The sequence below is a fragment of the Ferrovibrio sp. genome (assembly GCF_017994015.1).
Classification (GTDB): Bacteria; Pseudomonadota; Alphaproteobacteria; order Ferrovibrionales; family Ferrovibrionaceae; genus Ferrovibrio.
Genome location: NZ_JAGOLP010000029.1, coordinates 1 through 43183, shown reverse-complemented (window position 1 = coordinate 43183; position 43183 = coordinate 1). Strand labels below are relative to the sequence as shown.

Below are 43183 nucleotides of genomic sequence, written 5' to 3'. Positions count from 1 at the left end.
CCGTATCTCCTATGGTTCGACGATCAAGAAGCGCACAGACATTGCCTTTGCCTATGACAAGGGCGTGCGGCTGTTTGCCTTCGATTCCGAAGCCGAGCTGCTCAAGCTGGCCGATGTGGCGCCGGGCGCGCGCGTGTTCTGCCGCGTGCTGATGGAGTGCGAGGGCGCCGAATGGCCGCTGTCGCGCAAATTCGGCTGCTCGCCGCGCATGGCCGCTGATCTGCTGGTGCAGGCGCGTCGGCTTGGCCTCGATCCGTATGGCATCTCGTTCCATGTCGGCTCGCAGCAGACCGATCTTGGCCAGTGGGACAAGGCCGTGGCCCAGGTGGCGCAGATGTTCACCATCCTGCAAGATGCGGATGTGGAGCTGCGCATGATCAATCTGGGCGGCGGCTTCCCGGCTCGGTATCGCACTGACGTGCCGATGCTGGAAGCCTATGCCCAGGCGATCTCGGAAGCGATGACCAAGCATTTCGGCAATAACCTGCCGGAAATGATCATCGAGCCGGGCCGTGGTCTGGTGGGCGATGCCGGCGTGATCCAGGCCGAGGTCGTGCTGATCTCGCGCAAGGATTACGACGACGACCGCCGCTGGGTCTATCTGGATATCGGCAAGTTCTCCGGTTTGGCCGAGACCATGGACGAGGCGATCAAGTATCGCCTGGTGACGCCGCGTGATGGCGGTGCCACCGGCCCGGTCTCGATTGCTGGCCCGACCTGCGATAGCGCCGATATCCTGTATGAGAAGGCTGACTACCAGATGCCGCTCGACCTTGAAGTCGGCGACAAGGTGCAGATTCTCTCCACCGGTGCCTATACCACCACCTATTCCTCGGTGGGCTTCAACGGCTTTCCGCCGCTGAAGAGCTATTGCATCTGACCTGATCCGAACCCATGGCGGGTGTCGCGCGGCTTTTAAGCTGGCGCTGACACCCGTCTTTCGCGCCGGGGCTCTGGAACTACCGCTTGGCGGTTTCCGGAGTCCCGGCAGCGACTACAGGGTGTGTCAGAAGGCAAAGATTCAAGCCGCAATACTAATCGCTTGCCGCTAACGGAAAGCTGTGGGACAAATCCGTACAGGGTTGTTTGTTGCGAAACGCGAATCGCTACAGGCGGGCCTTGTGGGGGTTTCACAACAAAAACAACCATGCGCAGGCGGGGCGGGGGTATGTGCCAATCTTTTAGGATGCGGCAGGGGCGGGGGCGATCAAGCCACCAATGATGCTGCACAAACTGGATAGCACCGCCGGCAGAAGCGGTGCCAAGGAAACCGGGCCATGAGCGGCGCGGGCGAGGAAGATTTCCTCATTGCGCTGGGTGCGCGTCACCGGCGCGAATTGCATGAATTCCATGCCGGTCAGGCCGGGAATGGCGCGGGCGCGGCGGATGCCGCCCTGTTCATCGATGCGCTGGATGCCATCGGCGAGGCGCTGGCGGTGTGGGATGCCACGCCACGCCTGTTGCGTTTCAATCGCCGCCTGCCGGATCTGTTCGGCCTGGGCGCAACCGATTTGCAAGCCGGCATCACCGCCAAGGAATTCCTGTTTCTGCTGATTGACCAGGGGGTCATCAACCTGCGCGCCGAGGAAGCCGAGGCCTGGGTTGAAGCCTATATCGATGCCTCCACCCGTGCCGACCGCAAGCAGGAAGTGCGGCTGGCCGACGGCACCTGGCTCAGCTTCGATTGGCGCCGTCTGCCGGCTGGGCAGCATGGTGGTGGCTATGTTTCAGTGTTCAGCGACATCACCATCCGCAAACGGGCGCAGATGCGGCTGCGTCAGGCCGAAGCCAAATACCGGCAGATTTTTGACAACGTGCATGAGGGCATCATCCAGGTGACGCCGCAAGGCCGTATCCTGTCGGTCAATCGCGCCGGCGCTGCCGTGTTTGGCTATGCCTCGCCCGATGAAATGCTGCGCGAAGTGACCAATGCCGGGCGCCAGCTTTATGTGCAGCAATCACGCCGCCGCGAATTGACCGATCAGCTTGAACGCCACGGCATGACCCGCGATTTCCGTTCGCAGATGCGGCGCCGTGATGGCAGCGTGATCTGGGTTTCCAAGACATTGCGCCGGGTGGATGACGAACGCGGCAACATGGTGATGATCGAGGGCATGTTCCGCGATGTGAGCAGCCAACGCCGTGCCGAAGAAGCGCTGATGCAGGCCAAGGAACAGGCTGAGGCGGCCAATCGCGCCAAGAGCGATTTCCTGGCCAATATGAGCCATGAATTGCGCACGCCGCTGAATGCCATCTTGGGCTTTTCGCAAATCCTTTCGGAAGGCATGCTGGGGCCGATCGGCAACGCCAAATACACCGAATATTGCCGCGACATCCTGGCTTCCGGTCGCCATCTGCTGGCGCTGATCAACGATATCCTTGATATGGCGAAGGTTGAAGCCGGTAAGATGGCGCTGGAAGAGGAATGGTTCTGCCTGGAAGAAAGCCTCGATGCGGCGCTGCTGCTGGTGCGCGAGCGGGCGCATCACAACGGTATCGGCATTGCCAAGGCGTTGCCCGAGCGCTCCCCCACGCTGTGGGGTGACAGCCGAAGGCTGCGTCAGGTGTGGATCAATCTGCTGAGCAATGCGGTGAAGTTCACGCCGCGCGGCGGCCGCGTCAATATCGATGTTTCGATTGACGAGGCCGGCAACACGTCAATCGCGGTATCCGATACCGGCATCGGCATTGCTGCCGCCGATATCGAGCGCGTGTTGCAGCCTTTTGCCCAGGTGGCGAATGCCCTGTCGCGCAGCCATGAAGGCACCGGCCTGGGCCTGGCGCTGACCCGCAGCCTGGTGGAGCTGCATGGCGGCCGCCTTGCCATTGATAGCGAGGTTGGCATCGGCACCACGGTGACGGTGATCCTGCCGCCGGATCGTTTGCAGGATCGCCCGCCGGTTCTGGCAACAGCCCGGCTGCTGACAATGCCGCTGGTGCCGGATACTGCCGGGCCGGTCTCAGGCGATGCGGAGCACCAGCTTGCCTACCGCCTGGCGCTGGCCGAGGCGGCTGATGGCGCGAGCAGCGCGGTTGAACGGATGAATCTCGCTGACCAGCGGCCGCCCCTGGCCGCTGACTAGCCAGTTCGACAGGTTGTGCCGCATCAGCGGCTCCAGCGCTGGCTGGCGCCGCAATTGCTCGCCGGCCCGCACCCCGATCAGGGCGGCGCCACGCAGCAGCAGTTTGTTGGCCGGCAGGCTGGGGCGCTCGCCCGAGGCAAAGCCGATCACCAGATAACGCCCGTTTGGCGCCACGGTTTTCCAGGCGGCGTGAAACGCGGCGCCACCAACCGGATCAAACACCACATCGCTGCCATGATCAGCCGTCAGGGCGAGTAATTCCCGCGGCCAGTCCGGGTTGCCGCTATCCAGGGTGATTTCGGCGCCGGCCTGGCGTGCCGCCTGGCGTTTCGCCGCGCTGGAAGCCACCGCGATGACGCGGGCGCCAAGCTGTGCGCCAAGCGCCACGGCGGCCATACCGGTGCCGCCACCGGCACCCAGCACCAGCAGGCGTTCGCCGCGCCGCAAGTCGCCGCGCGCCACCAGGCCGGCCCAGGCTGTGTTGGCGGCCACCGGAAAGGCGGCAGCCTGTTCATAGGAATACTGCGCCGGCTTGGGCAGCAGCGCGGCAACCGGCGCCACCAATTCCTCGGCGAAGGCGCCGGTGCGGCAATGCACCAGCACGGCCATGCCGGGCTGCCACTCTGTCACATCGGCGGCGACCTCCAGGATATCGCCGGCGGCTTCGAAGCCAGGAATGAAGGGCAGCGGCGGCTTATGCTGGTATTCGCCCGCCAGCATCAGCAGATCGGGGAAATTCACCCCGGCGGCGCGCACCCGCAGCCGCACATGGCCCGGCGGCAGCGGGCCGCGCGGCATGTCGGCAAATTCCAGCACGTCCTCCGGTGCGCCCAGCCGCACACAATGCAGCACACGATAACTGCCGCCGGTCTTTGGCAGATTGCTGCTCATGGTTCGGCCCCGCGCCCGACCCGGCGCATCGGCTTGTAGAATACCAGCAGGGTGAGCAGCAGCAGGACGCCGCCGACCAGGTAGGGCGCCTCAGGGCTGACCGCTTCGTATAACAGGCCGCCAAGCAGGGGGCCAAGCACACGGCCGAGGGCTGCCAGGCCCTGCGCTGCGCCCAGGGTGATGCCTTGATGCTCGGGCGCTGCGGCGCGGCTGATCAGGCTGGCCAGGCTGGGATTGATCATGGCGAAGCTGGTGGCGGTGAAGAGAATCGAAAGGCCCAGCATCGGTACATTCACCACCCAGGCCACGATCAGGGTGCCAAAGGCCAGGCCGACAATGCCGATGCGCAGCAACAGGCTTTCGCCGAAGCGCCGTGACAAAGGCCCGATCAGGCCGCCCTGCATGGTCAGCACGATGATGCCGATAAAGGTGAAGGCGATGCCCACCTCAAAAGCGTGCCAGCCGAAGCGATCCGCAGTGAAAAGTGGAAACAGCACTTCGATCTGGGCAAAGACAAAGTTGATGAAGAACTGTACCAGGATCAGAGCCAGGGCGATGGGGCCGATCTTGTCCAGACCGCGCAAAGGGTTGCGGCTTGGCATCCCGCCGGCTTGGGCCCGGCCCGGTGGATGGGTTTCCTTCAGGCGCCAAAGCGCAAAGCCCAGGGCGCAGAATGAGGCCAGCGCCGCCGCCAGTGCCGGCAGGTGGTAGTTCGGCGCCGCCGGGTTGGGGCCAGTCAGCAGGCCGCCCAGCACCGGCCCCAGGATCATGCCAAGGCCGAAGGCGGCGCCCACCATGCCCATGCCCCGCGCGCGCTGTTCAGGTGGTGTGCTGTCGGCGATAATGGCCTGGGCGATGCCGATCTTGCCGGCGCCGATGCCGGCAAAGATGCGCGCCAGAAACACCATCAGCAGGTTGTCGGCATGGGCCAGGCCGATATAGGCCAGGCAGGAGATCAGGGTGCAGGCCAGAAAAACCGGCCGCCGGCCGATACGATCCGTGAGGCCGCCCAGCAACGGCGCGGTGATGAATTGCGCAATTGAGAATACCGAGGCGAGCAGGGCGATGACAAAAGGCGAGGCGCCGAAGCTGCTGGCATAGAAGGGCAGCAACGGCAACACGATGCCAAAGCCGATCAGGTCTACCATGACGGCGAAGAAAATCACGCCCAGCATTGAAAAAGTCTCATATGTTACAAAGGCAGGCGCGGTCTCCGGAGCAATTGCCTCGCTAGGCCAGACCGGCTATTTTCCGCGCCGATTTTCCTTTTACCCGAAAGGGCCGACCATGAAGGTTAACGGCGTAGCCTACCGCACGATCTGGGTCAATGACGATGGCTGGTCGGTTGGAATCATCGACCAGACCGGGCAGCCACATCGTTTTGTCACCACCAGCCTGACCAGCATGGAAGAGGCGGCGCATGCGATCAAGGCGATGATCGTGCGCGGCGCGCCGCTGATCGGCGCCACCGGTGCCTATGGCTTGGCGCTGGCGATGCGCCATGATGCTTCCGACGAGGCTTTGGCGCATGCCTATGATGTGCTGGTGGAGACCCGGCCGACCGCGATCAATCTGCGCTGGGCGCTGGATCGGGTGCGGAATGTGCTGGCGCCGCTGGTGCCCAAGGAGCGCGCCGCTGCCGCCTATCGCCTGGCGGCGGAAATCTGCGACGAGGATGTGGAGGTTTGCTCCGCCATCGGCAATCACGGCCTCAAGCTGATTGAGGCCATGTATGCCGAGACCGGCAAGCAGCGCCCGGTCAATATCCTGACCCATTGTAATGCCGGCTGGCTCGCGACGGTGGATTGGGGCACCGCGCTGGCGCCGATCTACAAGGCACATGATGCCGGCATCCCGGTGCATGTCTGGGTGGATGAAACCCGGCCGCGTAACCAGGGCGCCTCGCTCACGGCTTGGGAACTGGCCAGCCATGGTGTGCCGCATACCCTGATCGTGGATAATGCCGGCGGCCATCTGATGCAGCATGGCCAGGTGGATTTCTGCATTGTCGGCACTGATCGCACCACGCGGCGCGGCGATGTATGCAACAAGATCGGCACCTATCTCAAGGCGCTGGCGGCCAAGGATAACGGCGTGCCGTTCTATGTTGCGCTGCCCAGCTCCACCATCGACTGGACCATTGCCGATGGCGTGCGCGAAATCCCCATCGAGGAACGCGCTGAAAGCGAAGTGACCGTGATGAGCGGCAAGACCGCTGCCGGCGACATCGTGGCGGTGCGGATCACCCCCGATGCCACCCGCGCCGCGAATTATGGTTTCGACGTGACACCGGCCCGCCTGGTTACCGGCCTGATCACCGAGCGCGGCATCTGCCCGGCATCCGAAGCCGGCCTGATCTCGCTGTTCCCAGAACACGCCCTCTGAAAGACGAAAGCCCCAAAAGATGAAGAATCTCTGGTCCGACCGCGATGCCAAGGCCGCTATCAAGCATTACGCGCTGCAAGGTGTGAATGAGGATCTGGCGATCCGCACCTACACCACGCGGCTGCTCGGCGGCGTGCCGGCCCTGGTGCAGCATGGTGGCGGCAACACCTCGGTGAAAACCCGCATGCGTGACATTCTGGGCAATCCGGTGGATGTGCTCTGCGTCAAGGGTTCGGGCTGGGATATGGGTGTGATCGAGCCGCCGGGGCTGCCCGCCGTGCGGCTCAAGCCGTTGCAGGCGCTGATTGACCTCAAGGTTCTGACCGATGAGGACATGGTGAATGTGCAACGCTGCAACCTGCTCGATTCCACCTCGCCCAATCCGTCGGTGGAAACGCTGTTTCATGCCTTCCTGCCGCATAAGTTCATCGACCATACCCATGCCGATGCGGTGCTGGCGCTGACCGATCAGCCCGATGGCATCGAACTGGCGAAGAAGCTCTATGGCAAGCGCATCGCCGTGGTGGAATACGAGATGCCGGGCTTTGGCCTGGCCAAGAAGGCCGCCGAAGCTTTCCGCCGCCAGCCCGATGCCGAGGGCCTGGTGCTGGTGAAGCATGGCATCTTCACCTGGGGCGACAACGCCAAGCAGGCTTATGACCGCATGATCGAGTTTGTCTCGATGGCTGAGGCGCGGTTGGCCAAGGGCAAGAAGACTGTGTTCGCCCAGGCCAAGCTGCCGAAGAAGATTGCGGCGCCGGAAGATGTGCTGCCGATCCTGCGTGGCCTGATCGCGCTGCCCACCAATCCGGATGACGGCCAGTATGGCCGCTGGGTGTTTGATCGTCGCCAGACGCCGGAAATTGATGCCTTTGTGAATGGCAAGGATGTGGCGCGCTACAGCCAGGCCGGCACGGTGACGCCGGATCATGTGATCCGCACCAAGCCCTGGCCGATGATTCTGCCGGCGCCGGAAGCCGGCAAGCTGGATGATTTCGCTGCCGGTGCCCGGAAGGCGCTGGATGCCTATATCGCCAAGTACAAGGCCTATTTTGAGCGCCATAATGCCGTGGCGCAGCCGAAGAAGATCATGCTGGACCCGATGCCGCGCGCCTTGCTGGTGCCGGGCCTGGGGCTGATCGGTGTTGGCAAGTCGCGCAAGGAAGCCAGCATCGCGGCCGATATTGCCGAAACCGCCGTGGCGGTGATTACGCGGGCCGAAGCCATCGGCACATTCACCTCGATTGCCGAACGCGACATCTTCGATGTGGAATACTGGTCGCTTGAGCAGGCCAAGCTGGGCAAGGGCGCCGAGAAGCCGCTGGCGCGTCAGGTGGTGGTGGTCACCGGCGGCGCCGGCGCCATCGGCGCGGCTACGGCCAAGGCCTTTGCGGCTGAAGGCGCCGAGATTGCGGTGCTCGACCTGGATGGCGCCAAGGCGGCCGAAGTGGCCAAGAAGCTTGGCGGCATCGGCCTGGCCTGCGATGTGACCAAGGAAGCCGCCGTGCGTGCCGCCTTTGCCAAGGTGGCGGCGCATTTTGGCGGTGTTGATATCGTGGTGTCGAATGCGGGTGCTGCCTGGGGCGGCCGCATCGGCGAGGTGAGCGACGAGAGCCTGCGCAAGAGCTTCGATCTCAATTTCTTCAGCCATCAATATGTGGCTCAGGCCGCCGTGGCGATCATGCTCAAGCAGCAGACCGGCGGCTGCCTGCTGTTCAATGCCTCGAAGCAGGCGGTTAATCCCGGCCCAGATTTCGGCACCTATGGCCTGCCCAAGGCGGCCACGTTGTTCCTGTCGCGGCAATATGCGCTGGATTACGGCGCCTATGGCATCCGCTCCGGCGCAGTGAATGCTGACCGCATCCGCTCCGGCCTGCTCACCGACGACATGGTGGCCAAGCGCTCCAAGGCGCGCGGCGTGTCGGAGAAGGATTACATGTCGGGCAACCTGCTCGGCCGCGAAGTGAAGGCCAGCGATGTGGCGCAGGCTTTTGTGCAGCTTGCCGTGGCGCAGAAAACCACCGGCGGCGTGGCCACGGTGGATGGCGGCAATATCGCGGCGGCGTTGCGCTGAGGATAAAGGCTGGGCTGCGCGGCCGGAGCTAGACCTCCAGCCGCGCCAGGACCTGGCCTTCCTTTACGCTGTCGCCCTCGGCCACCAGGATGGCACCAAGCTTGCCGGCTTTTGGCGCTTCCACCGGAATCTCCATCTTCATCGATTCCAGGATCATCACCACGTCGCCGTCGCCCAGCGCGTCGCCAACACGGGTTTCGATCTTCCACACCTTGCCGGTCACTTCGGCCTTGATATCAATAGCGGGCATTGTCCATCCCTGGTTTTGCGTTTTGTTGTGGCGCCAGTGTCAGGGCATCGGCGCCAACGATCAAGGGCTGGCGCCTGCTTTGCGGCTGGCAGCCGGCGCCGTGTGCGCGTAGCATAGGGCCGACCGGGAGAGCCAACATGCGCCATTCTGCCATCGCCGTTTTATGTGCCACTGCCGGCCTGCTGGCCGCCTGCGAAAGTGATCAGGCGGTGGGGCAGAATGGCGGCAGCCTGCGGCCGCAGCCCTCCGCGATGGACAAGCCGATGCCCGGGCCGGCAACGCGCCAGGCCTATCAAATCCCGCCGCGCACTTACCCCGACCAGTCCAATACCAGCCCTGTGGGCTGGGTTTCGCCCGAGGAACGCGCCGCGGAGGAACGCCGGGCGCAGGCGCGCAAACTGGCCGAGGAGGAGCGCCGCGCCGCTGCCGAGCGCGAGAAGCTGGCCGCCGCCCAGGCCGCTGCCGAAGCCAAGGCGGCCAAGGCCAGGCCGGCCAATGCCAAGGCAGCAGCGCCGGCAAAAACCGCGACGGCGGCACCAAAACCGCCCATGGCTGCGCCGAGCCCGGCGCCCGCCGCCGCGCCCGTTATGTCAGCCAAGCCGGATGCCAGCATGGCCGATAAGTCGGCGAAGCAGCCGGGCCGCTGGCATGGCCATATTGCCTCGCATCGCAGCGAGGAAGCGGCGATCAACGATTGGCAGGGCCGGCTCAAGGCCAACCCGCAGGTATATGGTGAACTGGAGCCGGCGCTGATCTGGGTAGACCTGCCCAATCGCGGCTCGTTTGCCCGGCTGACCTTTGGCGATTATGCCAGCAAGGCCGAGGTGGATGTTGCCTGCGGCAAAATCCGCGGCCCCGGCCGCTATTGCAACGCGGTGGCAGAGTAACAATCTAAACTGTTGCTGAGGCAAGACGTAAAAAAAAGCCCCGCCGGTTTCCCGGCGGGGCTTCTTCGTTACGCGGCAGCGTGGCTTAGACGCTGAAATACATCTGGAACTCGATCGGGTGCGGAGTGTGCTCAAAAGCGTACACTTCTTCCCACTTCAGTTCCATGTAGGCGTCGATGAAGTCGTCGTTGAAGACGTTACCGGCCTTGAGGAACTCGCGGTCCTTGTCGAGATTTTCCAGTGCTTCGCGGAGCGAACCGCAAACCTGCGGCACTTCCTTCAGCTCTTCCGGCGGCAGGTCATACAGGTTCTTGTCCATGGCATCGCCAGGATGGATCTTGTTCTTGATGCCATCCAGGCCGGCCATCAGCATGGCGGAATAGGCCAGGTAGGGGTTCGCGCCCGGATCGGGGAAGCGGATTTCGACGCGCTTGGCCTTCTCGCCGGCGCCGAACGGGATGCGGCAGGAAGCCGAGCGGTTGCGCGCCGAATAGGCGAGCAGCACCGGGGCTTCGAAGCCGGGGATCAGGCGCTTGTAGCTGTTGGTCAGCGGGTTGGTGAAGGCATTCAGCGCCTTGGCATGCTTGATGATGCCGCCGATGTAATACAGCGCCATGTCGCTCAGGCCGGCATACTTGTTGCCGGCGAAAAGCGGCTTGCCGCCCTTCCACAGCGACTGGTGCACGTGCATGCCCGAGCCGTTATCGCCCTTGATCGGCTTCGGCATGAAGGTGGCAGTCTTGCCCCAGGCATGCGCCACGTTGTGGACGCAATACTTGTAGATCTGCATCGAGTCAGCCGACTTCACCAGCGGGGCAAACTTGATGCCCAGCTCATGCTGGCTGTTGGCCACTTCGTGGTGATGCTTTTCCACAGTCACGCCCATCCCGGCGATGGTGGTGAGCATTTCGGCGCGCAGGTCGTTACCCTGATCGAGCGGGGCAACCGGGAAATAGCCGCCCTTGATCGGGGCGCGATGGCCCATATTGCCGCCTTCGTAGGACTTGCCGGAATTGTAGGCGCCTTCGATGTCGTCGAGATAAACGAAGGTCTCGTTCATCGACACCTTGTAACGGGCATCGTCGAACACAAAGAATTCGGCTTCCGGGCCGAAGAAGGCGGTATCGGCCACCTTGCTCGACTTGATGAAGGCTTCGGCGGCCTTGGCGATGCTGCGCGGGCAGCGGTTATAGGTGGTGCCATCGCCCGGGTTCAGCACGTCGCAGAACAGGACCAGCATGGTCTGGGCGGCAAAGGGATCGAAAGTGGCGCTGTTCAGATCCGGCTTCAGCAGCATGTCGGATTCGTTGATCGCCTTCCAGCCGGCAATCGACGAACCGTCAAACATGGTGCCTTCGTTAAGCAAGTCGTCATCCACCATGGTGACGTCCATGGCAAGGTGCTGCCACTTGCCGCGCGGGTCCGTGAACCGCAGGTCCACGTACTTCACGTCTTTTTCCTTGATCAGCTTCAGTATGGATTTCGCGTCAGCCATGGTCTTTTCCTGCTGCTCTTTCCCTGATTCAGGTTCACTTGGTTTGGGGGTGATGATCAGGCGGTTGCGACCCGCCCAACCGTCAGACCGCCTCCGTACCCTTTTCGCCGGTACGAATGCGGATGACTTCTTCGACAGTGGAGATGAAGATTTTACCATCGCCAATGCGGCCGGTGCGGGCCGCCTGGGTGATGGCTTCCACGGCGCGGTCGACCATGCCGTCATCGAGCACCACTTCGATTTTCACCTTCGGGAGAAAATCGACGACATATTCGGCGCCGCGATAGAGTTCGGTATGGCCCTTCTGGCGGCCGAAGCCCTTGGCCTCGGTGACGGTGAGGCCCTGCAAGCCGATTTCATGCAGGGCTTCCTTCACTTCGTCGAGCTTGAACGGCTTGATGATGGCTTCGATCTTTTTCATGGTCTTCCGAGATGTCCCGATAACCGTCGGTGTTGAAACGAACGGGGTGGATGTATGCACGGAGTGTGCCAGCTTTAAGAAGTTTTTAACACGCTGAAATGCTGGTGTAGCAGGGGCTTGCCGTTGCTGTCGATGGATACAACAGAATGCATTTCAGGCATGTTGGCTAAAAAATAAGCAAATAATTGCTTAGATTTTAGCCTTGCCCTGTGCAAGCCATGTCCCAACCCGCTGAAGCGCCTCTGAAATAGCCGCATCATCGGCAGCAAACGAGAAGCGCAGGTAGCCTTCGCCATGGCGCCCGAAGCTGGTGCCGGCGATGGTGGCCACCCCGGCTTCCTCCAGCAGGGCGTCCTGCAACTGCCGGGCGCTGTAGCCGGTTTGGCTGATATTGGGGAAGGCGTAGAAGGCGCCGGCAGGCTGGATGCAGCTCACGCCGGGCAGGGCGTTGAGGCCCTGCACGGTCAGGGCGCGGCGGCGGATGAAGGCCTGGCGCATCTGCTCCACGGCATCCTGCGGCCCCTGCAAGGCGGCGATGCCGGCAAACTGGGTCGGCGCGTTGACACAGGAATGCACATTGATCGCCAGCTTGGTGGCCAGCTCGGCCAGGCTTTGCGGCCACAGGCCCCAGCCCAGGCGCCAGCCGGTCATGGCATAGGTCTTGGACCAGCCGTCCAGCACGATCAGACGGTCATGCAGCTCGGTATAGGGAATGAAGCTGGCATAAGGCTTGTCGTCATCCAGCACCAGGCGGGAATAGATTTCGTCGGCCATGATGGCAACATGCGGATGCGCCGCCAGGCCGGCCGCCAGCTTGGCCACTTCCTCGGCCGGGGCCACACCGCCGGTCGGGTTGGCCGGCGAGTTGACGATCAGCAGCCGGGTGTTGGGCGTGATGCGGGCCAGCAGGTCATCGGCGCGGAACGCAAAGCCATCCTGCTCCAGCAAAGGATAGCCCACCGCCGTGGCGCCGGTGAAATTCACAAGGCTCTCATAAATCGGGAAGCCCGGATCGGGGTAGAGGATTTCGCCGCCCGGCTCGCCAAACATCTGGATCGCGGTGGCCATCGTAACCTTGCCGCCCGGCACGATCACGATGCGGCCGGGATCAACATTCACGCCACGCCGCGCCGCGATATCGGCCGCCACGGCTTCGCGCAACGGCAGGATGCCATTGGCCGGGGTGTAGCCATGATGGCCATCGCGCAACGCCTTCACGGCAGCTTCCACCACATGGTCCGGCGTGGCGAAATCGGGCTGGCCGATGCCCAGATTGATCACCGACTTGCCCTGTGCTTCCAGCGCCTTGGCGCGGGCCAGCACTTCAAAGGCGCTCTCGGAACCAAGCCGGTTCATGCGCGCGGCAATCTGCATGGTGTTCCTCCCTGCTATCAACCTGTTGCTTATGCCGGGAAAGCGGCAACTCGACAAGGGCAGGCGGCAGCCCTAACTTGCCACGGACGAAATCCTGGAGAGAAAACCATGTTGCTTGACGTGCGCACCTATACCTGCCGGCCCGGCACCGTGAAGCTGCATCTCGAACTCTACGAGAGGCTCGGCATGGCGGCGCAGCAGCGCCATCTCGGCAAGCCGCTGGCTTTCCTGATCACCGAGACCGGGCCGCTCAACACCTACATGCATATCTGGTGTTATGAAGATGCCGCCGACCGTTCCAGCAAACGCGCCGCCATGCAGGCCGATCCGGATTGGATCAACTATCTGGCAGAAAGCGCCAAGGCCGGCTATCTGATCGCGCAGGAAAACAAGCTGATGACGCCAGCCGGGTTTGCGCCGCTCAACCGGTAACTTTTTGCTTATACACGCGCAGCGCGCGGGCAAAAGGCGAATTTATTCTGGACCTATCCTGCGGGCCGGCCTAGGCTTTTTCCCATAAGAAGCGTTTTGCTCTGGGAGGGGCGCGCCGATTGGGACTCCGGGCCACCCTGCTCGTTTTGAGTCTGCTCTGCCCGGTTATGGCAGCGGCGCAGCCTGGGCTGGAAATCGTTGGCCCGATCCGGCCACCTTATGTCAGCGAAATAGACGGCAAACCAGCCGGGCCGGCGCTGGAACTGGCGCGGCGTATTGCCGCCCATGCCGGATTGACGCCCAATATCCGCATCCTGCCGTTCCAGCGCGCTGTGTTGCAGCTTGATCTGGGCGGCACGCTTTATCCCGCCCTGCTGCGCACGCCGCAGCGCGAGGCGCGCTATGCCTGGATCGGCATGGTGCATGCGGATCGGGCGGTGTTTTTCACCCGCACCGGCATGGCGGCCATCGATACCCAGGAACAGGCCCGCCAGGCCGCCCAGATCGGCGTGCTGCGCGGCTCGGAATTGCTGCCGATGCTGCAATCCTATGGCCTGGACAATATCCATATCGCCAGCAGCGAGGCCGAGAATGCCCGCTTGCTGCAAGCCGGCCGCATCACCGCCTGGTTTGCGCTCAATGCCGTGGGGCTGGCTACCGCCCAGGAGCTTGGCATGGCGGGCACTGAATTCCGCACCGGCGCCAGCTTTGCACAGCTTTCCTTCTGGGTTGTGGCGTCGCCCGGCCTGCCGCCAGCACTGATCGATGCCTTGCGCGATGGCTATGCCCGTCTGCGCCAGAATGGCGACTATGACCGGATCATGCTGCCGCTCACCCTGCTTGAAAACCGTTCCTGATTGACACAGCACATGGAGGCAAGAATGCCCATCTTCTCACGGATCAATATCGGCCCCAGGGTGTTTTTTGTCATCGCGTTGCTGTCGCTGGTGGCGGCTGGTGTGGGCTTCACTGGCATCCAGGCCCTGGATCGTTATGAACGCCAGAGCAACCGCATGGAATTGCTGGCCAAGCGCGCCAACCTGATGGAGCGGGTGGACAAGCTGGTCTATGCCGTGGTGATGGATTCGCGCGGCATCTACATGTCACGCGATTTTGCCGAGGCGAAGCGTTTCGGCACGCCGCTGCTTGGCAATCTCCAGCAATTGCGTGACACCATGGCGCAGATCGAAAAACTGATCGATGCCGATCAGCGCGGCAGTTACGAGGAATTCCGCAAGACGGTGGAGCAATTCATCACTTTCCGCACCGAACTGGTGCGGCTTGGCACCGAGGTTGAGGTGGCCAAGGGTCGTGAATTTGGCGACAACGAAGCCAATCGCAGCAATCGCCAGGCGCTGAACCGCCAGCTTGATGCGGCGGCGAAGCGCAATTTTGATCAGGTGACGGCGCTGAATGATGAATTGACGCATTTCTATGAAGTGCAGCGCCCCACCATGATCGTGGGCATGATTGCTGGTGTGATCGTGGCGGTGTTGCTGGGCGCCTATGTGGTGGTGGCTACCATCACGCGGCCGATCACCCGGATCAACAACGTGATGGGCCAGCTTGCGGCGGGCGACCTCAGCGTGCGCATTGATGGCGCTGATCGTGGCGATGAGATCGGCGGCATGGCAAAGGCGGTGCAGGTGTTCAAGGACAACATGATCGCGCGCGCCGAGGCGGAAGCAGAGATTGCGGCCCAGCGCACGGAAGCCGAGCGCAGGCGGGCCGAGAATGATGCCCGCGACCGCGCCGCTGCCGCAGAGATAGCCTCACTTTGCGCCAAGATCGCAGCCGGCGACCTGAATGATCGTCTGTCGGAAAATGGCAAGGAAGGATTTTATCTCTCTGTCAGCCAGCAGCTTAACCAGCTTACCGCCACCATGCAGGCAATGGCGCGTGAATTGGCCAGTGTGATGGGTGCGATGGCGGAAGGTGATCTGACCCAGGCGGTGCATGGCCAGTATCGCGGCGTGTTCGGCGATTTGAAGGAGAGCGCCAACAGCACGGCGCGGCGCCTGCGTGAATTTGCCACCAGGCTGGGGCGCACGGCTCAGACAGTGCGTGGTGCCTCGAACGAGATTTCCTCCGGTAGCCAGGATCTGGCGCAACGCACTGAAAGCCAGGCCGCCAGCATTGAGGAGACGGCGGCGTCGATGCACGAGATCACCACCACGGTGAAGCAGAATGCCGAGAATGCCCAGGCGGCCAATCAGCTCAGTCTGGCGGCGCGAGATACCGCCGAGAAGGGCGGCAAGGTGACACAGGATGCGGTGGCGGCGGTTACCCGCATCGAGGATAGCGCGCGCCGCATCGGCGATATTGTGGCGCTGATTGACGAGATTGCGTTTCAGACCAACCTGTTGGCGTTGAATGCCAGCGTGGAAGCGGCCCGTGCTGGCGAGGCCGGCAAGGGCTTTGCCGTGGTGGCGCAGGAGGTGCGCGCCCTGGCGCAGCGTTCGGCCAGTGCGTCAAAGGATATCAAGGCGCTGATTCAGGAATCCAATGCCCAGGTGAAAAGTGGTGCTGCCCTGGTGAACCAGACCGGCGCCAGCCTGACCGATATTGTTGCCGCCGTGAAAAAGGTGACCGATATCGTGGCCGAGATTGCCGCGGCTTCGGTTGAGCAGGCTACCGGACTGGACCAGATCAACACTGCCGTGGCCAGCATGGACGAAATGACCCAGCGCAATTCCGCCTTGGTGGAAGAAACCACGGCGGCAGCGCAATCACTGGCCTCGCAAGCCAATGAACTGGCTGAACTGGTCGGCTTCTTCCGGGTCGGGGATGGTCGCGAAGTTGAGGCCGCATAATCCAGCGCCATGGCTTGAGTCCAGGGCGCGGCCTGCCTAATCTGTTGCCTCGGTTTTTCTGGGGAGCGATGAGGCATGGGCAAGCGTACTGGTGGTCAGATTCTGGTTGAGCAACTGCGCATTCAGGGCGTTGATACCGCCTTTGGCGTGCCGGGCGAAAGTTATCTCGCCGTGCTTGATGCGATGCATGATCACGCCAATGCCATGCGCTATGTGATCTGCCGCCAGGAAGGCGGCGCGGCGATGATGGCCGATGCCTATGCCAAACTGACCGGCAAGGTTGGCGTTTGCATGGTGACGCGCGGTCCCGGTGCCACCAATGCCTCGGCTGGTGTGCATGTCGCCTTCCAGGATTCCACCCCGATGCTGCTGCTGATCGGCCAGGTGGGGCGCGACATGATCGAGCGCGAGGCGTTTCAGGAAATCGATTATCGCCGCATGTTCGGCCAGATGGCGAAATGGGTGGCGCAGATTGATGATGCGGCCCGGATTCCGGAATATATCAGCCGTGCCTTCTCGGTGGCGCAATCCGGCCGGCGTGGCCCAGTGGTGCTGGCTTTGCCCGAGGATATGCTGACAGAACTGGCCGAAACGCCCGATGCGTTGCCGGTGCAGGTGCCCGAGGCACATCCCGGCCCGGCCGAAATGCAGCGTTTCAAGCAGATGCTGCAAGCCGCCGAGCGGCCATTGCTGATTGTTGGCGGCGGCGGTTGGAACGAAGCATTGCGCATCGAGACCCAGGCCTTTGCCGAGGCTGCCGATCTGCCGGTGGCGGCAGTGTTCCGGCGCCAGGACTACATCGACAACGATTGGCCGAATTATGTCGGTGAAATCGGCATCGGCCCGAATCCGAAACTGGCCGAACGAGTGCGACAATCCGACCTGCTGATTGTGCTCGGCGCCCGCCTGGGCGAGATGACCACCGGCGGCTATACCTTGTTCGGCGTGCCGCAGCCGGGCCAGCCGATGGTGCATATCCATGCCGGCATCGAGGAACTGAACCGGGTGTATCAGCCCGATCTGGCGATCAATGCCACGTCGCGCGGCTTCATTGCTGCGGCCCGGGCAATGGGCGCCATCGATGGCAGCCGCTGGCGCGATGCCACCCGCGCCGCGCGTGCAGAATATGAGGCTTGGCAACAGCCGACCCAATCGCCAGGCATGGTGCAGATGGCAGAGATTGTGCGCTGGCTGGCCGCCAATACACCGAATGACACCATTGTTACCAACGGCGCCGGCAACTATGCCACCTGGGTGCACCGGTTTCACCGCTATCGCCGCCATGGCGGCCAGCTGGCGCCGACTTCCGGCTCAATGGGCTATGGCTTGCCGGCGGCGGTGGCGGCCAAGCTGGCGCGGCCCGAGCGGCTGGTAGTGGCCTTTGCCGGCGATGGCTGCATCCAGATGACGTTGCAGGAATTTGCCACGGCGCGCCAGCATGGTGCCAATATCATTGCCGTGGTGGTGAATAATGGCATGTATGGCACGATCCGCATGCATCAGGAGCGGGAATATCCCGCACGGGTCAGCGGCACGGATTTGTTCAATCCGGATTATGCCGCCATTGCCCGTGCCTATGGCGGCCATGGTGAGACGGTGGAGCGCACCGAGGATTTCCCGGCCGCCTTTGAACGGGCGCGGCAATCCGGCCTGCCGGCAATCATAGAAGTGCGGGTTGATCCCGAAGCGCTGACGCCGCGGGCCTCGCTGAGCCAGATTCGCGAGGCCGGCATCAAGGCGCACCATAGCCAGCGCTGAAACAGATTTATTGTAATCGGCAGCACAGGATTCCTGGCCCGGCTTCGTGGTAGTCTGTTGCCATGAATGATGCTGAGCTTGACAACGCGCCACTGGAGAACTGGCTGCTGCATGCCGGTTTGCAGGGCTTCTCGGTGGCGGCATTGCTGGAGGGCTTTTGCCGCCGGCTGCGCCATGAGGGCATGGCCCTGGTGCGCGGCCATATTGCCCTGGCGGCTTTGCATCCGCTCGTGCGGGCGCGCAGCCTGACCTGGAAATGCGGCGATAGCGCCCTGGTGGGCGAGGAAATGCCGCACCGCGACCGCGAGGAAGATGCGCCAGGCTGGTTCGCCAGCCCGTTTCGCCACATGCTGGTTGCGGATATTCCGCAATTGCGCCGTCGTCTGGCCGGGGCCGGGGCAGTGCTGGATTTCCCGGTGCTGCATGAATTTGCCGGGCTGGGCTACACTGAGTGGCTGGCGCGCGCCTTCGGCTTCGGCTGGGAGATGGAGCATTTGCCGGTGGCCGGCAAAATGGCCGAAATCGGCATGGCATGCTCTTTCTGCACCGACGCCCCGGATGGTTTTCCTGCCGCCGATCTGGCCCGTCTTGATGCTTTGCTGCCGCAGCTTGCCCTGGCGGTGAAGGCCACCACCATGGTGGATACCACACGCAATGTGATGGCGGCCTATCTTGGCGGCGATGCGGCGCAGCATGTGCTGTCGGGCGAAATCCGTCGTGGTAAGGCGCAGCGCGTTGCGGCAGCGATTCTCTACGCTGATCTGCGCGGCTTCACGGCCTTGGCCGACCGGCTGGAGATCGAGCCATTGGTGGCGACATTGAATGCCTATTTTGACTGCCTTGGCCCTGCCGTGGCGGAACGGGGCGGCCAGGTGCTGAAATTTCTCGGCGATGGCCTGCTGGCCAGCTTTCAGATTGAGGATGAGGCCGATCCGGCGCCCTATTGCCGTGCCGCGCTGAGTGCCGCCGAAGCTGCGCTGGCTGCGGTGGCAAAACTGAATGCCGAACGTGCGGCTGCCGGCGCGCCGGTATTGCAACTGGATATTGCGCTGCATCTCGGCACGCTGATGTATGGCAATGTCGGCACCGCTGATCGGCTTGATTTCACCCTGATCGGGCCGGCGGTGAACGAGGCGGCGCGAATCGAGAATTTGTGTTCAATGCTCGACCGGGCGCTGCTTGCCTCGGGGAGCTTTGCTGCCTGCGCTGGCGGTGGCCTGCGCTCGTTGGGCCACCATAGCCTGCGCGGTGTGGCCGAGCCCCGTGAGGTTTTTGGCCTCTGACCTGGATAGATAGCTTGTAGTCAGTTGACTTTCCATTCCGGGTTGCGCACCTATGCGGTATGGCATTCAACTCTGTCACCTACACCGTTGCACTGATCCAGGATGGCGAGACGGCATCGGCCAGGACCGATGCGGCGCTGCCACTAACCCAGGAACTGCTTGAGGCGGCGGGCCGGCGCTATGGCTTTGGCTTCCGCTGGCGCCATTGGCGCGATGGCAGTGCGGCCGAAGCCCTGGACCGCAGCGATGCCATCCTGCTCGGTGCCGATGCCGCCGGATTTTTTGCGCGCGGCGGTTGGCGGGCTTTGGCGCCGGATGTGTGGCGGCCGCCGGTGATTGCCGCAGAGCGCGGCGACCTTGCGGCGCTGATCCATGCCGGTGGGCGGCTGCTGCGGCAACTGGGCCAACAGCCGGCAGCCCTGGCGCTGGAGCAGGCCCTGGACAACGCCCTGGCACGTTTTGAAGGCGCTACGGCTGGGCAGTGCGAGCGCCAGCTCGGCGCCGCCATTCTCACCACGCTTTAACAAAAAATGCGCTTGATAAAAAAACGGCGGCCTTGACGACCGCCGTTTGTTGAAAGCCGGTTGGAACGATCAGCCGAGCTTGAGGTTGACGGCCGAGGTTTTGCCACGCTGGGTGGCCAGCTCAAAGCTCACCGCCTGGCCATCATTGAGGGTGGTGAGGCCAGCGCTCTCCAGGGCAGAGATATGCACAAACACATCCTTGCCGCCATCACTCGGCTGGATGAAGCCATAGCCCTTGGTGCTGTTGAACCACTTCACGGTACCGTTAGCCATCAGAAACTCCTGTTATCGGCTATTATCTCGCGGCAGCAATGCCGACCTTGCGCCAGCATGCGTCCGACAACCGGTTTTTGGGTATCCCATCAGGGCTACCACGCCTTGAAGCCCATCATGATGCAGCTCGGCACGGTGGCCTGCATGCAGGCCAAAAACGATTGTGCAACGATAAGAGTGCAGGGGCACCGCGATGTCAAGCCAGCATGGCCTGGCAGGCCTAGCTGCATATTTCCAAACAATGGGCTGCAAAAAGCTTCGATAGCTCGATAGGCGATTAATTCAGGATATTGCGCCGTCTTGATTACATTAGAGGGATTTAATCCATGAACAGCCTTGAGTTGATCAGCAATATCCTGTGTCCGTTCACGCAGCGCGCCGGCATCCAGTTGCTGGAGAAGCAGGTTTCGTTCAAGCGGACCTATATCGATCTGGCCGACAAACCGGCCTGGTTCATGCTTGTATCGCCGCTTGGCAAGGTGCCGGTGTTACGCAGCGCGGAAGGCGCCATTTTTGAGACCAGCGTGATCTGCGAATATATCGAAGAGGTGTTGCCGCATCCGCTGCATCCGCGCGCGGCTTTTGAACGCGCCCAGCATCGCGGCTGGATCGAGTTTGCCTCTGCCGCCATCGCCGATGTGCATATGCTCTATACCGCCCGTGACGAGCAGGGTTTCATACAGAAAGTGGCTGATCTGAAGCACAAGATGAACCGGCTGGAGCAACATCTGAATCCTGCCTCGCAGTTTTTCAGCAGCAATAATTTCCAACTTGTTGACGCAGCCTTCGCGCCACTATTTCGGCTGTTTGATACATTCGACACCATCGCGGATTTCGGTATTTGCACCGGCTGTGAGCAAGTGCTGGCCTATCGGCAGGCCTTGCAGCAACGCGCCAGTGTGCGCGATGGGGTGGTGCCGGATTATGACCAGCATTTCCGCCTTTATCTGAAGCGGCAGGCTTCCCATCTGTCCGGGCTTATGACGGCCTGACCGCGACCCGCCCGGCAATCACGGCGTTTCGAGCGGTCAATTCGCGCGCCAGGGCCGCCCGCACGGTGCGAATGCGGGGCAGGCTGGCCATGGCGCGATGGGTCAGCAACCAGAGGCCGGTTTCCAATTCGGCCACCGGTTCGCTGAGCCGAGCCACATTGGTCAGGGTTTCGCCAATAAAGCAGGGCAGCAAACCGATGCCGGCGCCCTGGGATACCGCCTTGGCCGCAGCCGGCAAGGTGTTGGCCCGGAAGCGAATGCGGTGGGGCGGGATTTCCCGCTCTACCCATTGGCCTGGCCCGGAACAGGCCAGACCGGCGTCAAAACCGATCCAGGGCGCAGTTGCACTTGTTGCCGCATCATTGGCGATGTGGTGTGCGCCATAAGCGGCCATTCCGACCGTGGCCACCTTGCGGCCGATCAGCGTCGGGTCTGGCTTGTCGGTAACCCGCACGGCAATATCGGCGGCGCGTTGCGCCAGCGAGAGCGGCTGATTGCTCACCACCAGTTCAAGCGTGATATCGGGCAGATCATGGCTCATGCGGGCCAGAATGCCAGACAGGATATAATCCGATACCGCATCTGGCGCCGTGATGCGCACGGTGCCGGCATTGTCGTTGTCGCGGCCAATCAGGCTGCGCTCCAGCGTCGCGATATCAACCGCGATACGTGCTGCCAGAGCACGCATCTCAACGCCGGCTTGGGTCAGCTGGCAGGATTGCGGGCCGCGCTCCACCAGCCGACAGCCAAGCCGGCTTTCCATGTCACGCAGCCGGCGCGACAATGTCGGATGGCTGAGGCCCAGCGCCGCAGCGGCACGCGACAATGAACCCTGTTCGGCAATGGCCAGGATCAGGCGTAGATCATCCCAGGCTAAGGCTGCACGATGATTTACCAGCGGAGTTGACATGCTTCATCCATCCATCTGCCGCCAATTTATTGATTCTGCGTGCATGTTGCCTGCAACAGCGTAATCCAGGCTCATGCCGGCACCGGCCATAAGGCCCAGACGCAGACTGCCACCCACAACAACACCGTGAGCAGCAACGGCCAGTCAGCCAGCAACGCATCGGTAGGCGACTCGCCGCCATCATGGGCTTCCACAACAAACCAGTAGCGAAACAAACCAAACAGAACCAGGGGCACCGTGAACACCAATTCAGGTTTGGTTGACATTACGAACATGCTGTAAAACACCAGCGCCCCGGTGGCTGACATTTCGGCATAACGATCCACCAGTGAGACAGAGTATTTTTCCAGCACCTTGCGGCCCTCGGTGCCGTTCTGGCTCAATTCCTGCCGCCGTTTGACGGCGGCCAGATACAGCGCCAAGCACAGCGTGGTGATGAACATCCAGGATGATACAGGCACATCCAGCGCCATGGCGCCAGCATAAACCCGTAATACAAAACCGATGGCGATGCTGAAGATATCGACCACCGGCTGGTGTTTGAGCACAAACATGTAGGCCAAGTTCAACACCAGATAGGCGGCGATCACCAGCCCCACCTTTGGGGTCACGAACCAGCCCCATATCAGGATGCTATAGAGGCCGGCGAGCAGGATCAGCGCGGCGGGTACCGAGACCATCCGGGCAGCCAGCGGGCGGGTTTTGGATTTCAGGGGATGGCGACGATCATGCTCAACATCATGCATGTCGTTGACGATATAGGTGGCAGACGAGGCGACGCAGAATAGCAGCATCGCCAGCACGGCATGGCCAACGGCATCGGCCTTCAGGAATGCGCCGGTAAAAACCAGGGGGGCCAGCACAAAGCTGTTCTTGACCCAATGCTTGGGCCGCATCAACCTGAGCAAGCCCAGCATTTGGGCTAAAGCCGAGCGGTTAATTATGGTATCCTGCATCCCTCTAAACCCCGGCGATACGATTGAATGTTTGCCCTGACAAAGCTAGCGGTAATTCTTGCCATTTTCGCATTAATCATGATTGCAGCATATGTCGGCGCCTGCAAAATCCTGGTCCCGGCCATTGCGGGCATCCAGGCTGGTCTGCTTGTTAGATATGCTCCCGACAAGCCCCACCAGTTCCGTGCGGAGGACGTATGAGGAATGTTGCTTCCTGGGGACGCCTCAGCGCTCAACCGCATCGGGTTGTCGCCCTCAATGATCCGGGCAGGGTCTGCGAACTGGTTTGCAACAGCCCGCTTCCCGGCTTGGCCCATGGCATGGGGCGCAGCTATGGCGATGTGTGCCTCAATCCCGAAGGCACGCTCTGGCTCACCACCGGGCTTGACCATTTTATCGCCTTCGATGACCAAACCGGCCGTCTGCTCTGCGAGGCCGGGATATTGTTGCGCGATATCCAGCGACTGGTGATTCCGCGCGGCTGGATGCTGCCGGTGACGCCGGGTACCCAATTGGTGACTGTCGGCGGCGCCATTGCCAATGATGTGCATGGCAAGAACCATCATGCCATGGGGACGTTCGGCGATCATGTCCGGCACCTGACTTTGCTGCGCAGCAATGGCGAGGTGATTGAATGCGGGCCGCAGCTGCGGCCGGATTGGTTTGCGGCCACTATTGGCGGAGTGGGCCTAACCGGCGTGATCACGTTAGCCGAAATCCAGTTGCGTCAGGTTGCCGGGCCTTGGCTGGATAGCGAGACGCTTCCTTATGCCAATCTGGACGAATTCTTCCATCTGGCCGATGCTTCCGAAGCCGGCTGGGAACATACAGTGGCGTGGATCGATTGCAGCTCGGAAGGCAGCCAGCGCGGCTTGTTCATGCGCGCCAATTCCACCGCTGCTGGACCGCGACCCGAGCATAGCGGGCGCAGCTTCACCATGCCCTTTGCCCCGCCGGTTTCTTTGGTCAATCGGCTGTCGCTGCCTGTATTGAACCTAGCCTACTACCACCTCAAGAAGTGGCGCTCTGGCAGGGCAATTGTGCATTACGAGCCATTTTTCCATCCCCTGGACAATCTGCTTGAATGGAACCGGCTTTACGGCCCGAAGGGCTTCTACCAATATCAGAGCGTGGTGCCGCGTGAGGTTGGCCGGGACGCGGTTAAGGCCATGCTGAAAACAATCGCCCGCTCTGGCGAAGGCTCTTTCCTCGCCGTTTTGAAGACATTTGGTAATCGCCAGCCACGGGGCATGCTGAGCTTTGCGCAGCCTGGCGTGACCCTGGCGCTGGATTTTCCAAATCAAGGCACACGCACGCACAAGCTTTTTGAACAGCTTGATGCCATCGTGCGCGAAGCAAAAGGCCGTATCTATCTGGCCAAGGATGCGCGAATGCCAAGAGAGTTGTTTGAGGCCGGCTATCCACGATTGGCAGAATTCATGACATACCGCGACCCTGGGATCAGCTCGGGTCTTTCGCGCCGTTTGATGGGCATTTGAATGAAAAGAATTGTCATTATTGGCGCCACTTCAGCCATCGCCGAACATTGCGCCAGAATATGGCTGCAAGATCAGCCGGCCGATCTGACCCTGGTTGGCCGTGATGTGCAGCGCCTTGAGCGGGTGGCAACAGACCTGCGGGTGCGCAGCCCTGCCTCAAATATTCGCATCATTCAGGCCGCGTTTCTGGACTCGGCAGCGATAAATACCACGGTGCAGGCTATCGTTCAGTCAGGCAACGTGGATGTGGATATTGTGCTGATCGCGCATGGCTCACTGCCGGATCAGGCGGCGTGCCAGGATAACCTGCAAGCCTGCCACGACGCGCTTGAAATCAACGCCCTGTCACCTGTGCTTTATGCCGAGGCCTTTGCAAAATGGATGGGCCGCGCCAATCGGGGCACGATTGCGCTGATCGGATCGGTGGCGGGTGATCGGGGGCGCAAATCAAATTATGTCTATGGTGCGGCCAAAGGGCTGGTCAGCCGCTATGCGCAAGGCTTGCATCACCGTTTCGCCGCAACTGCTGTAAAAGTGGTGCTGATCAAGCCCGGCCCAACCGATACCCCGATGACCGCGCATCTCAAGGGCACGGGAGCGAAATTGGCGCCGGTGGAGGCCGTGGCAACGCAGATTGTTGCGGGCATTCATGCCGGAAAACCGGTTGTCTATGCCCCCGGAAAGTGGCGCTTGATCATGCTTGTGATTCAACATCTGCCCAACTTCATCTTCAACAGGATGAATGTTTAGAGATAGTTCTGGCGAGCGGCAAAAATCAGGCAATTGATTGATCGAGCCGCGTGGCTTCAAGTGGCGGCGCCACGCGCCGCCACCGGCCACAGGCATTCGACGCGGCCCTTGCGGATCCCGACATACCAATCGTAGCGGTCCACGGTCGGGTCGCAATGCCCAGGCACCAGGCGCAGTTTTTCGCCCAGGGCCGGCGGGCTGGTTTCGCTGCCGAAAACCAGCTTGCCATGTTCGTCTGAGGCGCCGCTGACCTGGATATCCGGTCGTTGCCACACCAGCGGCAGGCCACTATCCACGGCATAGGCCTTATGCCCGGCATCAACCACCGCAATGCCGGGGCCGGGACGGCTCATCACTGTGGCCAGCACAAATAGAGCCTGGCGGAAGGGTGAGGTGGTGGCACCATCGGCATCCAGATTGCGGCTGTAATCCGCATCCATGAAACAATAGCTGCCGGCCTGCAATTCGGTATAGACGCCGGAAGCGATCTCGAACGGATAGGTGCCGGTGCCGCCGCCGCCAACAATGGCGCAGGCCAGGCCATGGCGGCGCAGGTCCTGGATGCAGCGCGCAGTGGTTTCCGCAGCCATGCTGATGGCCGTCCGGCGCTCGGCATGGCTGCGCAGATGCTGGGCGCGGCCGTTATAGGCTTGCAATCCGCCAAAGCGCAGATCGGGCGAGGCGGCGATGCGCTGGCACAATGCCACGGCCTCCGGCCCTGCCGGCACGCCGCAGCGGCCCATGCCCACGTCGATTTCCACCAATACGGTCAGCCGTTGCCCGGCAGCACTTGCGGCCTGCTCCAGCGCCGCCACCTGGGCCGGATGGTCAACACAGATCGCCATGCGGGCGATGCGCGCCAGTGCGGCGAAGCGCGCCAGTTTGCCGGCCCCCACAATCTGGTTGCTGACCAGGATATCAGGCACGCCGCCCCAGGCGAGAATCTCCGCCTCGGACACCTTCTGCACACATTGCCCCACGGCGCCACGGGCCATCTGCAAATGCGCAATCACCGGCGATTTATGCGTCTTGGCATGGGCGCGCAGCTTGATGCCGCCGGCCTGCACCGCCGCCGCCATGGTGTCGAGATTATGTTCAAACGCATCCAGGTCGATCAGCAGCGCCGGTGTTTCCACCTCATCCTCGGGCATGCCAGGCGCGGCGGGCAGTGGTTGTTGCATGATGAATTCCTGGCAAATGATGGCTGTTACGGCAAAAGGCTGCGCGGATCATACGGCAGTGGCCGAGGGCAGCAATACAGACCGGGCTACCCGCAATGGAACCAGCCATTGAAGGTGAATGCTACCCGATGGGCATCCGCATCATGGGTAATAAGCTCCAATTCTTGCCACCGGTTGGTATGACATGGGCATCGGCGCTACGCATCGTGCAGGCCTGCGAAAGCTGGGGCAGGGGGAACATCAGGCGGCGCTGAATTTCGGCGATTGTTTTGCCTATGAAGTCGCGAGAGAGCACGGCTGTAGCTTGCTGTATGTGGGGGCGGATTTCTCGCGCACCGATGTAGCAGGCATTCTCTGAAGGCGTTTAGCTGTGGCAATAAAGCCGGTTTAAAAGTTGGGTAAATCAGCTTCTTCTATATAAGTTCTTGTATTTATTAAATATATGGCGGATGGGGTGAGATTCGAACTCACGGTACCCTTGCGAGTACGGCGGTTTTCAAGACCGCTGCCTTAAACCACTCGGCCACCCATCCGGCGCGGATTTGCGCAGGCGGCAAGGCAATAGCGCCGCCCTGGCCCCCGGTCAACCATTCCTGATGCCATTTCAGTGTGTGTATCTTTGCGACTGCTACCCTTTCGCCGGGCTTTTGCGGGTGCTAAATTAAGGGGCGAGGCGGGGGTTTTTGGTGAAAACGGTGTATTCCAAGCGGGTTTTAGTACTGGCGGTCAGCGCGCTGTTACTGGTGGGTTTTCTGGCCACCAGTATCGCGAGCTATTGGGTATCGCGCCAAAGCCTGCGCAGCGCCATCAGCGACACCGAATTGCCGCTGACCTCGGACAATATCTATTCCGAAATCCAGAACGATCTGGTGCGCCCGATCATCATTTCGTCGCTGATGGCAGCCGACACCTTCGTGCGCGACTGGGTGCTGGATGGCGAGCAGGACGAGCGGCAGATCACGCAGTATCTGGCCGAGATCAAGGACCGCTACAACGCATTCACCAGCTTCTTCGTCTCTGATCTGAGCAGCAACTACTATCATGCCGAGGGCCTGCTGAAGCGGGTGCGGCCGGATGAAGAGCGCGATGTGTGGTATTACCGCGTGCGCGATATGGCCAATGATTACGAGATCAATGTTGATCCCGACATGGCCAATTCCGATGCGCTGACCATCTTCATCAATTACCGGGTGAAGGATTACAGCGGCAATTTCATCGGTGCCACCGGTATCGGCCTGACCGTGAATGCGGTGCGCAGCAAGATCGACGATTACCAGCAGCGTTTTGACCGCACGGTGTATTTTGTTGATGAACGCGGCAAGCTGGTCATGGTGGGCCAGGGCGGCGACGTGACTGAAACCGAAGTGGCGGCGCGCGGCGATCTGGCCAAGGTGCTGCCGGATTTGTCGAAAACCGAGACCAAGTCGTTCCAGTATACCTACAAGGGCGAAGCCCGGCTGCTCAATGTGCGCTATATCAACGAATTGCACTGGTATCTGTTTGTTGAAAAATCCGACGAAGAAGCGCTGGCCGGCATCACCCGCACGCTGTATTGGAACCTGCTGATCAGCTTTGTCATCACCTTGCTGGTGCTGTTTGGCTCACGCCAGGTGATCAATCGTTTCCAGGGCCGGCTGGAAGAAATGGCCACTACCGACCAGCTTACCGGCCTGGCCAGCCGCCATGCCTATGAAATGCTGATGCAGCAGGCGATGCGTGATACACAGCGGCATAGGCAGTCATTGGCCATGCTGATGGTGGACATTGATCGCTTCAAGCTGATCAATGATGGCTTTGGCCATATCGCCGGTGATCGTGTGCTGCGCGGCGTGGCTGATGCAATCCGCGCCGCGCTGCGCTCATCCGATATCATTTGCCGCTGGGGCGGCGACGAATTCCTGGTGGTGCTCCGCAACTGCGATATTGCCAATGCTCAGCGTATTGCTGAAACCATCCGCACCGTGGTGGAGCAGGCTGAATTCAATGTCGCCGGCAATGTGGTGGCGGCCAGTGTCTGCGTCGGTGTAGCCTCGCTGGCGCCGGGCGAGACGCTGGATCATCTGCTCACCCGCGCCGACGACGCCCTGTTTCAGGCCAAGGAAGAGGGCCGCAACTGCGTGCGCGTGGCCGAGACACCGCCTGGTATCTGAACCCCGGTATCTGAACGCCGGCATCTGAATTCAATGCGGACCGGGCAGGATCATCACGGTTGGTTTGGCCGGCAGGGTTTGGCGCCCCACCAACAGGCTGCTGGTATCGCTCAGCACCACCGCGTGGCTATCCCGCAGCAGGCTGAGAAACCGCTCCAGCGTATGCTCGCCGAAATAATGCATAGGGATCACCAGCGGCGCCTTGAGCTGGCGGATCACTTCCACCATTTCGATCTGGTTCAGCGTGTAGCCGCCATCCACCGGCACCAGCACCACGTCGATGCGGCCCATATCGGCCAGATGGCCGGGCTCCAGCCGGTGATGCAGATGGCCAAGATGCGCCACGCAAATTTCAGCGGCGTCGAAGATGAAGATCGAATTGCCATCATATTCAGTGCCGCCGCCCCAGTTGCGGATATTGGTGGGCACATTGCGCACCCGCAGATCCTTGAAGCCCAGGTTATGCCGCGCCGGCTTGCCCTCAAACGGCCAGCCGCGCAGCACATGGCGAATGCCGGGATCTGGGCGGTCGGTGAAATGCGTGGTGTGGGCATGATTCATAGTGGCGATATCCGGCACCATGTCCGGCCGCAGATAATCATTGTAATCGGTTGCCGCGCTGGCGCCGCCCGGGGTTTCGATCAGAAACGTGGCATGGCCGACAAAACTGATGCGCAATTGCCCGGCCGGCGGCGTGCCGCGCAGGGCTTGGGCCTGCATCGGCAGGGGGGCAGGCGGCTGCTGTGGCCGGTAGGCGACCGGCAGCAGGCGCGGCATGGCATTCTGCGCCACAGCACCGAGGCAGGCGGCCAGGGCCGGGCCAGACCACCCGCCGCCAAGCCAAGCCAGAATGGCAATCAGCAGGGCGCGGATGGTTCGTCGCATCGGAAACCTCAGGTCTGGCGCCCTCAGGTTTTGGGCGGTGTGATCCAGGGATTGTGGCCGCGCGGGCGGCCCGGCTTCTGATCTTCCTCTCGCCGGCCAGGATTATCCAGCATTTTTCGCCGCCGCCGGTCGGGGCCGGCATAATCTTTGTTTTTGACGAAGCCGCGTGGTTTGTTCAGCACAGAATTTAGGCAGCGTAGCAGCGTTTCGGGCTGCACCGGCTTGACCAGGAAATCATCCACCCCGGCACCAAGGGCTTCCTGCACCAGCCCGCCTTCGGCATGGGCGGTCACCATCACAATCGGCAACATCGGATTGCCGATGCCACCGATGCGGCGGATCAGTTTTACCAGCGTCAGGCCGCTGACAATGCCAAGCTGATAGTCGCAGAGCAGCAGGTCGAAAGCGCCATCTTTCAAGGCGGCAATGGCGCTTTCGGTGTCGCGGGCGCGCTGCACCTTGCCGAAGCCCAGCGCATTCAGCATCGCGGTGAGCGTTGCGGCGGTGCCTTCATGATCTTCAACCAGCAATATGCGCGGCATGCCTTGCTCTCGCAAACCTGAGATACTGTGTTTTTACTGATGTTGCTGCCACAAGCAACCGTGATTGCTGCGCCGAAGCACGTGCAGCGGCTTAGCGGCAGAGCGGGATATCCGTCACCAGCAGCTTCTGTTGCAGCTTGGCGTAGTATTTGAAGCCCTGCCATGCTTCGGCCTTGATCTTTTCCACCACATCATAGGCGGCCTTGCATACGCCGGCATCCACTTCCGGTGCGGCGCGGGTGGCGATGGAGGCGTCATTATCCCACTGCTCCTGGGCGGTGCGGTTGGGATAGATGCGTTTCAGGGCGCCGCTGCGCATCGCCACGGCGGTGCGCAATTGCTCGCCGTTTTCGCGGTCAAACTTGTACCAGCTATCCAGGGCCGGCTGGCCGCCAACCGGATCATAGCGCGCGCAGCGGCGCAGGACTTCGCGCAGCAGCATGCCGGCCCGCACTTCGGATTCCGCCTCGGCTTCCTTTTCGTTGAAACAATAGCGATTGCGTGCGTTAACCCCGCCAGCGGCACCGGCCGGCCCGCCAGGCCCAGCGCCGGGGGCATTCTGTGCCGGCGCCGGGGCAGCAACCAGCAGCAACAATCCGCATAGTACGGTCAGTCTGAAGGCAGCGAGCATAATCTCAGCCGGCAGTTTCCAGCTTGCGCATGATGCGGCAGTCGCGGCCCAGCGCAATCACGGCGCGGCAGAAATCCGCCGTGCTGCCGGCATCGCTGAAATCGCCCGCCAGCAAACGCACAAAGCGGCCATGCTGCGGCACGTCAATAAGTTTCAGATGCATGCTGGCGCCGGCCAGCCGGCTGCCCAGCCGGGCGGCCAGGTCCGCCCACAAGGTTTCTGCCTCGGCGGCGGTGGCGGTAGAGGCAATATGCGCTTCATAAAGCGCGGTACTGGCAGTGCGGCGCAATAGGGCGCGCTCACTGGCGACAATACCATCAAAGCCATGCACCTGGCTCGCCGGCATCGCCAAGGGGGCGGGCGTGTTGGCCGGTACGGCCATCGGCGCCGGCTGTGCCAGCGGCAAAGGTTGCGCCATCGGCACTGGCATCGGCATGTTCAGCCGTTGTGGTGATTGCGCCGGGGCCGAAACCGGCTGCGGCATGGCCGAGGGCTGCGATGGCGGTGGCGCCGGCCAGCGCAAGCCTGCCGGCACGGCTACCGGTTGCAAGCCGGAAGCATAGCTGCCGGGCTGTTGCACCACGGGCTGCTGCACCACGGGCTGAGGGCGTGCCTTGGATGGCTGCGTCGGTTCGGCTGCGTTGTTTGTGGCCCGGCGGGGCGGCGGCAATGCAGCCGGCACCACGGCCACATGCTGGCCCGGCAATGCTGTGGCCTGGAAGCTGGGATCAATGCTCGCCACCCTTACGATCACACTGCGCTGGGTTTGCTGCCCGGCTGATGGATCAGTTGCGGCGCTGAAGCCAAGCATGCCAGTGGAGGCGACGACGGCAAGGCCAACGGCGGCAGAGATGGGCGTGAGCGACATGGCAATCTCGCGGTTGCGGCAAAGGTTAAGCAAAGGTTAGCATTCCGCCCCGTTTGCCGCCACGGACTTTTCCGTCGGCCGCTCGATCCGTGTGCGAGATCATGTCAGCCATCCTCACCAAACTGCTCTGGCCCTTGCTCAATCCCGCAGCCTTGCTGCTGACGCTGCTGCCTGTAGCGGCGATCGGGTGCCTGTGGCAGCGCAGCCGCCGGCTGGCAAAGCCGCTGCTGGCCAGCCTGGTTGGCCTGCTGCTGCTGGTTTCAGTGCTGCCGCCGGCCTATTGGGCGGTGCGGCCGCTGGAGGACATGCTGCCGCCAGCAGTTTTGCCCGCCTGGCTGGATGGCATCATTGTGCTGAGCGGTGCCGAGCGACCGGCCCTGAGCGGGGCGCGCAACCAGCCGCAGCTGAATGAAAGCGCCGAGCGGCTGCTGGCTTTTGCCGATCTAGCGCGGCGCTACCCGACAGCCAGACTGGTTTATACCGGGGCCGGCATACCAGCTCAGGCCGGCGGGGTGGCCGAGGATCAGGTTGCAGAGCAGGCACTGGCCTGGACCGGGCTGGAAACAGGGCGCGTGATTTTTGAGCGCCAGGCCCGGAATACCAGGGAAAATGCCGCATTCAGCCAGGCATTGGTGCAGCCCAGGCCAGGCGAAACCTGGCTGCTGATTACATCGGCGGTGCATATGCCGCGTGCTGTCGCCTGTTTTCAGGCCGTGGACTGGCCGGTGTTGCCCTATCCGGTGGATTACGCCACGATGGGGGTGGCGGAACCCTGGCTGGATTTTGATCCGTTGCTCGGTTTGCGCAGCCTTAATCTTGCCACACGCGAATGGCTAGGTCTGGCATTGTACCGTCTGCTAGGGCATACACGCAGCATCCTTCCGCAACGCTAAGCTATTGCAGTTGCAGGCTTGTTCTAGTAGTGATGGTTAATGGCGATTTGTACATGGAGTGGAGCAATGGCGGGTTGTGAGGCTGGTAAGAGCGAATGGCAGAGCCGTCGGCGTAATCTGATGCGCTCGGCATCACGCCTGCTGGTTGCCAGCCTGGTTTTTGGTGGCCTGATAGCCTGTGCCGAAAGCCGCTCTGATCGTATCGCTGCCCGCAACGAAGCTGCCGCCGCCGCTGCCGGTGGTGCTGCGCCTGTGGCCAGCCCAGGCCAAGCCAGCACGGGCCAGGCCAGGGCTGCCACCAAGCCGGCAACGGCTCCTGCTGCGGCCAGCACACCGGCGCCGGCTCAAGCTGTTGTGCAGCCGGCCCCGGTTGTTACCCCGGCCCCGACGGCTGCTGCCCAGGGACCTGCCCAGGCACCTGCGGCAGCGCCAGCGCCGGCCCCGGCCGCCGCCCCGGTGCAGGAAGCCCGTGTGCCAGCCAGTTTTGATCGTGCGGCTTTCCAGAAATTCCTTGATGATTTGCGCCAGGAAGCGGTCGGCAAGGGGATCAAGCCGGCGGTGGTGACAGAAGCCCTGGCCAATGTGGAGCCGGTGGCGCGGGTGCTGGAGCGGGATCGCAACCAGGCTGAATTCAAGATCGATTTTGCCACCTATCGGGATCGTGTGATCACCACGGCCAATGTTGAGCGCGGCCGCCGGCTGCGCGACCAGCATCGCGAATTGCTGGGCCAAGTGGCGCAGCGCTATGGCGTGCAGCCGCGCTTCATTCTGGCGATCTGGGGCATTGAGACGCGCTATGGTGCTGTGAAGGCCGATGTGCCGCTGTTCAATTCGCTGGCCACGCTGGCTTTTGACCAGCGCCGCGCCGCGTTTTTCCGCAATGAGTTATTCTCTGCGCTGCAAATGCTGGATCGCGGCTATATCGATTATCCGAGCATGAAGGGTTCGTGGGCCGGGGCCATGGGGCAGCCGCAATTCATGCCCTCAAGCTATCTGGCCTATGCCGAAGATTTCGATGGCGACGGCAAGCGCGATATCTGGGGCAATCAAGGCGACGTATTTGCCTCCATCGCCAATTACTTGGCGAAGCAGAGCTGGTCTTCGGCGCAGACCTGGGGCCGCGATGTGAAACTGCCGGCTGGTTTCCAGACCCGCATGCCGGAACTGGCCCGCGAGGGCCGCTCGGGCTGCCGCGCCATTGACCAGATGACCCGCGACCTGCCGCTGTCAGAATGGGCGCGGCTTGGCGTGCGGCGCGGCGATGGCGGCGAATTGCCCAAGGTGAATCTGACCGGCGCCCTGGTGCAGCCCGATGGCCCGAACGGCCCGAGCTTCCTGGTCTATGCCAATTACCGCTCGGTGCTGCGCTACAATTGCGCACACCACTATGCGTTGACCGTCAGCATGCTGGCTGATCGCATCGAGGGCAGCTGATCCATCGGAGAGTTTTCCGCGCAGGAATGGCTTCCCCGACTCAGGCTTATCGGCTAGATTGCTACAATATATAGCCATGCCGATGAAACAACGCGCCATAGCTTGGTTTACGCCAGGCAAATCGGCTCCCAAGCGGGGCTTGCGGTTAACCATGCTTGCGGCCCTGGCCGGCTGTGGCTTGGCAGGCTGTGCTGAAACCCAGCTTGTCACCCATGCCACCAAGTCGGTGGTGCGGTCTGAACCGGCTTCGCCTTCGGTTTCGGCGCCCGCCGGGCGTGGCACCGGCATCTACAAAGTGGGCAATCCCTACCAGATCAACGGCGTGTGGTATTACCCCAAGGAAGACCCGAATTACGACGAGACCGGCATCGGCTCGTGGTATGGCGAGCAATTCCATGGCCGCGCCACCGCCAATGGTGAAATCTTTGATATGAACGAGGTGACGGCGGCGCATACCACGCTGCCGATGCCGTCTATGGCGAGGGTCACCAATCTGGATAATGGCCGCTCCATCGTGGTGCGGATCAATGATCGTGGCCCTTATGTGAATGGCCGGGTTATCGATCTCTCGCGGCGTTCGGCGCAATTGCTGGGTTATGACCGCCAGGGCACCGCCAAGGTGCGGGTGCAATATCTTGGCCCGGCGCCGCTGGCCGGTACGCCGCCAGGCGAAAACGCCCAGGCTGTGGTGGCCGCGGCCAATCGCTCCAGCAACGAGGAAAAGCCGGTGGCATCGCCGCGTGCTGCGGTGGAAGCCGAGGCCTTGCCGCCGCCGCCGGGGGCGCGCCAGCAGCCGGCCAGCAGCCAGGGTCAGTCGCGCCAGATTCAGGGCCAGGTGGTGCCGGCCGGCAATAGCAGCCAGCCTAGCGCGATGCAGATTGTGGCGGCGCAGAACCAGTCTGCCGCCACGCCGCGCGCCAATCCTGCCGCTGATCTTGCCAAGCAGCAGGTGCAGATCACACCGGTCAAGGGCGGCCAGGGCATCTATGTGCAGCTCGGCGCCTTCACCCAGCATGAGAATGCCAGCCGCGCAGCGGCTTCGGTATCCGGCTATGGCCGTGTCGCGATCACCTCGCGCATCGTCAACAATCAGGAATTCTTCCGTGTCCGGCTCGGCCCGTTCGACCAGGTGTCGAATGCCGATGCGGCACTTCAGCAGATGCTTTCCATCGGACAGACCAATGCGCGTATCGTTGTTGAATAGTTTTGTCGCCGCCGCTTGCGGCCTGCTGTTGCTGGTGGCGCCGCAGGCCCGGGCGCAGATCGGCCAGATTGACACCCTGGCACGCCAGATGGTGTTGATTGATGCTGATAGCGGCGCGGTGATTTTTGACAAGAATGGCGACGAGCGCATGCCGCCATCGTCGATGTCGAAGCTGATGACCGCCTATATGGTGTTTGAGCAGCTGGCGATGGGCAAGCTGCGCATGGACGATGTCTTCCCGGTTTCCGAGAAGGCGTGGCGCATGCAGGGTTCCAAGATGTTCGTACATGTTGGTGATCGTGTGCGCGTGGAGGATTTGCTGCGCGGTGTCATCATCCAGTCGGGCAACGATGCCTGTATCGTGCTGGCCGAGGGCATTGCCGGCAGCGAGGAACGCTTCGCCGAAATGATGAATGAGAAGGCGAAGCAGATCGGGCTGAACAATTCCGTGTTCCGCAATGCCTCGGGCTGGCCAGATCCCGAGCATGTGATGACGGCGCGCGATCTGGCGCGGCTGGCGCAGCATATCATTGCCAAATTCCCGCAATATTATCATCTCTATGCCGAGAAGGATTTCACCTACGGCATTGATCCGATCAGCAAGCGGCCGATCAAGCAGGGCAATCGCAATCCGCTGCTCTATAAGGATATCGGCGCCGATGGCCTGAAAACCGGCCATACCGAAGCTGCCGGCTATGGCCTCACTGCCTCGGCCAAGCGCGGTGACCGCCGCATGATCCTGGTGGTGAACGGCCTCAAAAGCATGAATGAACGCTCGCGTGAATCCGAACGGCTGATGGAAATCGGTTTCCGCGAATACGATACCTACAAGCTGTTCAGCGCCGGCAGTGTGGTTGACGAGGCCGATGTGTGGCTGGGCGAACGCGGCAAGGTGCCGCTGGTGGTAAAGGATAATCTGGCGGTCACCATGGCGCGGCGCAACCGCACCGGCATGAAAGTGACGATCCGCTACGAAAACCCGATCCCGGCTCCGATCATCGCCGGCACGCCGCTGGCCACGCTCACCATCACAGCGCCGGAAACCGCGCCGATTGAAGTGCCGTTGCTGGCCGGCACCTCGGTGCAGCAGCTTGGCTTTGGCGGCCGTATCTCGGCGGCTTTGGGCCATCTGCTCTGGGGCGCGGGCAAGCAGTGAGCAACCAGCTTGGCCGCTTCATCACGCTGGAAGGCGGCGAGGGGGCGGGCAAGTCCACCCAGATCAAGCGGCTGACCGCCCGACTGGCTGCCTGCGGCATCGATGTTGTGGCAACCCGCGAACCGGGCGGCACGCCGGGCGCCGAGGCGATCCGTGGCTTGCTGGTGACCGGCGACACGGCGCGCTGGGAACCGGCCACGGAAACCCTGCTGCATTACGCCGCCCGCGCCGAGCATGTGCGCAAGCAGGTGCAGCCGGCACTGGCTCGTGGCGCCTGGGTGGTATCTGATCGTTTTGCCGATAGCACCATGGCCTATCAGGGCTATGCCGGCCAGGTTGGCCGCGCCGCCGTGGAAAGCCTGCATGGCTGGGTGCTGGGCGATTTTAAACCCGATCTCACCCTGATCCTTGATCTGCCTGTTGAGATTGGCCTGGCCCGTGCTGGTGGCCGCGGCGGCGGCGAGGACCGCTATGAGCGCATGGGGCTGGCGTTTCACGAGGCTTTGCGCGCGGCATTCCTGGATATCGCGGCGCGTGAGCCGCAGCGTTGCCATGTGGTGGATGCCAGCCCTGAGCCGGATGCCGTGGCGGCGGCGCTCTGGGCAGTGGTTGCGGCGCGGTTTAACCTTGCGCCATGAGCGGCTTTGAAGCGGAAGATTTCACCTCCTGGGGGCCACGCCACACGGCGGCCCTGGTGGGGCATGCAGCGGCAGAGCAGGTTTTGCTGGAAGCCTGGGCTTCCGGCCGTTTACCACATGCCTGGCTGATCACCGGGCCGCGCGGTGTGGGCAAATCCACGCTGGCATTTCGCTTTGCCCGCTTCCTGCTGGTCAACGGCATGGCAGGCGCTGCTGATGACGGGCCGAGCCTGTTTGGTGCTCCGCCCAAGCCAACCAGCTTGGCTTTGCCCGAGGAACACCCGGTATTCCATCGTGTCGCCAGTTTTGGCCATGCCGACCTGATCACCGTAGAGCGCAGCTGGGACGACAAGAATGACCGCTGGCGTGGCGAGATCGTGGTGCAGGATGTGCGCGCCGTGATCGAGCGTTTTGGCATGACGGCGGCGGAAGGCGGCTATCGCGTCTGCATTGTCGATGCCGCCGACGACATGAACACCAATGCAGCCAACGCGCTGCTGAAAATCCTGGAAGAGCCGCCGCCGAATGCGGTGCTGCTGCTGGTGAGCCACGCACCGGGCAGCCTGTTGCCCACCATCCGCTCGCGCTGCCGCCGGCTGCCGTTGCAGCCGCTGGGCGATACGGCGATGCAGGCGGCGTTGCGCGATCTGCTGCCCGATCTGAGCGAGGCAGAGCGCCAGTCGCTGGCGGTGGCGGCGGAAGGCTCGCCGGGGCGGGCTGTCACGCTGGGTGGCCAGGGCGGGCTTGATCTGCTGCGGGAATGGCTCGATCTGATCGCCGGGCTGCCCAAGCCCGATATCGGCAAGCTGCATAGTTTTGGTGACAAGCTGGGGCGCGCCACCGGGGCGGAGAATTTCCGCGTCATGGTGGAATTGTTCCGCTGGTGGCTGGCGCGTTTGGTGCGGGCGGCGGCGGCTGGCCGCGCCGGCGGCGCCGGCTGGGCGGAATTGTTTCAGGGCGAAGCGGCTTTGGCGGCGCGGCTGGCCTCCTGGCAGGCGCCGGACCGCTGGGCCGAGGATTGGGAAACCATCGGCCGCTTGCTGGATCGTGGGGAATCGGTCAATCTCGACCGCAAGCAGATGCTGCTGAACCTGTTCGCCACCATGGGGCGGGCGGCTGACTCGGCAGCACGGCGCTGAGGAAACCATGACGGTCAAGGCCGAAGCAGGACGAGGCGAGGGCAAGGCTCGCGGGGCGGCGCCTGCGCGCGACACGCTCGAAACCATTCCCTTGTTGCAATCGCTCTCGCAGGCGGCGCGCGAGGAGATGGAGCGTGCCTGCCAATGGCGTCGCTTGGCTTCCGGCGAGCAGATTCTGGATCGCAATTCGGATAGCCGCGACGTTTACTTTGTCGTCGAGGGCGTGGTCGAGGTGATCAATTATTCCGGCAATGGCCGGGAGATTTCCTATGCCACGGTGCCGGCCGGCGGTTATTTCGGCGAATTGGCCGCCATTGATGGCGAGCGCCGTTCGGCCAGCGTGGTGGCGGTAACGCCCTGCCGGCTTGCCGCCATGCCGCCCAAGGCCTTTGAGGCATTGCTGGCGCGCTCGCCACAGGTGGCGCTGGAGGTGATGCGGCGCATGGCGCGCATCATCCGCGCCAACAATGAGAAGATCATGGATCTGGCCACGCTGGGCGCCATCCAGCGTGTGCATCGTGAACTGATCAACCTGTCGCGCCGCGATCCGGTGAACCCCACCGGCTGGCTGATCTATCCCATGCCCAAGCAGCATGAAATTGCCCGCCGCGCCGCCACCACACGCGAAACCGTGGCTCGCGTGCTGGGCCAGTTGATTGATGGCGGCCTGATCCAGCGCAAGGACAAGACCTACTATCTCAATGATCGCTCGGTGCTGGAGCAATCAGTGGCGCGGATGGATGCGCGCCATGCCGATCCCACCACCTGATAACTACTGCCACTTGGCCGCTACTGATTTTGACGCGCTTCGCGCAGAAGCCGCCTCACATCCTGTTGACCTGCCATCTTATATACTAGATAGTTCTTGGTGGACGGCAGGGGCACCATAAGCCCCGCCGCAGAGGAAGCGCAGTAAAAAAACCGATAACCAGGAGGGCAGGCCCATGCGTGGCTTCAAAACTTTCATCACATCCCTGGCGGCGGGTGCCGCCTTGTTGGCGGCCGGCGCGGCGCAGGCGGCGTTCCCTGAGCGGCCGATCACCATGATCGTGCCCTGGGGCGCGGGCGGCGGCACCGATGCCACGGCGCGCATCATTGCCAGCCTGATGGAAAAAGAGCTGAAGCAGCCGATCAACGTGGTGAACCGCACCGGCGGCAGCGGCGTGGTGGGCCATTCGGCAATCGCGCAGGCCGCTCCGGATGGCTACACCATCGGCATGATCACGGTGGAAATCGCCATGATGCATTGGCAGGGTTTGACCGAGTTGAACCCGACTTCCTATACGCCCATTGCGCTGGTGAATGCCGATCCTGCCGGTGTGCAGGTGCCGGCCGATGCGCCCTACAAGACCGTGAATGAGCTGCTGGCGGCAATCAAGGCCAATCCGGGCAAGATGAAAGCTTCCGGCACTGGCCAGGGCGGCATCTGGCATCTGGCGATTGCCGGCCTGCTGCGTGATCAGAAGATTGATCCGGCCAGCGTGCCGTGGGTGCCGAGCAATGGTGCTGCGCCAGGCCTGCAGGACATGATTGCCGGCGGCGTGCAACTGGCCCCGGTTTCGCTGCCCGAAGCGCGCGCGCTGATCGATGCCGGCAAGGTCAAGAGCCTGGCGATCATGGATGCCAAGCCCTCGGCGCTGTATCCCAATGTGCCGACACTGAAAAGTGCCATCGGCAGCGACTGGACGATGGCGGCCTGGCGCGGCATTGCCGGCCCCAAGGGCATGCCCAAAGAAGCCAGCGACAAGCTGCTGGCGGCACTGAAGAAGGTGCATGACGGCAAGGAGTTCAACGACTTCATGGCGCAGCGCGGCTTCGGCGTAATCTGGGCCGGGCCGGAGGATTTCACCAAGTTCATGGCCAAATCCGACAAGGATATGGGCGAGGTGATGAAGGCGGTTGGCATCGCCAAGTGAGATATTGCCGGCGCGGTGCCATCGGGTGCCGCGCCGGCAATTCTCCCATCTTCCGATTTCCAGCAAGGTTGGCGTGATGAGACTGCATGATGCCCTGGTCGGTTGCCTGCTCGCGATTCTCGGTATCGCCGTGCTAATTTCAGTCAGCCAGTATCCAGCCATTCCAGGGCAGAATGTTGGCCCCTCGGCTTTCCCTGGCACTCTTGCCTTGCTGCTGTTGGTTTGCTCCGGCCTGCTGATCTGGCGCGGCCTGCGCGATGGCCGCAGTCAAGCGATCATCTCATTCGGCGCCTGGATTGCGTCGCCGCGCCATGTGCTGAATGTGGTGGCGGTGGTCGGCGGCCTGCTGTTTTACATTTTCTGTGCTGACTTCATCGGCTTCATCCCAATCGGCATTATCATTCTATCAGTGCTGTTTTTCTGCCTTGGGGTAAGGCCATTGCTGATCCTGCCGGTGGCCCTGGTGGCCACGCTGGTGATCCATACGATTTTTTACAAGCTGCTGCGCGTGCCTCTGCCCTGGGGCATCATGCAGGGCATGATCTGGTAGGGCCGGGCCATGGATGCGTTGCTGCATAATACCGGCCTAGCCTTCGGCCTGGTGTTTGAGCCTTATGTGCTGATCGTGATTCTGTGCTCGGCGGTGTTTGGCCTGGTGGTTGGCGCGATCCCGGGCCTCACCGCGACCATGGCCACGGCTTTGCTGGTGCCGATCACTTTCTTCATGCCGCCAGTGCCGGCCATTGCCGCCATCGTCACCGCCACCGCGATGGCGATTTTCTCCGGCGACATTCCGGGCGCGCTACTGCGTATTCCCGGCACGCCGGCCTCGGCTGCCTATGTGGATGAATCCTACAAGATGACACTGAAGGGCCAGGCCGAGACGGCGCTTGGCGCCAGCCTGATCTTCTCTGCCATTGGTGGTTTGTTCGGCACAGCGGTGCTGATCACCGCCGCGCCGGCCCTGGCCGAGATTGCGCTGAAATTTTCGTCGTTTGAATATTTCTGGCTCGTGGTGCTGGGCCTGTCCTGCGCCGTGTTCATCGGTGCCGGCACCCCGCTGAAAGCCTGCATCTCGCTGCTGATCGGCCTGCTGGTGGCCTGTGTCGGGCTGGAAAATCCTGGCGGCTATCCACGCTTCACTTTCGGCAATACCGAGTTGATGGGCGGCGTCAGCGTGATCCCGATGATGGTGGGCATGTTCGCGGTTTCCGAAGTGCTGCGCTATGTGGTGAACATGGACCCGCCGGCCCGCATCGTGGTGGAAAAACTCGGCAGCGTGTTTACCGGCATGTGGGGCCTGATTGCGAAATATCCCGCCGCGCTGTTTCGCGGCAGCGCGCTCGGCACCCTGGTCGGCATCCAGCCCGGCGCCGGGGCTGATATGGCGGCCTGGATGTCCTACGCCGTGAGCAAAAAATTCTCCAAGGAACCGGAGAAATTCGGCACCGGCCATGTTGAGGGCATCGTGGAATCCGGCGCCGCCAATAACTCCGCCCTGGCCGGCGCCTGGGTGCCGGCGCTGGTTTTTGGTATTCCGGGTGATTCCATCACTGCCATCGCCATTGGTGTGCTGTATCTCAAGGGCCTCAATCCGGGGCCGACTTTGTTCCTCAACAGCCCGGAAAATGTCTACGCCATCTTCCTGGTGTTTATCCTGGCCAATCTGATCATGATTCCGCTGGGCTGGGCCACGATCCGGCTGGCCACCAACATCCTGCGAGTGCCGGGCAAAATCCTCATGCCGGTCATTCTGCTCTTCTGCATCGTCGGCGCCTTCGCCATCAACAATTCGATCTTCGGCGTTGTGGTGATCTTGGTATTCGGCCTGCTGGCCTATGTGATGGAAGAAAACGGCTTCCCGGTGGCGCCGGCGATTCTCGGCGTGGTGCTGGGCACCATGCTGGAGGAAACCTTTGTCACCTCGCTGATCAAGTCAGATGGCAATCTGCTCGGCTTTTTTGAGCGCCCGATTTCGGCCGGGCTTGGCGTGGTCACCTTTGTGATCCTGTTCTGGCCGCTGGCAAGCCGGCTGGTCAGGCATTTGCGGGCAAAGCCTTAACACTGGCGGCAAATTCCGCCAGCGCGGCGTTGAATGCATCGGGCTGCTCCAGATGCGGCATATGGCCGGATTGCGCCAGGCAACGGCGTTGCGCGTTTGGCAAGGTTTGTTCCAGCCATAGGCTGACTTCCGGCGCATAGAGCTGGCTTTCGCCGCCATGGATGATCAGGCAGGGCAGGGAGAGCTGCGGCAGCAGGGCGCGAAAATCCTGCTCGGCCATCGAAGCCCATATTGCTGCCATCGCCCGGCTGTCATTGTGGGCAATCTCGCCGCTGATCCACTGTAACAACGCGGCATCCGGCTGGCTGTTGCGGGCAAAAAGATGTGGCAGGAAAGCGGCGCTATGGCCGGCCCAGTCGCTGCGCATCGCTGCCAGCACGGCGGCATTCTGTGCCGCATCGAAGCTGCCGCCCAGGCCCAGGCGCCAATCCGGGCCGGTTTGCAGCCGCGCCGTCATATCCTCGATCACCAGGCCGGCAATTTCCTGCTGGCCGTAGCGGCGCAGATAGTCGAAAGCCACCATGGCGCCCATCGACCAGCCAACCAGCAGCGGTTGTTCCAGGCGTTGCTCTAGCAGCAAGTCATGCAGCGCATCTGCCAGGGCGGGAATGCCGGGATTCGCCCCGGCCGGCGTGGCGCCGTGGCCAGGCAGATCAGGCAGCAGCAGGCGGAAACGATTGGCAAGAGCCGCTTCCTGCGGGCCAAAAAAGCCGCCATGGCAGGACCAGCCATGCAGAAAAACCAGCGGCGGCCCGCTGCCGATATCGCGGCAAAACATCACGCGCCAACATCCTTGGCCAGCACCAGGGCGCGGCCTTCGCAATAGCGCGTGCCATCCGGCCCGGTGCAGGTGGTGCTCAGGTCCACCAGATGTTTCTCGGGCCGCAGCCGGGTGATTTCCACCCGCGCAGTGAGCGGCGTGTTGAGCGGCGCCGGGCGCAGGAACTGCATTTCTTGCTTCAAGTAGTTGGTGCCGAAGCCGGGTAGGTCGACACCGAGCAGATACGAAAACAATGCGCCGATCAGCGGCTCAGGCACGGCCTGCGTGGTGTCGCCGGGCTGCCCCGCGAGATCGAGAAACGCCGCCAGGTCGGCAGCGTTGTAGCTGCGGGTGATTTCCGCCTTGTCGCCAACCTGCATGGCTCAGGCCTCCTCGATCGCGGTGTCGCCGGCACACACCACGGCGCCATCGGCAATGCGGCACACCTCAACCAAATAGGCACCGGCGCCTTGCGGGGTGAGCGTGAAACGCAAGGCTTCGTCGGCATAGGCCGGGTTGGGAAACATCAGATTCTGGTGCTGCTGCCTTGCGCCGGGATGCTGCCGGCGCAGCAGGCCCCAGATGACGCTGTAGAGCAGCATGCCGTGGCTGACGGTGCGGCCGAAGCGGGTGCGGGCGGAAAAGGCCGGGTCGACATGGATCGGGTTGTTGTC

At 62.3% G+C, this 43183-nt stretch carries 42 protein-coding genes, 1 tRNA gene and 1 pseudogene; 26 read left to right on the top strand and 18 right to left on the bottom strand.

The window, feature by feature from the left end; translation table 11 throughout:
- The coding region (locus KBB36_RS13945) for a type III PLP-dependent enzyme (protein WP_290981911.1) at positions 1–880 on the top strand (880 nt) is incomplete at its 5' end.
- Positions 881–1277: 397 nt separating this feature from the next.
- Positions 1278–2867, top strand: a pseudogene (locus tag KBB36_RS13940) (ATP-binding protein); the annotation flags it as partial.
- Between the two features lie 93 nt (positions 2868–2960).
- Here KBB36_RS13940 and KBB36_RS13935 read toward each other — a convergent pair.
- Both KBB36_RS13935 and KBB36_RS13930 read right to left on the bottom strand, forming a co-directional pair.
- A complete protein-coding gene (locus KBB36_RS13935) occupies positions 2961–3974 on the bottom strand; it encodes an NADPH:quinone oxidoreductase family protein (protein WP_290981909.1) in 1014 nt (337 codons plus the stop codon).
- A complete protein-coding gene (locus KBB36_RS13930) occupies positions 3971–5149 on the bottom strand; it encodes an MFS transporter (protein ID WP_290981907.1) in 1179 nt (392 codons plus the stop codon). The genes KBB36_RS13935 and KBB36_RS13930 overlap by 4 nt, the downstream gene beginning before the upstream one ends.
- Positions 5150–5261: 112 nt before the next feature.
- Between KBB36_RS13930 and mtnA the strand changes: the two genes are divergently transcribed.
- Positions 5262–6359 (top strand): S-methyl-5-thioribose-1-phosphate isomerase, encoded by a 1098-nt coding sequence (mtnA, locus tag KBB36_RS13925; RefSeq protein ID WP_290981905.1) that lies wholly within the window; start codon positions 5262–5264, stop codon positions 6357–6359.
- 19 nt (positions 6360–6378) lie between these two features.
- The gene (locus tag KBB36_RS13920; protein WP_290981903.1) at positions 6379–8433 is read left to right on the top strand and encodes a bifunctional aldolase/short-chain dehydrogenase; all 2055 of its coding nucleotides are present in this window, start codon (positions 6379–6381) and stop codon (positions 8431–8433) included.
- Positions 8434–8461: 28 nt separating this feature from the next.
- Here the strand turns inward: KBB36_RS13920 and KBB36_RS13915 are convergent, their stop codons facing one another.
- The gene (locus tag KBB36_RS13915) at positions 8462–8683 is read right to left on the bottom strand and encodes a biotin/lipoyl-binding carrier protein (RefSeq protein ID WP_290981901.1); all 222 of its coding nucleotides are present in this window, start codon (positions 8681–8683) and stop codon (positions 8462–8464) included.
- Between the two features lie 137 nt (positions 8684–8820).
- On the opposite strand from KBB36_RS13915, the gene KBB36_RS13910 reads away from it, so the two are divergent.
- Positions 8821–9570 (top strand): hypothetical protein, encoded by a 750-nt coding sequence (locus KBB36_RS13910; RefSeq protein WP_290981900.1) that lies wholly within the window; start codon positions 8821–8823, stop codon positions 9568–9570.
- 85 nt (positions 9571–9655) lie between these two features.
- On the opposite strand, the gene glnA is transcribed toward KBB36_RS13910, so the two are convergent.
- The 3 genes from glnA to KBB36_RS13895 form a co-directional block, all read right to left on the bottom strand.
- The gene (gene glnA, locus KBB36_RS13905) at positions 9656–11065 is read right to left on the bottom strand and encodes a type I glutamate--ammonia ligase (RefSeq protein WP_290981899.1); all 1410 of its coding nucleotides are present in this window, start codon (positions 11063–11065) and stop codon (positions 9656–9658) included.
- 82 nt (positions 11066–11147) lie between these two features.
- Positions 11148–11486 (bottom strand): P-II family nitrogen regulator, encoded by a 339-nt coding sequence (locus tag KBB36_RS13900; protein ID WP_290981898.1) that lies wholly within the window; start codon positions 11484–11486, stop codon positions 11148–11150.
- 189 nt (positions 11487–11675) lie between these two features.
- Positions 11676–12860: a pyridoxal phosphate-dependent aminotransferase gene (locus KBB36_RS13895; RefSeq protein ID WP_290981896.1), complete on the bottom strand. Its 1185-nt coding sequence runs from the start codon at positions 12858–12860 to the stop codon at positions 11676–11678.
- A 108-nt stretch (positions 12861–12968) separates the two neighbouring features.
- On the opposite strand from KBB36_RS13895, the gene KBB36_RS13890 reads away from it, so the two are divergent.
- The 6 genes from KBB36_RS13890 (at position 12969) to KBB36_RS13865 (ending at position 19670) form a co-directional block, all read left to right on the top strand.
- The gene (locus KBB36_RS13890) at positions 12969–13292 is read left to right on the top strand and encodes an NIPSNAP family protein (RefSeq protein WP_290981894.1); all 324 of its coding nucleotides are present in this window, start codon (positions 12969–12971) and stop codon (positions 13290–13292) included.
- Between the two features lie 119 nt (positions 13293–13411).
- Positions 13412–14149, top strand: coding sequence for a transporter substrate-binding domain-containing protein (locus tag KBB36_RS13885; RefSeq protein WP_290981892.1), 738 nt, complete (start codon positions 13412–13414; stop codon positions 14147–14149).
- Positions 14150–14173: 24 nt separating this feature from the next.
- Complete coding sequence (locus KBB36_RS13880; protein WP_290981890.1) at positions 14174–16105, top strand: methyl-accepting chemotaxis protein; 1932 nt, start codon at positions 14174–14176, stop codon at positions 16103–16105.
- Positions 16106–16180: 75 nt separating this feature from the next.
- Positions 16181–17863: a thiamine pyrophosphate-binding protein gene (locus tag KBB36_RS13875; RefSeq protein ID WP_290981888.1), complete on the top strand. Its 1683-nt coding sequence runs from the start codon at positions 16181–16183 to the stop codon at positions 17861–17863.
- 62 nt (positions 17864–17925) lie between these two features.
- On the top strand, positions 17926–19146 hold the full coding sequence (locus KBB36_RS13870) for an adenylate/guanylate cyclase domain-containing protein (protein WP_290981886.1): 1221 nt from the start codon (positions 17926–17928) through the stop codon (positions 19144–19146).
- 59 nt (positions 19147–19205) lie between these two features.
- A complete protein-coding gene (locus KBB36_RS13865) occupies positions 19206–19670 on the top strand; it encodes a hypothetical protein (RefSeq protein ID WP_290981884.1) in 465 nt (154 codons plus the stop codon).
- 69 nt (positions 19671–19739) lie between these two features.
- Here KBB36_RS13865 and KBB36_RS13860 read toward each other — a convergent pair whose 3' ends face one another.
- Positions 19740–19943: a cold-shock protein gene (locus KBB36_RS13860; protein WP_290981882.1), complete on the bottom strand. Its 204-nt coding sequence runs from the start codon at positions 19941–19943 to the stop codon at positions 19740–19742.
- Positions 19944–20269: 326 nt separating this feature from the next.
- Between KBB36_RS13860 and KBB36_RS13855 the strand changes: the two genes are divergently transcribed.
- Positions 20270–20935: a glutathione S-transferase family protein gene (locus KBB36_RS13855; RefSeq protein WP_290981880.1), complete on the top strand. Its 666-nt coding sequence runs from the start codon at positions 20270–20272 to the stop codon at positions 20933–20935.
- Here KBB36_RS13855 and KBB36_RS13850 read toward each other — a convergent pair.
- Positions 20922–21845 carry a LysR family transcriptional regulator gene (locus tag KBB36_RS13850; RefSeq protein ID WP_290981878.1) on the bottom strand — a complete coding sequence of 308 codons (924 nt, stop codon included), beginning with the start codon at positions 21843–21845 and terminating at the stop codon, positions 20922–20924. The two genes, KBB36_RS13855 and KBB36_RS13850, sit on opposite strands and share 14 nt — an antisense overlap.
- 71 nt (positions 21846–21916) lie before the next feature.
- Complete coding sequence (locus tag KBB36_RS13845) at positions 21917–22741, bottom strand: decaprenyl-phosphate phosphoribosyltransferase (RefSeq protein WP_290981876.1); 825 nt, start codon at positions 22739–22741, stop codon at positions 21917–21919.
- A 257-nt stretch (positions 22742–22998) separates the two neighbouring features.
- Between KBB36_RS13845 and KBB36_RS13840 the strand changes: the two genes are divergently transcribed.
- A complete protein-coding gene (locus KBB36_RS13840) occupies positions 22999–24300 on the top strand; it encodes an FAD-binding oxidoreductase (RefSeq protein WP_290981873.1) in 1302 nt (433 codons plus the stop codon).
- Positions 24301–25050 (top strand): SDR family NAD(P)-dependent oxidoreductase, encoded by a 750-nt coding sequence (locus KBB36_RS13835; RefSeq protein ID WP_290981870.1) that lies wholly within the window; start codon positions 24301–24303, stop codon positions 25048–25050.
- Between the two features lie 56 nt (positions 25051–25106).
- Here the strand turns inward: KBB36_RS13835 and KBB36_RS13830 are convergent, their stop codons facing one another.
- Positions 25107–26231, bottom strand: coding sequence for a DSD1 family PLP-dependent enzyme (locus KBB36_RS13830; protein ID WP_290981867.1), 1125 nt, complete (start codon positions 26229–26231; stop codon positions 25107–25109).
- A 184-nt stretch (positions 26232–26415) separates the two neighbouring features.
- On the opposite strand from KBB36_RS13830, the gene KBB36_RS13825 reads away from it, so the two are divergent.
- Positions 26416–26589 (top strand): type II toxin-antitoxin system VapC family toxin, encoded by a 174-nt coding sequence (locus tag KBB36_RS13825; RefSeq protein ID WP_290981864.1) that lies wholly within the window; start codon positions 26416–26418, stop codon positions 26587–26589.
- A gap of 85 nt (positions 26590–26674) precedes the next feature.
- Here the strand turns inward: KBB36_RS13825 and KBB36_RS13820 are convergent.
- Positions 26675–26764: transfer RNA gene (locus KBB36_RS13820), tRNA-Ser, on the bottom strand.
- A 153-nt stretch (positions 26765–26917) separates the two neighbouring features.
- On the opposite strand from KBB36_RS13820, the gene KBB36_RS13815 reads away from it, so the two are divergent.
- Positions 26918–28381, top strand: a complete 1464-nt coding sequence (locus tag KBB36_RS13815) for a sensor domain-containing diguanylate cyclase (RefSeq protein WP_290981861.1) — start codon at positions 26918–26920, stop codon at positions 28379–28381.
- Between the two features lie 30 nt (positions 28382–28411).
- Here KBB36_RS13815 and KBB36_RS13810 read toward each other — a convergent pair whose 3' ends face one another.
- The 4 genes from KBB36_RS13810 to KBB36_RS13795 form a co-directional block, all read right to left on the bottom strand.
- On the bottom strand, positions 28412–29266 hold the full coding sequence (locus KBB36_RS13810; protein ID WP_290981858.1) for an MBL fold metallo-hydrolase: 855 nt from the start codon (positions 29264–29266) through the stop codon (positions 28412–28414).
- Between the two features lie 23 nt (positions 29267–29289).
- Entirely contained in the window at positions 29290–29808 is a 519-nt protein-coding gene (locus tag KBB36_RS13805) for a response regulator (protein ID WP_290981855.1), read from the bottom strand.
- Positions 29809–29899: 91 nt separating this feature from the next.
- On the bottom strand, positions 29900–30400 hold the full coding sequence (locus tag KBB36_RS13800; RefSeq protein ID WP_290981852.1) for a hypothetical protein: 501 nt from the start codon (positions 30398–30400) through the stop codon (positions 29900–29902).
- Positions 30401–30443: 43 nt separating this feature from the next.
- Positions 30444–31307 (bottom strand): hypothetical protein, encoded by an 864-nt coding sequence (locus tag KBB36_RS13795; protein ID WP_290981849.1) that lies wholly within the window; start codon positions 31305–31307, stop codon positions 30444–30446.
- Between the two features lie 101 nt (positions 31308–31408).
- Here KBB36_RS13795 and KBB36_RS13790 point away from each other — a divergent pair, with 101 nt between their 5' ends.
- The 10 genes from KBB36_RS13790 to KBB36_RS13745 all read left to right on the top strand — a co-directional run bounded on the left by KBB36_RS13790 (position 31409) and on the right by KBB36_RS13745 (position 41749).
- Positions 31409–32200 (top strand): YdcF family protein, encoded by a 792-nt coding sequence (locus KBB36_RS13790; protein ID WP_290981846.1) that lies wholly within the window; start codon positions 31409–31411, stop codon positions 32198–32200.
- 120 nt (positions 32201–32320) lie between these two features.
- Positions 32321–33634, top strand: a complete 1314-nt coding sequence (locus tag KBB36_RS13785) for a lytic transglycosylase domain-containing protein (protein ID WP_290981843.1) — start codon at positions 32321–32323, stop codon at positions 33632–33634.
- Between the two features lie 151 nt (positions 33635–33785).
- Entirely contained in the window at positions 33786–34838 is a 1053-nt protein-coding gene (locus KBB36_RS13780) for a septal ring lytic transglycosylase RlpA family protein (RefSeq protein ID WP_290981841.1), read from the top strand.
- Complete coding sequence (locus KBB36_RS13775; RefSeq protein ID WP_290981839.1) at positions 34816–35994, top strand: D-alanyl-D-alanine carboxypeptidase family protein; 1179 nt, start codon at positions 34816–34818, stop codon at positions 35992–35994. The genes KBB36_RS13780 and KBB36_RS13775 overlap by 23 nt, the downstream gene beginning before the upstream one ends.
- Positions 35991–36632 (top strand): dTMP kinase, encoded by a 642-nt coding sequence (gene tmk / locus KBB36_RS13770; protein WP_290981837.1) that lies wholly within the window; start codon positions 35991–35993, stop codon positions 36630–36632. The genes KBB36_RS13775 and tmk overlap by 4 nt, the downstream gene beginning before the upstream one ends.
- A complete protein-coding gene (locus tag KBB36_RS13765) occupies positions 36629–37771 on the top strand; it encodes a DNA polymerase III subunit delta' (RefSeq protein WP_290981835.1) in 1143 nt (380 codons plus the stop codon). Before tmk ends, KBB36_RS13765 begins: the two co-directional genes overlap by 4 nt.
- Before the next feature lie 7 nt (positions 37772–37778).
- Positions 37779–38540 (top strand): Crp/Fnr family transcriptional regulator, encoded by a 762-nt coding sequence (locus tag KBB36_RS13760; RefSeq protein ID WP_290981832.1) that lies wholly within the window; start codon positions 37779–37781, stop codon positions 38538–38540.
- A gap of 175 nt (positions 38541–38715) precedes the next feature.
- Positions 38716–39687, top strand: a complete 972-nt coding sequence (locus KBB36_RS13755; RefSeq protein ID WP_290981829.1) for a tripartite tricarboxylate transporter substrate binding protein — start codon at positions 38716–38718, stop codon at positions 39685–39687.
- Positions 39688–39763: 76 nt separating this feature from the next.
- Positions 39764–40237, top strand: a complete 474-nt coding sequence (locus KBB36_RS13750) for a tripartite tricarboxylate transporter TctB family protein (RefSeq protein ID WP_290981826.1) — start codon at positions 39764–39766, stop codon at positions 40235–40237.
- 9 nt (positions 40238–40246) lie between these two features.
- Positions 40247–41749: a tripartite tricarboxylate transporter permease gene (locus KBB36_RS13745; protein ID WP_290981823.1), complete on the top strand. Its 1503-nt coding sequence runs from the start codon at positions 40247–40249 to the stop codon at positions 41747–41749.
- On the opposite strand, the gene KBB36_RS13740 is transcribed toward KBB36_RS13745, so the two are convergent.
- The 3 genes from KBB36_RS13740 to KBB36_RS13730 all read right to left on the bottom strand — a co-directional run.
- Positions 41724–42527 (bottom strand): alpha/beta hydrolase, encoded by an 804-nt coding sequence (locus KBB36_RS13740; RefSeq protein ID WP_290981912.1) that lies wholly within the window; start codon positions 42525–42527, stop codon positions 41724–41726. The genes KBB36_RS13745 and KBB36_RS13740 overlap by 26 nt on opposite strands.
- On the bottom strand, positions 42527–42889 hold the full coding sequence (locus KBB36_RS13735) for a hypothetical protein (RefSeq protein ID WP_290981819.1): 363 nt from the start codon (positions 42887–42889) through the stop codon (positions 42527–42529). Before KBB36_RS13735 ends, KBB36_RS13740 begins: the two co-directional genes overlap by 1 nt.
- A 3-nt stretch (positions 42890–42892) precedes the next feature.
- Positions 42893–43183: MaoC/PaaZ C-terminal domain-containing protein (locus KBB36_RS13730; RefSeq protein WP_290981816.1), on the bottom strand; the 291-nt coding region annotated here is incomplete at its 5' end.

Excerpts from the sequence above, each read along its gene's own strand:
- KBB36_RS13935 (WP_290981909.1), bottom strand. The coding sequence starts at position 3,974 with ATGAGCAGCAATCTGCCAAAGACCGGCGGCAGTTATCGTGTGCTGCAT.
- KBB36_RS13930 (WP_290981907.1), bottom strand. The coding sequence starts at position 5,149 with ATGCTGGGCGTGATTTTCTTCGCCGTCATGGTAGACCTGATCGGCTTT.
- mtnA (WP_290981905.1), top strand. The coding sequence starts at position 5,262 with ATGAAGGTTAACGGCGTAGCCTACCGCACGATCTGGGTCAATGACGAT.
- KBB36_RS13920 (WP_290981903.1), top strand. The coding sequence starts at position 6,379 with ATGAAGAATCTCTGGTCCGACCGCGATGCCAAGGCCGCTATCAAGCAT.
- KBB36_RS13915 (WP_290981901.1), bottom strand. The coding sequence starts at position 8,683 with ATGCCCGCTATTGATATCAAGGCCGAAGTGACCGGCAAGGTGTGGAAG.
- KBB36_RS13910 (WP_290981900.1), top strand. The coding sequence starts at position 8,821 with ATGCGCCATTCTGCCATCGCCGTTTTATGTGCCACTGCCGGCCTGCTG.
- glnA (WP_290981899.1), bottom strand. The coding sequence starts at position 11,065 with ATGGCTGACGCGAAATCCATACTGAAGCTGATCAAGGAAAAAGACGTG.
- KBB36_RS13900 (WP_290981898.1), bottom strand. The coding sequence starts at position 11,486 with ATGAAAAAGATCGAAGCCATCATCAAGCCGTTCAAGCTCGACGAAGTG.
- KBB36_RS13895 (WP_290981896.1), bottom strand. The coding sequence starts at position 12,860 with ATGCAGATTGCCGCGCGCATGAACCGGCTTGGTTCCGAGAGCGCCTTT.
- KBB36_RS13890 (WP_290981894.1), top strand. The coding sequence starts at position 12,969 with ATGTTGCTTGACGTGCGCACCTATACCTGCCGGCCCGGCACCGTGAAG.
- KBB36_RS13880 (WP_290981890.1), top strand. The coding sequence starts at position 14,174 with ATGCCCATCTTCTCACGGATCAATATCGGCCCCAGGGTGTTTTTTGTC.
- KBB36_RS13875 (WP_290981888.1), top strand. The coding sequence starts at position 16,181 with ATGGGCAAGCGTACTGGTGGTCAGATTCTGGTTGAGCAACTGCGCATT.
- KBB36_RS13870 (WP_290981886.1), top strand. The coding sequence starts at position 17,926 with ATGAATGATGCTGAGCTTGACAACGCGCCACTGGAGAACTGGCTGCTG.
- KBB36_RS13865 (WP_290981884.1), top strand. The coding sequence starts at position 19,206 with ATGGCATTCAACTCTGTCACCTACACCGTTGCACTGATCCAGGATGGC.
- KBB36_RS13860 (WP_290981882.1), bottom strand. The coding sequence starts at position 19,943 with ATGGCTAACGGTACCGTGAAGTGGTTCAACAGCACCAAGGGCTATGGC.
- KBB36_RS13855 (WP_290981880.1), top strand. The coding sequence starts at position 20,270 with ATGAACAGCCTTGAGTTGATCAGCAATATCCTGTGTCCGTTCACGCAG.
- KBB36_RS13850 (WP_290981878.1), bottom strand. The coding sequence starts at position 21,845 with ATGTCAACTCCGCTGGTAAATCATCGTGCAGCCTTAGCCTGGGATGAT.
- KBB36_RS13845 (WP_290981876.1), bottom strand. The coding sequence starts at position 22,741 with ATGCGGCCCAAGCATTGGGTCAAGAACAGCTTTGTGCTGGCCCCCCTG.
- KBB36_RS13840 (WP_290981873.1), top strand. The coding sequence starts at position 22,999 with ATGAGGAATGTTGCTTCCTGGGGACGCCTCAGCGCTCAACCGCATCGG.
- KBB36_RS13835 (WP_290981870.1), top strand. The coding sequence starts at position 24,301 with ATGAAAAGAATTGTCATTATTGGCGCCACTTCAGCCATCGCCGAACAT.
- KBB36_RS13830 (WP_290981867.1), bottom strand. The coding sequence starts at position 26,231 with ATGCAACAACCACTGCCCGCCGCGCCTGGCATGCCCGAGGATGAGGTG.
- KBB36_RS13825 (WP_290981864.1), top strand. The coding sequence starts at position 26,416 with ATGGGCATCGGCGCTACGCATCGTGCAGGCCTGCGAAAGCTGGGGCAG.
- KBB36_RS13810 (WP_290981858.1), bottom strand. The coding sequence starts at position 29,266 with ATGCGACGAACCATCCGCGCCCTGCTGATTGCCATTCTGGCTTGGCTT.
- KBB36_RS13805 (WP_290981855.1), bottom strand. The coding sequence starts at position 29,808 with ATGCCGCGCATATTGCTGGTTGAAGATCATGAAGGCACCGCCGCAACG.
- KBB36_RS13795 (WP_290981849.1), bottom strand. The coding sequence starts at position 31,307 with ATGTCGCTCACGCCCATCTCTGCCGCCGTTGGCCTTGCCGTCGTCGCC.
- KBB36_RS13790 (WP_290981846.1), top strand. The coding sequence starts at position 31,409 with ATGTCAGCCATCCTCACCAAACTGCTCTGGCCCTTGCTCAATCCCGCA.
- KBB36_RS13785 (WP_290981843.1), top strand. The coding sequence starts at position 32,321 with ATGCGCTCGGCATCACGCCTGCTGGTTGCCAGCCTGGTTTTTGGTGGC.
- KBB36_RS13780 (WP_290981841.1), top strand. The coding sequence starts at position 33,786 with ATGCTTGCGGCCCTGGCCGGCTGTGGCTTGGCAGGCTGTGCTGAAACC.
- KBB36_RS13775 (WP_290981839.1), top strand. The coding sequence starts at position 34,816 with ATGCGCGTATCGTTGTTGAATAGTTTTGTCGCCGCCGCTTGCGGCCTG.
- KBB36_RS13765 (WP_290981835.1), top strand. The coding sequence starts at position 36,629 with ATGAGCGGCTTTGAAGCGGAAGATTTCACCTCCTGGGGGCCACGCCAC.
- KBB36_RS13760 (WP_290981832.1), top strand. The coding sequence starts at position 37,779 with ATGACGGTCAAGGCCGAAGCAGGACGAGGCGAGGGCAAGGCTCGCGGG.
- KBB36_RS13755 (WP_290981829.1), top strand. The coding sequence starts at position 38,716 with ATGCGTGGCTTCAAAACTTTCATCACATCCCTGGCGGCGGGTGCCGCC.
- KBB36_RS13750 (WP_290981826.1), top strand. The coding sequence starts at position 39,764 with ATGAGACTGCATGATGCCCTGGTCGGTTGCCTGCTCGCGATTCTCGGT.
- KBB36_RS13745 (WP_290981823.1), top strand. The coding sequence starts at position 40,247 with ATGGATGCGTTGCTGCATAATACCGGCCTAGCCTTCGGCCTGGTGTTT.
- KBB36_RS13740 (WP_290981912.1), bottom strand. The coding sequence starts at position 42,527 with ATGTTTTGCCGCGATATCGGCAGCGGGCCGCCGCTGGTTTTTCTGCAT.
- KBB36_RS13735 (WP_290981819.1), bottom strand. The coding sequence starts at position 42,889 with ATGCAGGTTGGCGACAAGGCGGAAATCACCCGCAGCTACAACGCTGCC.